The sequence below is a fragment of the Rhizobium sp. Rhizsp42 genome (assembly GCF_047304155.1).
GTDB lineage: Bacteria > Pseudomonadota > Alphaproteobacteria > Rhizobiales > Rhizobiaceae > Rhizobium.
The window spans coordinates 1-49,967 of the sequence record NZ_JBGLYS010000041.1 but is presented as its reverse complement, the minus strand read 5'-3'; the positions used below and the strand labels follow the sequence as shown (position 1 = coordinate 49,967).

48 protein-coding genes are annotated in these 49,967 nt (G+C 58.5%); 19 read left to right on the top strand and 29 right to left on the bottom strand.

Annotated elements, in window-relative coordinates; translation table 11 throughout:
- Positions 1-113 precede the first annotated feature (113 nt).
- Positions 114-434 carry a hypothetical protein gene (locus tag ACCD05_RS27325; RefSeq protein WP_413396725.1) on the bottom strand — a complete coding sequence of 107 codons (321 nt, stop codon included), beginning with the start codon at positions 432-434 and terminating at the stop codon, positions 114-116.
- A gap of 387 nt (positions 435-821) precedes the next feature.
- Between ACCD05_RS27325 and ACCD05_RS27320 the strand changes: the two genes are divergently transcribed.
- From ACCD05_RS27320 to ACCD05_RS27310, 3 genes are all read left to right on the top strand, one after another.
- Positions 822-1,340, top strand: coding sequence for a hypothetical protein (locus tag ACCD05_RS27320; protein WP_413396723.1), 519 nt, complete (start codon positions 822-824; stop codon positions 1,338-1,340).
- Positions 1,341-1,547: 207 nt separating this feature from the next.
- The gene (locus ACCD05_RS27315; protein ID WP_413396721.1) at positions 1,548-2,684 is read left to right on the top strand and encodes an endonuclease/exonuclease/phosphatase family protein; all 1,137 of its coding nucleotides are present in this window, start codon (positions 1,548-1,550) and stop codon (positions 2,682-2,684) included.
- Positions 2,685-2,767: 83 nt separating this feature from the next.
- Positions 2,768-3,319 (top strand): hypothetical protein, encoded by a 552-nt coding sequence (locus tag ACCD05_RS27310; RefSeq protein ID WP_413396719.1) that lies wholly within the window; start codon positions 2,768-2,770, stop codon positions 3,317-3,319.
- A 50-nt stretch (positions 3,320-3,369) separates the two neighbouring features.
- Here ACCD05_RS27310 and ACCD05_RS27305 read toward each other — a convergent pair.
- Positions 3,370-4,151, bottom strand: a protein-coding gene (locus ACCD05_RS27305) for an IS5 family transposase (RefSeq protein WP_245498851.1) whose coding sequence is annotated in 2 segments (ribosomal slippage) — positions 3,370-3,821 and positions 3,821-4,151 — 783 coding nt in all. Because the reading frame shifts where the segments join, the coding sequence is not laid out codon by codon here.
- Between the two features lie 105 nt (positions 4,152-4,256).
- Here ACCD05_RS27305 and ACCD05_RS27300 point away from each other — a divergent pair.
- On the top strand, positions 4,257-4,667 hold the full coding sequence (locus ACCD05_RS27300) for a hypothetical protein (protein WP_413396716.1): 411 nt from the start codon (positions 4,257-4,259) through the stop codon (positions 4,665-4,667).
- Here ACCD05_RS27300 and ACCD05_RS27295 read toward each other — a convergent pair.
- Positions 4,651-4,974, bottom strand: coding sequence for a hypothetical protein (locus tag ACCD05_RS27295; RefSeq protein ID WP_413396714.1), 324 nt, complete (start codon positions 4,972-4,974; stop codon positions 4,651-4,653). The two genes, ACCD05_RS27300 and ACCD05_RS27295, sit on opposite strands and share 17 nt — an antisense overlap.
- Before the next feature lie 269 nt (positions 4,975-5,243).
- Between ACCD05_RS27295 and ACCD05_RS27290 the strand changes: the two genes are divergently transcribed.
- From ACCD05_RS27290 to ACCD05_RS27245, 10 genes are all read left to right on the top strand, one after another.
- On the top strand, positions 5,244-7,031 hold the full coding sequence (locus ACCD05_RS27290) for a TniQ family protein (RefSeq protein WP_413396712.1): 1,788 nt from the start codon (positions 5,244-5,246) through the stop codon (positions 7,029-7,031).
- Positions 7,032-7,943: 912 nt separating this feature from the next.
- Entirely contained in the window at positions 7,944-8,096 is a 153-nt protein-coding gene (locus ACCD05_RS27285; protein ID WP_162765274.1) for a hypothetical protein, read from the top strand.
- A 103-nt stretch (positions 8,097-8,199) separates the two neighbouring features.
- Positions 8,200-8,391, top strand: coding sequence for a hypothetical protein (locus ACCD05_RS27280; RefSeq protein WP_413396710.1), 192 nt, complete (start codon positions 8,200-8,202; stop codon positions 8,389-8,391).
- Between the two features lie 410 nt (positions 8,392-8,801).
- On the top strand, positions 8,802-9,278 hold the full coding sequence (locus tag ACCD05_RS27275; RefSeq protein ID WP_413396708.1) for a hypothetical protein: 477 nt from the start codon (positions 8,802-8,804) through the stop codon (positions 9,276-9,278).
- Between the two features lie 308 nt (positions 9,279-9,586).
- Positions 9,587-11,128 (top strand): Mu transposase C-terminal domain-containing protein, encoded by a 1,542-nt coding sequence (locus ACCD05_RS27270; protein WP_413396706.1) that lies wholly within the window; start codon positions 9,587-9,589, stop codon positions 11,126-11,128.
- A gap of 100 nt (positions 11,129-11,228) precedes the next feature.
- On the top strand, positions 11,229-11,948 hold the full coding sequence (locus ACCD05_RS27265) for a hypothetical protein (RefSeq protein ID WP_413396705.1): 720 nt from the start codon (positions 11,229-11,231) through the stop codon (positions 11,946-11,948).
- Positions 11,941-12,318 carry a hypothetical protein gene (locus ACCD05_RS27260; protein WP_413396703.1) on the top strand — a complete coding sequence of 126 codons (378 nt, stop codon included), beginning with the start codon at positions 11,941-11,943 and terminating at the stop codon, positions 12,316-12,318. The genes ACCD05_RS27265 and ACCD05_RS27260 overlap by 8 nt, the downstream gene beginning before the upstream one ends.
- Before the next feature lie 42 nt (positions 12,319-12,360).
- Entirely contained in the window at positions 12,361-14,589 is a 2,229-nt protein-coding gene (locus ACCD05_RS27255; protein WP_413396702.1) for a hypothetical protein, read from the top strand.
- A gap of 10 nt (positions 14,590-14,599) precedes the next feature.
- Positions 14,600-15,625, top strand: coding sequence for a TniB family NTP-binding protein (locus ACCD05_RS27250; RefSeq protein ID WP_413396700.1), 1,026 nt, complete (start codon positions 14,600-14,602; stop codon positions 15,623-15,625).
- A gap of 80 nt (positions 15,626-15,705) precedes the next feature.
- Positions 15,706-17,493 carry a TniQ family protein gene (locus tag ACCD05_RS27245; protein WP_413396698.1) on the top strand — a complete coding sequence of 596 codons (1,788 nt, stop codon included), beginning with the start codon at positions 15,706-15,708 and terminating at the stop codon, positions 17,491-17,493.
- Positions 17,494-17,775: 282 nt separating this feature from the next.
- On the opposite strand, the gene ACCD05_RS27240 is transcribed toward ACCD05_RS27245, so the two are convergent.
- The 3 genes from ACCD05_RS27240 to ACCD05_RS27230 form a co-directional block, all read right to left on the bottom strand.
- Positions 17,776-18,354, bottom strand: a complete 579-nt coding sequence (locus ACCD05_RS27240) for a hypothetical protein (protein ID WP_113168333.1) — start codon at positions 18,352-18,354, stop codon at positions 17,776-17,778.
- Positions 18,355-18,455: 101 nt separating this feature from the next.
- Positions 18,456-19,163 (bottom strand): hypothetical protein, encoded by a 708-nt coding sequence (locus tag ACCD05_RS27235; RefSeq protein WP_413396695.1) that lies wholly within the window; start codon positions 19,161-19,163, stop codon positions 18,456-18,458.
- Positions 19,164-19,372: 209 nt separating this feature from the next.
- Positions 19,373-19,678: a hypothetical protein gene (locus ACCD05_RS27230; protein ID WP_413396693.1), complete on the bottom strand. Its 306-nt coding sequence runs from the start codon at positions 19,676-19,678 to the stop codon at positions 19,373-19,375.
- Between the two features lie 142 nt (positions 19,679-19,820).
- Here ACCD05_RS27230 and ACCD05_RS27225 point away from each other — a divergent pair, with 142 nt between their 5' ends.
- Together ACCD05_RS27225 and ACCD05_RS27220 are read left to right on the top strand one after the other, a co-directional pair.
- Positions 19,821-20,444 (top strand): HAD-IA family hydrolase, encoded by a 624-nt coding sequence (locus tag ACCD05_RS27225; RefSeq protein ID WP_413396691.1) that lies wholly within the window; start codon positions 19,821-19,823, stop codon positions 20,442-20,444.
- An 859-nt stretch (positions 20,445-21,303) separates the two neighbouring features.
- Positions 21,304-22,335, top strand: coding sequence for an aldo/keto reductase (locus ACCD05_RS27220; protein ID WP_413396689.1), 1,032 nt, complete (start codon positions 21,304-21,306; stop codon positions 22,333-22,335).
- Between the two features lie 43 nt (positions 22,336-22,378).
- Here the strand turns inward: ACCD05_RS27220 and ACCD05_RS27215 are convergent, their stop codons facing one another.
- The 15 genes from ACCD05_RS27215 to ACCD05_RS27145 all read right to left on the bottom strand — a co-directional run bounded on the left by ACCD05_RS27215 (position 22,379) and on the right by ACCD05_RS27145 (position 38,721).
- Complete coding sequence (locus ACCD05_RS27215; protein WP_413396687.1) at positions 22,379-23,449, bottom strand: ABC transporter ATP-binding protein; 1,071 nt, start codon at positions 23,447-23,449, stop codon at positions 22,379-22,381.
- Complete coding sequence (locus ACCD05_RS27210) at positions 23,446-24,273, bottom strand: carbohydrate ABC transporter permease (RefSeq protein ID WP_018896480.1); 828 nt, start codon at positions 24,271-24,273, stop codon at positions 23,446-23,448. Before ACCD05_RS27210 ends, ACCD05_RS27215 begins: the two co-directional genes overlap by 4 nt.
- Positions 24,270-25,172, bottom strand: coding sequence for a carbohydrate ABC transporter permease (locus ACCD05_RS27205; RefSeq protein WP_018896481.1), 903 nt, complete (start codon positions 25,170-25,172; stop codon positions 24,270-24,272). Before ACCD05_RS27205 ends, ACCD05_RS27210 begins: the two co-directional genes overlap by 4 nt.
- 143 nt (positions 25,173-25,315) lie before the next feature.
- The gene (locus ACCD05_RS27200; protein ID WP_112949560.1) at positions 25,316-26,548 is read right to left on the bottom strand and encodes an ABC transporter substrate-binding protein; all 1,233 of its coding nucleotides are present in this window, start codon (positions 26,546-26,548) and stop codon (positions 25,316-25,318) included.
- 67 nt (positions 26,549-26,615) lie between these two features.
- Positions 26,616-27,518 (bottom strand): sugar phosphate isomerase/epimerase family protein, encoded by a 903-nt coding sequence (locus ACCD05_RS27195; protein ID WP_018896483.1) that lies wholly within the window; start codon positions 27,516-27,518, stop codon positions 26,616-26,618.
- Positions 27,519-27,529: 11 nt separating this feature from the next.
- Positions 27,530-28,564, bottom strand: a complete 1,035-nt coding sequence (locus ACCD05_RS27190; RefSeq protein ID WP_413396684.1) for a Gfo/Idh/MocA family protein — start codon at positions 28,562-28,564, stop codon at positions 27,530-27,532.
- Between the two features lie 248 nt (positions 28,565-28,812).
- The gene (locus ACCD05_RS27185) at positions 28,813-30,066 is read right to left on the bottom strand and encodes a glycerate kinase (protein ID WP_413396682.1); all 1,254 of its coding nucleotides are present in this window, start codon (positions 30,064-30,066) and stop codon (positions 28,813-28,815) included.
- 20 nt (positions 30,067-30,086) lie between these two features.
- On the bottom strand, positions 30,087-31,124 hold the full coding sequence (locus ACCD05_RS27180; RefSeq protein WP_413396680.1) for a substrate-binding domain-containing protein: 1,038 nt from the start codon (positions 31,122-31,124) through the stop codon (positions 30,087-30,089).
- A 183-nt stretch (positions 31,125-31,307) separates the two neighbouring features.
- Positions 31,308-31,853: a dTDP-4-dehydrorhamnose 3,5-epimerase gene (rfbC, locus tag ACCD05_RS27175; protein WP_413396679.1), complete on the bottom strand. Its 546-nt coding sequence runs from the start codon at positions 31,851-31,853 to the stop codon at positions 31,308-31,310.
- 3 nt (positions 31,854-31,856) lie between these two features.
- Positions 31,857-32,735, bottom strand: a complete 879-nt coding sequence (gene rfbA, locus ACCD05_RS27170) for a glucose-1-phosphate thymidylyltransferase RfbA (protein ID WP_047505434.1) — start codon at positions 32,733-32,735, stop codon at positions 31,857-31,859.
- Positions 32,732-33,628 carry a dTDP-4-dehydrorhamnose reductase gene (rfbD, locus tag ACCD05_RS27165; RefSeq protein WP_413396677.1) on the bottom strand — a complete coding sequence of 299 codons (897 nt, stop codon included), beginning with the start codon at positions 33,626-33,628 and terminating at the stop codon, positions 32,732-32,734. The genes rfbA and rfbD overlap by 4 nt, the downstream gene beginning before the upstream one ends.
- Positions 33,625-34,674: a dTDP-glucose 4,6-dehydratase gene (gene rfbB / locus ACCD05_RS27160; protein WP_413396675.1), complete on the bottom strand. Its 1,050-nt coding sequence runs from the start codon at positions 34,672-34,674 to the stop codon at positions 33,625-33,627. The genes rfbD and rfbB overlap by 4 nt, the downstream gene beginning before the upstream one ends.
- A gap of 50 nt (positions 34,675-34,724) precedes the next feature.
- On the bottom strand, positions 34,725-36,164 hold the full coding sequence (locus ACCD05_RS27155) for an exopolysaccharide biosynthesis polyprenyl glycosylphosphotransferase (RefSeq protein WP_413396673.1): 1,440 nt from the start codon (positions 36,162-36,164) through the stop codon (positions 34,725-34,727).
- A 475-nt stretch (positions 36,165-36,639) separates the two neighbouring features.
- Positions 36,640-36,927, bottom strand: a complete 288-nt coding sequence (locus tag ACCD05_RS27150) for a hypothetical protein (protein WP_146618453.1) — start codon at positions 36,925-36,927, stop codon at positions 36,640-36,642.
- 900 nt (positions 36,928-37,827) lie between these two features.
- Positions 37,828-38,721 carry a DMT family transporter gene (locus tag ACCD05_RS27145; protein WP_413396671.1) on the bottom strand — a complete coding sequence of 298 codons (894 nt, stop codon included), beginning with the start codon at positions 38,719-38,721 and terminating at the stop codon, positions 37,828-37,830.
- A gap of 261 nt (positions 38,722-38,982) precedes the next feature.
- Here ACCD05_RS27145 and ACCD05_RS27140 point away from each other — a divergent pair, with 261 nt between their 5' ends.
- Complete coding sequence (locus tag ACCD05_RS27140) at positions 38,983-39,948, top strand: sterol desaturase family protein (protein ID WP_413396727.1); 966 nt, start codon at positions 38,983-38,985, stop codon at positions 39,946-39,948.
- A gap of 6 nt (positions 39,949-39,954) precedes the next feature.
- On the opposite strand, the gene ACCD05_RS27135 is transcribed toward ACCD05_RS27140, so the two are convergent.
- From ACCD05_RS27135 to cbiE, 3 genes are all read right to left on the bottom strand, one after another.
- Positions 39,955-40,743 carry a LuxR C-terminal-related transcriptional regulator gene (locus tag ACCD05_RS27135; RefSeq protein ID WP_413396669.1) on the bottom strand — a complete coding sequence of 263 codons (789 nt, stop codon included), beginning with the start codon at positions 40,741-40,743 and terminating at the stop codon, positions 39,955-39,957.
- Positions 40,744-41,364: 621 nt separating this feature from the next.
- Complete coding sequence (gene cobM / locus ACCD05_RS27130) at positions 41,365-42,123, bottom strand: precorrin-4 C(11)-methyltransferase (RefSeq protein WP_413396667.1); 759 nt, start codon at positions 42,121-42,123, stop codon at positions 41,365-41,367.
- A gap of 10 nt (positions 42,124-42,133) precedes the next feature.
- Complete coding sequence (cbiE, locus tag ACCD05_RS27125; protein WP_413396665.1) at positions 42,134-43,366, bottom strand: precorrin-6y C5,15-methyltransferase (decarboxylating) subunit CbiE; 1,233 nt, start codon at positions 43,364-43,366, stop codon at positions 42,134-42,136.
- Here cbiE and ACCD05_RS27120 point away from each other — a divergent pair.
- On the top strand, positions 43,365-44,120 hold the full coding sequence (locus tag ACCD05_RS27120) for a cobalt-precorrin-6A reductase (protein WP_112436094.1): 756 nt from the start codon (positions 43,365-43,367) through the stop codon (positions 44,118-44,120). The two genes, cbiE and ACCD05_RS27120, sit on opposite strands and share 2 nt — an antisense overlap.
- Here ACCD05_RS27120 and ACCD05_RS27115 read toward each other — a convergent pair.
- The 5 genes from ACCD05_RS27115 to cobF form a co-directional block, all read right to left on the bottom strand.
- Positions 44,095-44,862: a precorrin-3B C(17)-methyltransferase gene (locus ACCD05_RS27115; RefSeq protein ID WP_413396663.1), complete on the bottom strand. Its 768-nt coding sequence runs from the start codon at positions 44,860-44,862 to the stop codon at positions 44,095-44,097. The genes ACCD05_RS27120 and ACCD05_RS27115 overlap by 26 nt on opposite strands.
- Positions 44,859-45,590 (bottom strand): precorrin-2 C(20)-methyltransferase, encoded by a 732-nt coding sequence (locus tag ACCD05_RS27110; protein ID WP_413396661.1) that lies wholly within the window; start codon positions 45,588-45,590, stop codon positions 44,859-44,861. The genes ACCD05_RS27115 and ACCD05_RS27110 overlap by 4 nt, the downstream gene beginning before the upstream one ends.
- Positions 45,587-46,219: a precorrin-8X methylmutase gene (locus tag ACCD05_RS27105; protein WP_413396659.1), complete on the bottom strand. Its 633-nt coding sequence runs from the start codon at positions 46,217-46,219 to the stop codon at positions 45,587-45,589. The genes ACCD05_RS27110 and ACCD05_RS27105 overlap by 4 nt, the downstream gene beginning before the upstream one ends.
- A 2-nt stretch (positions 46,220-46,221) precedes the next feature.
- Positions 46,222-47,583 (bottom strand): precorrin-3B synthase, encoded by a 1,362-nt coding sequence (cobG, locus tag ACCD05_RS27100; RefSeq protein WP_413396657.1) that lies wholly within the window; start codon positions 47,581-47,583, stop codon positions 46,222-46,224.
- A 64-nt stretch (positions 47,584-47,647) separates the two neighbouring features.
- Complete coding sequence (gene cobF, locus ACCD05_RS27095; protein ID WP_413396655.1) at positions 47,648-48,415, bottom strand: precorrin-6A synthase (deacetylating); 768 nt, start codon at positions 48,413-48,415, stop codon at positions 47,648-47,650.
- 353 nt (positions 48,416-48,768) lie between these two features.
- Here cobF and ACCD05_RS27090 point away from each other — a divergent pair, with 353 nt between their 5' ends.
- Positions 48,769-49,890, top strand: coding sequence for an RHE_PE00001 family protein (locus ACCD05_RS27090; RefSeq protein ID WP_413396653.1), 1,122 nt, complete (start codon positions 48,769-48,771; stop codon positions 49,888-49,890).
- Positions 49,891-49,967: the final 77 nt, after the last annotated feature.

Here is a 49,967-nt window from a genome sequence, read left to right as displayed (position 1 = left end):
CAGGTTGGCCATCGAGCGATCTCGACGCTCTGATGCCCTGGAACTTCAAGAAGTAACGGCCTCACGTCACCGCTTACGAAACATCGCGGAAGTAGTGGTTTGATTGACGAATATTAGGGCTGCGAGCTGCCGCTGACCGGTAAACGATCCCGCTCATAATCGTCGGCAGTTTCTGGCGACATATTCTCCAGAATGAATGCCACTGCATCCCCGAGGAAACGAAAATCAGTTTCTTTATTTGGGGCCCAAGAACCAGCCACGACCCATTTATCATTCCCCGTCGGATAGAGGATCGCCATCTGATGAAACATTTTGATTTCATCCGAATTTTGTGGAGAACCAAAGACACATATGCTCTCCTGAAACGACCAGGAACGTTCTCTGACGGTGAAACCTTTTCCAGCCAGTAATTGAACGGCATCGGCGCGGGTCATCTGATCCTCTCAATCCTGATTCCACTTATAACGTGACGCGCTTTATGCCCACAAGCAACGGGTGTGAATGTGCTCCTCTGATATTTGGCCTGTGGGATTGACCGAGGTCGATGCCCAGACGTCCGATAGCAATTTGGTGGCGGTTGCTACCTCAATCCCATTGGAGCGGGCGAAGAACACCTGTGGATCAGGCCTCGCGGTGTGATCGTTTGACGAGCCTTCCCCCGGCGAATCTGTGTACTTCAAAGCCACCGATCCGCCGTCGCCGCCCGAACGTGGGCGGCTCCATAGATTTTCCTACTGAAAATTGCATTGCGCTATTACTGGTATTAACCTGCGCGAACGGGATAAGCCTTTAAAATTATTTGCTGCGCCGGGGGGACGTAGATGACAAGGATCAATCACAATAGACCGATCCTTCGCCTTTTGGACAACTATCGACGAGAGCTCAATCGGTTACAGAGGGACCTTCCTGAAGAAGATCGCAGCAGAAAAACGCCAGCGACTAGCGTTCGGATACCGAAGATCAGCCAGGCTGCGCATTTGAAACTTCTCGAGATGCTCAATGCCGCCAGTGTCTATTTCGACACCTTCTCTAGCTACCTAAAATCTATCTCACCCGACGCAAAATCATCGGTTCGGAAAAAACGCTCTGCATTCGAAAAGAGTCTGGAGGATGCAAAGAAAAACCTCAAAGGTACCTGTATCCACCTCGTGATCGAGGCTATGCGTGAGAAGATTGAAGGGGAGAGCTATGTCATCCCTTGGCTGGAGTGGTTCCAAAAAGAGGCCGAGCGAGTAAGTCATTCCGGCCTGACCGAGATTTTCGAAATCGGCATCAAACCTGCTTTTGAAGCGGTAGCAGCAGCTATTGACGAAAGTGCATCTGCTAGACGGCAGCCTTAGTGTTGTCGTCCCCTCATATCGAAGGAAATGGTTTGAGCCAGCGTGTCCCTAAACCGGGCTGGCAAAAAGGCGAGCGCGCGGATCAGGCCGCCACTCCCCGGTGTAAATCATCCAAAATACTTAGTCGCCCTATTGTTGCAATTGTACTGTATTCAACCAAAATCAAATCGACGTAGAGATATTTTTTGGCAATCGCGAGAATTTGCAATGGCGAACAATTATGCAGGCCTCAGAGCTAGCTTCAAAAGTGATCCTGCAGCGGGAAAGCGATGTGCAGACCGCCTGCTCACCATACGGAATGAACTGCGGGAGCTGCGAAAACGGAAGAGTGATAGTTCGCTCTTACTTGCAACTTGGAACATTCGCGACTTTGACAGCAACAAGTTCGGGTGGGGACCGCGTCTCCCAGAGAGCTTCTACTATCTAGCCGAAACGATCTCATGCTTCGATCTGGTCGCCATTCAGGAAGTGAATGAGAACCTCAAGCCACTCGAAAAGCTTATGAAAATACTAGGGCGGGAATGGGACTACATCGTTACGGACGTTACGGATGGTCCAAGCGGCAACGGTGAACGCATGGCGTTTGTCTACAACACCGAAAAAGTTTGGTTTCGCAAGATTGCGGGCGAGATTGTTTTGCCGGACGGCCAGATGGTCGTCGCCAAAAAGCGCGTTACGGTAAAAGGTCAGAAAGACTTGCCCCCTACGTTTGTCGAAACCGAACAGCAGTTCGCCCGTAGCCCGTTTCTCGTCGCTTTCCAGTCGGGTTGGTTTCGGTTCAGTCTGTGCACGGTTCACATATACTATGGGAAGGACAGCGGACCTGAACTTGAGCGCCGAATCGCCGAGATCAAACAATTGGTCCAGTTCTTCGCCAAACGACAAGACAAAGCATCACCCGACGTTGACCATCTGGGGTTACCCGAGAACTACATTCTGCTTGGCGATTTTAACGTCGTAAGCCCACAGCATGAAACGATGAAGGCTCTGAAGTCGAAGGGCTTCACCGTGCCCGACGCTATCGATGGTAACAAGGTGCGCGCGAATGGTCAGCATTTCTACGATCAGATTGCTGTGCGAGTGAAAGACCCTCGGTTCAGAGTAGTCGGTGGCGGTATTGTCCCAGTGTTCGACTATGTATTCCGCGATTCTGACATCGACACCTACAGTGCTGTAATGCCGGCGGACGATCCGGAACCAGACGAGAAGTTCAAAGCCACGACAATTGAAGCCCGGTATCGCAAATGGCGCACCTGGCAAATGTCTGACCATGTTCCGCTCTGGATAGAAATCGAAACAGACTTTTCCGACGACTACCTTCAACAGCTAGCGTCAGTAAGTTAAGCCGCCTTTGTCAGAGATCGTGACGTTTGCATCGCGGGTGACGGAAGGGCACGTTTGGCGCCGGCGCGCCGTTGAGGTGGAAGTTGTTTGAGCCAGCAATTGTCGTAAGTTCAATAGGCGTTCTCGTCGCCTCGATTGGCGGGGGACTTGCGCTATACAACGCACGCAAGGCGACGCTTTGGAAGCGGGCAGAATTGGCCAACGGGCAAGTACGCGAACTATATGCCAATGAGGAACTACTGTTTGCATGCCGTTGTCTCGATTGGAACGCTGGCCGGCTTGTTGTTCCAAGGTCACTGAGGCCGCTCTTAGCCGATGGCACGGAAACCATCGATCACGACCAAACGGCATTTCGAAAATCATTGCGTGTTGATCTTACAACGGAAGAGGCAGCCGAAGACATGCGGCTGCAGATTTACCGCACAGCCTTGGATACCTTGCTTACCTGGATGGCGGCGACGGATAGCGCAATAGAGAGGAGATTGTACAAGGCCGAGGACATCGAGGATGCTGGATACTATTTGGGGCAGGCGTGCAGGATAGATGAGGTCCTACGTTTCATCGATGCGTTTGGATACAGGAAATCGATCGGAAGGCTTGCGCGAAAATACGCGGTGGAGCTGCCCTCTCTGTAGATGTAAATGGACAGTGGCAGGACCACGTCGGTTCATACGAATTTAATGACTTAGGTCCTGTTGACAAAGTACGGCAGCCATATCTTTGCAGCAGCCAGGGCAAGGAATGCGGAGAAGGATTTTCGGGTTTTGTCGTATCGGGTCGCAACGCGACGGAACTGCTTGAGGCGGTTGAACATCCGCTCGATACGGTTCCGGTCCTTGTAAGCCTGGAAGTCGCAGGCAGGGGGATTCTTTCGGTTGGCCTTTGGCGGAATGATCGGCCTGATGCCGTGGATCAGGAGTTCTTCACGCACGAAGTCACCGTCATAGCCTTTGTCGGCGAGAAACAGCCTCGGCTTGCCGACAGGTATCGCCAGCAGGTCCGGAACGGCGTTGTAGTCCGAAGCCTCTCCGCCCGTCAGGACGAAGCCAAGAGGGCGTCCTTGACCGTCTGCTCGGGCGTGGATTTTTGTCGTAAAGCCGCCGCGTGATCGACCAAAAGCCTCCTGATAAGTCCCCCTTTAGCGCCCGCAGCCTGCGAATGGCCGCGAACCGTGGTGCTATCGATCATGTGCTGCCAGTCATCCGTCAGCCCCAGTTCAACCAGGGTCTCAAGCATAGCGTCCCACACGCCCTGTTCGGCCCAACGGCGAAAGCGCACATAGACCGAATTCCACTTTCCGTAGCGCTCATGCATGTCTCGCCAAGGGCAGCCGACCCGCAGAACATGCAGCATGCCGTTCAGATATCGCCGATTATCGTGGGATGGCCGAGACTTCCTGCCACGTTCGCTGGGCAAAAGCCCTTCGATGATCCGCCATTCCATATCCGTCAGGTCGCCACGAGCCAAAGCTGCCTCCTAAAAAGCAGTCTTGAATCACGCTTCCGCTGATTTGGGAATCCACTTTGTCAACATGGCCTAGCGTTAGCCCGGCAGAATATCAGGAGCGCAGTCATGGCAAATATCGTTATCGATCTCTCAAAAAGCAGACGCATCGTTGTACGTCCACCGACATCCGAAGAAGCGTTCGCAGATGGTCCGCATTTTTTACGACCGGAGGCTGACCACTATTGGGTCCGGACACCCTTTGGAAATCTTCTGTACGCGGTCGGCCCGGAGCAGTTCGGGGCGCTGCTGGCTATGCTAGGTGCTATCGAATTCGAGCTAAACGGAGAGCTACGGACGCTACTGAATTCCATTCTCCGTTACGAAATTGTCGGCTTTACGATCGAGATTGCGTTCGAAAGCGCTTTTGTTTCCGGTCTTGTTTCCCCGCCAACCGGAGATACCATGGATAGGGCTTACGATGCCAGCGCCCTCCTCGATCAGATCGCCCAAGCGGCATCGCCTAAGCTAGGATTTTAGCACGCTCGCCGCTCGGCGCGTTCTTCGCATTCTCAATTTCCGTGGGATCGAAACGGCTATGGCCGGCAGCAGCAGACCCAGCTGTAGTTGGGTCTTCCAGATTGATGCAGCTACCTGGGCCGTAAATGAGCTCGAATTTTTCCATCTCCTGCAGTCTTCTACAAATGTCGTCAAGCCGATTTCCAAGGGCGTGTCCCTCGAACTTCCATCTGTCGAGCTCGACAAGCTGACGGAGTTTGGCCGTGCGACCGACCTTCAACAAAGCATCGAAAATGAAAAGTGAGACTTCTGGATCGGACGGTTTCATGCATATCTCATTGCGCTAATCTGGTCTATTCTGATCGCTTCAGTCGCCGGCGCAAGAGGACTCGCCCATCGAAGTAGAAGCAAGGCTGCTGAAGAGACTCCTGGTACCCTTGGCGTTTGGCGCGGCGGCTCTGTCTAGTAGATCAATTTTGACGTTCTACTATTTGCTGGCGTTATTTCGGCGTTTTGCATCCGCGTCCGTGTCGCAACATGCTGTTAAGATGATCGGGCAATAATGCGGGAACTCTCTCCTCGAGAACACGGCGGTCCATGCTCAAGGTCTCCATCCATGATGACGAAATCCTGACCAGTTTTGTATCGAGGTCGGCGCGGGTGAACGGCGTCGAACGTATGCGCTCTTACTGCCTTGATCTCGGTGTAAGTCTTCCTAAGCTCAAGTTGGGCGATCGTGTCGAAATTACCAGACTTGCAGACCTTGTTGGCCTACTGCCTGGGCGTTTGATCAATGCCGCTGTTGAGCGAGACGGTCGCACGCGCGTCCGTATAGGCCAGGAATGGTTCTACAACAGTCGACTGAACCGGATGCATCTCCGCTTTTGCCCTGATTGTGTCGCATCAGATGTCGCGATGGATCCGTCCAGCGGTCCTTATTACCGTTCCTGCTGGCTACTCCCGCAGGTCGCGACCTGCATCCGTCACCAGAAAAAGATAGTGGAGGCGACACAGCCGCAGCGTCTCGAAACGAACAGCCAGGATTTTTGCGCGATCGTCGAGCAACTGAGCAAGCAGTCGCCCGCCCTTCTAGAAACAAGTTTCGATGGTGTGCCCACGACGTTTGAAACCTATGTGGCAGGAAGAATGTCTGGCGACATGGGACCGGAGGCCGAATTAGCTCGACTGCCGTTGGAAACGATTATCGTTATGAGCGAACTCGCAGGAGCCGCTATCGCTCATCCTGGCATGTCGAAACGAGCATTGTCATCGGAGCGAATCTCGCAGGTGCGGGAGTTGGGCTTCGAGGCGATCAAGGGTGGCCGCCAGAGCTTCATGGAAAGCCTGGACAAGATCGCGTCTTCGTCCCCTGCCGGGAGTTGCTCACCTCATGGTCTTTACGGAAGCCTTTATCTCGCTCTGGACCGTAGCCGCTCCAATGGCTCCTACGACATTTTTCGGACAGCCATGATCGAGCACGCGAAGATGTCTGGGCGCGTTGCCGCCGGCACATTCATATTCGGAGCGAGCTCTACCTCAACAACCACTCGGGTTCGTTCGGTCGCCAAGGAGGCAGGTGTTGCGATCGATCGAGTAAAGCGCGTTCTCAAGGCAAAGAACTTAACGGCGCCGGCGGGCGCTGCGGGTTTAGTGGACCCGGCCGCGGCAGCCGAAGCGAAGGCGCACTTCTCGGACGTCTGGTCTTTCAAAGATGCTCGGGAATTCCTTGGCTGCAATCTGAGGACCTTTAACAGCCTGCTAACGGCAGCTATCATCCCGCGTCCTCCCCTGTCGTTCGCTCAAGGCTACGTGTCACGAGCGGCCGTCGTCGATCTTGCCGCGCGCCTTAGCGCGAGCCGCACGATTGATGACGGTTCCCATTTGGTGGACATTGATGCCGCGAGAACCGGCGCCGTGTCATCAATTGCAGAGATCGTTGAGTACGTTATCGATGGCAGACTTCAGTCCGTCGCGATCAAACCAGACCTGCCGGTTCTAGATGCGATAAGAGTTAGCATCGAGGAAGTCCGCAAGGCTCACCTCCCGGATGGCCATGTCACGGCTGATGCCGCAAGAGATATGCTCCGGTTGAACACGAGGGGTTTCGCCGACCTTGCAGGAAATGCTTTCATAAAGACGAGAACGCTGGAGCATCCCAGGAATAACTGGCACGCGGTATCGCTTACCGAAATCGAGCGTTTCCGTGCTACGTATATCTCGCTGCAAGAATGCGCAGAGAAACTCAACCTGAGCAAAAATGCGATGGCAATCCTAGCTAAGCGATCGGGCTTCGCCAGCGCCTTTGCGCCACACGTAGTCGGTCAGCAAATATTCTTTCGAGCGAGCACAGGTGGCGTCGTACCTTCCGTTCCACAAACCGCTTGATCGGTGACCTGAAGCGCTAGCGTTCTTGTAGGGCAAGCAGCGATCAAGGAAGCGATATGGCGCAGCTCAAAACGAGGCATTTCGTCGAGACCGAGAGTGGTGGACGGCTGCAACGTCACGATCGCGCGATCATCAATGCTACAAATTTACGCCTATCTTTGACAAGGGGCCGCCGAATTAAAGCGTCTTTGTCGTAGCGTCAAGGCGATCTTCGCCTATCGTTTTTCGGAAAAATTTTTTTGCGCCGTTTTAGAAGGCAATTTTGGGGCACGAACGCAGATAGCCCCTTGAACTGTGCCAAAACTGGAGCGCGCCCATCCGTCAGACGGGTTAAACCCCTAAAAGCGATCGTGTTTTAGCATTAACTATATGTTAGCACACTTGGATCAAACTACAGTTAACCGTTGCTTTAGCCGGTTCTCTACTGCGCTTTTTTTTATTGAAGCCCACCGGGCCCATCTGTAAGGTACGGACAGATTGAAACAGGAACTCGCAATGAACGCGAACATAACGAATAGAAACGCGGCCATCCGCCTTAACCTCTAGTCCGGTATGTTCGCCGTGACTTGAGGTCACGGTCGGCCCCCAACGCTTTTTTTTGATGACAACGGAGGCTATGAAATGCGCAGTACTTCAATCCATTTCCCACAAAACCATAATACACTGGCAATCCGTCGGGCACTTGCTGTCGCCCCGACATCCCGGGAACCCGCGTTTGCTCGCGGCTCGGCGGTATTGCAATACGTTTCGAAGTCGCTTCGCGCTGCAGGGCTTATACGCCTAGCCAGCTAGTCGGGTGGTCTCAAGGATCATTCGGCTGTCGGATTGTTGACCAATGAGGGTCAATTGTCGCGACACGTCGCCCCTAAGGGGAATCGGCTTTTCGTCCGCTAGGACGGGAAAGGTTCACCAATGGATATCGAATACGTTATCCGTATCCTGCACGAGCGTCGCAAGGGACATGACATCCTTGCGCTGCCATTCGAGCGCAAGACCCGTTTCGCGCAACCGGACGCCATGAAGTCGCGCCGCGTTGTCAAAAAACGCACGGGTCAGGATTCCTAGCAATCTCCCAACCCTCAGGGCAGTAGCCCAATCTGTAACCTTGCAGGCGCGCCTCCGTCACGAGTGCGTGAGAGCACGCCTGCGCCTTGATGGAAGGTATCCTATGCCGAACCATGCCAAAAAGCCACGTAATCGCGGACGTCTGTCCGCGCAATGCGCGAAAGGTGGCTCAATTACCGCTCGTTGGGAGAGCTGGGTTTTCCTGGACCCGGCGTTCGCGGACAGTGGGGACGCGCTCGAGCGCGATGATTATCGCAAGGCCAGCATTTCCATTGGCCTTGAGAAGGACTTCTAACCAGCAGCCACCATAGGGCGATAGCGCCTGTCCATCAATTGCAGACGTACCTCGGTCACGAGTGTGCGGGGGACGTCTGCGACCATTCGAAAGGAGCATACTGTGTCGAACGGAAGCAAGAACACATGCCGCGTAGTGTCTATGGCGGCTACGGTCCGCCAGCCTTTTTCGCGCGACGAAATCGAGCGTCTCTTCAAGGGCGTAGGGACTTTTACGCCGCCAATGATCGACCCGACGTCGAACACGGGTCAAGTCGGTGCACAAAGTCCATGCGTGATGCAAGCTGAGGAGATGGACCAATACGTCCTGGATTTTATCCGCGCGCTCCGTGAGATGTACGCCAGCTTGAACCGTCGATCGTTCGAGCCGCTTGGCTCTTTCCGTAGCATTGATCACAAAGGAGAATGATGATGTCATGGAGTTCAAGGAAGTACCGCTTTGATGCGGTAGAGCGCCTCACACTCGACGGGCGCAATTACCGTCAAAACAGCAGCTCTGAAGAAGGCATCCTGTTGCAGTCTGACGATGACGGTCCGCGTGTTGATCTCGCGCTTACCTGGAAGGACGTGGGGGACCACGTTTGTTCGCTCCGCTTGGTGGTGCATAAGAATTATCACCAGCTGGCGAAAGACGGTGTACTTTCGACGTTCACGAGCGATCAGGTGGCGCACTTTCGACACTATGCCTCTCTGGTTTTCAGCGCCTTGAGGCCAACTGTGCGGCAGGTCTACCTGCAGATGAAGCACGATCACCGGTGGCGCATGGACAACGGCCAGCCGGCTCTTGAGCTTTGCTCAGAGCGCACGTTCCATCGCCTCGTAGACCAGATGCGGCGGAGCGCCCCGATGGCAATGTCCGCGCCTTTGACCGGGGCACATTCCAACTAAACCAAACAAGGCATCTGCCTTATCCCCAACATGCAGACGTACCTCGGCCACGAGCGTGCGGAGGATATCTGCGCCCAAGAGAAAGGACTAAGAAATGTCGAAAGGCAACTTGCGCAAACACAAACTAAAGTCATCGCCCGCCCTCTCCGTGCGCCGCGAGGTCGAGCCGTACGAGGACGCACTTCGCCGTCCGCCGAAGTTCATCACTGTCGCAATCGATCAGTGTTCTGGATCGATTTGCGGCCTGCTCCTTCCCACGAACTAAGCCCACGCTTGCCCACAACAGAGATTCAGCAAGGAGACCGCAGATGTCTAATCGCCGTACCAAACATGTCGCCGTCAACGCAAACGATCGTTTGACGCTCGAATGCCGCAATCATCGTTACCTCGACAAGTTCAAGGATGGCATCCTGGTGGAGTCCGATGACGGTGATCCGCGCACCGTGATCGCCCTCACGTGGACCGACCTCGAGCAGCGCCTGCACAGCCGCCGCCTAGTCGTTCACCAGGGATACTATGCCACCAAAGCAAAGGCGCCGGTCGGCAAGACCTTCTCGAAGGAGCAGATCGCGTACTTCGAGGCGTTCGCTCGTCTTGTTCTGGACGCATGCCAACCGAACACGCGTGCCGCTTACATGGCAATGGAAGCCGATCGCCATGTTCGCGCGAAGGATGGCTTTCCGATCGTGGATCTGTGCTCCCTCAGCACCTTCTGCCGTATCGTGAATTCTATGCGCACTGCGAAGTCGGACGAGGTGCCCACTTTCTCGTCGACGCTCCACCCCACGGAAAAGCTCGAGGTCCGTCCAATGGATTTCCTTGAAATGGACGATCACAAGATCGATGTCCGTCGCGTCGGCATGAATCTTGGAATTTGGGACCGCTTGCATCCTGAAATTCAGGCGCGTCTTGCACAGATTCGTGCCGCTTGGGCAACAGCTGCTATGGATGCATGCACCCGCTCGCTTTGCGCGCTTCATCTGACCGTGGGCACACCTGATGTGGAAAGCGTGACCTCCACATTGGCAATGGCCGTGCGTGCAAAATATGCCACAGAGCTCATGCACCACGGCTGCGCAAACTGGGTTCAATACGGCCGCCCCGCCCGAGTCCACGTTGATCGCGCAGCACCGTATTGCTCTGAGACGTTCGTGGGAGCGGTTGTTGCTCTGACTGGCAAACACCCTATCCCGTGCAGCCAGCATCCGCATCTTCGCGGGCGCGTCGAGCGTATGTTCCGTTCATTGGTTTCTGGCCAAGTTGGGCCCCTCCCGCGCGGGGTTGGCGACAGCATTCTGTTGCGCGAGACCTACGATCCGACAAAGCACGGTCACCTCACTGACGACGAGCTGCTCGCTCTGTTCGCGATGCTTGTCGCCGAACGCTACAACAACATCCCGCACCGCGCTCTCGATGGCCAGACGCCATCAGAACGCTGGGTGGAGCTGTCGCACCAGGGTGACGGTATCGCACCTGCGCCGTCGAAGGCGGAATATCGCGACCTCTTTGGAGTCAAGTTGCACCGCCGGGTGACCGCACGCGGGATCTCGATCCTTGGCATCGAGTACCGCTCTGCGCAACTTGAGGGCCTGCACCAGTTCCAACACCGCGCTGAGGTCGACGTCAGCGTCGACGAGAGCGACATCTCCGTGATCTCGTTCCGCGATCCACGCGATGGATGCTGGTACGACGCTTATGCCGAGTTTGCGGGGCTGGACAACGTCGCTTTGTCCGAATGGATGGAGACGATCCGTTACATCACCTCCTGCTTGGACCAGCCTGCGAATTCCAACCGGAAGATCGTCATCTCGACCCTGAATGATCTCAAGGGACGCACCGTCAACCTCTAACCCAACCTCCCGGGGCGCTTAGCCCCTCCCGAAAATTGCAGGCGTACCTCGGACACGAGCGTGCGGAGAACGCCTGCGCGCAATCGAAAGGAAAACTGGCATGTCGGACGGTCGTAAATATCCCAAGCTCATCATCGGTGGACGCGACATCACGCTGCGTCAGAAGCCGGGCGCCAAGCCCATCGAAGAGCGCAAAAGCATCGTCTCCAACCGCGTCACCATGGCCTTTCGCGATGGCACCGCACACCGCCTCGAGAGCGAACTCGAAACCGGCGCCATGGAGCTGTTCAATGCCAACCAGAATGTGGCTGCCATTCGCACACAGTTCGGCCCGATCCCCTTTCGCCGGAATGGCAATAACCGCGAGCATTTCGCGGACCTTTGCGTCGATTTCCGAAACGGCTGCCGCAACCTCTACGCGGTCCGCAACGAAGCCAACATCGGCGACCTTGAGATCGAGCTCGAGCTGATCCGCACGCAGTCGCTCAGCCGCTATGCACACGGCCTTCATCTCCTGACGGAAGCTCAGATCACGAAGCCCGAGATTTACCGCGCTCGTGAAATGGCACGGGCGACGAAGCTCAAGAACTCCGAGAAGACCGGGTGGGTGATCGACGCTCTCAAGGCGCTGGGCGGCTCCGCCGTCATCTTCGATCTGGCCACGTATCTCGGAGCCAAGCTGGTCTTCTCTGAGCTTTGGACGGCGATCTGGGCCCTCTTCAGCGATCGCTTGATCCGCCACGTCCATCCCAATCCGGCGGAAGCCGTGATTACCCGCCTGTCCCGTATCCGTATCGCGAAGGAGAACGCAGATGTCTAAGCAAATGTCGAAGTCCCTGCTCAATGAGGCCGACAGTCTCGACCTGCGCGCGCAATCCGATCTCTACGGGGGCCCGAAAGGTCACGCGCTCGAAGGTGTGGAGGCACCCGTGCCATCCAAACTGTCCCTTGAAGTGACCCTTCAGGCGATGCTCGAAGCTCGGTTCCTGGACGCGGGAACCGGTGGTGAAGGATATTTTCCCACCCACCCTAGCGCGGCGATGGGCCAACTCTGCGCAAAATTCGAAAGGGACAATCCTTTCGTTGACGCCAAAGCCACCGGCAGACTCGCGAAAAATAAATCCGACCGCCGTCTCTACCCAAGCCAACGCCAGTTGCGCCGCAGGCGTGAGCGCCACCCGCAGTCGTGATGTCCAGCTTTCATTGCAGCCTTACCGAAAAGGAGAGTGCCTATGTCTAAGAAATACACCAAGTTCAACGTCACCGAGGACGACCTCGTCACGTTCGACGGACGTCCGCACCGCTTCCAGCAAACGTATGACCACGGCATCGTAATCGGCTCGGACGACGATAAGCCGAAAAACGTTGTCGCCATGAGTTGGCAAGACATCGACGGTTACATCCGCACGTTCCGCCTCGAGATCGAGAAGGGCCACTACTCGACGGAGAACGCCATCAAGCGTGCTAGCAAGCGCAAGTCCCCCGTGGTTTCGCACGAGGTCACTTTTCGCCACGTTCTGGTTGCCACGTTCCTCGAAGAAGAAGCTCAAGGCGGCGGCATGGACGCCATCAGCCGCTCCGACGCGAAGATCAAGATGTTCTACGCGAAGTTCAAAATCAATAACGAGAAGCTCGTCGCGGACGCCCGTGACGAGCTCAACCAGAAGAAGGCGAAGCGCAACCTCTTCGTAAGCCGCCGGCAATTTTGCCGTTGGATCGAGCGCTTCGAAAAGAATGCTCGTAGTGCGGATTCCCTGATGCGCCAGAACAAGGGAAGCACGTCCTACGGAAGCAGCTTCACCCCTGCGCAGCTTGAATACTATTCCAAGTTCGTACGCGGGTATCTGAACCAGAACCAGCCTACCGTCCGTGCGGCTTACAACATGATGCTGGCAGACGTCTACGCTTGCCAAGCAGCTAACGAGCCGTTCGTGGAACCATGCTCGGAAAGCACGTTCCTCCGTCTGGCACGTGACATGGACGACCGCGACGTCGATTTCGCTCGGCACAAAGATAAACATCGCATCCAGCGAAAGTACATGCTTTCGGGCAAAGGCCTGCAGCCTAAGTATGCGATGCAAATCCTCGAGATGGATGAGCACAAGCTCGACCTTGTCCGCGTCTCCAAAAACCTTGGTATCTGGGACCGTCTCCACGAAGACGTCCAGGCCAAGTTGGAAAAGAAGTCCCGCGCTTGGATCTCGGTCGCCATGGATGCTTTCTCGCGCTCCGTCTGCGGTATCCGCGTGCTTCCCGACGAGCCAGACGCGGCAGAAGCAGTAGCCACGCTCGCGATGGCCGTGCGCAACAAGGAACATGAGACGGCGCTTAGCGGCGGTCACATCGTGTGGCCGCAGTGCGGCCGCCCCGACGCCGTGCATACGGACGCCGGCGCCGCTTACGTCTCCGCGGACTTCCAACGCGCAGTAATCGGCCTGACGGGCAAGCATCGCATCCCTCCGTCCAAGCACCCGCATCTGCGCGGCCGGGTCGAGCGCTTCTTCGGCACGCTCAATTCCCGCTACATGCACCTCTTCTCCGGGCGGACGTACTCGAACGTTCTGATGAAGGACAAGTACGATCCGGCGAAGCATGCGCACCTCACGCACATGGAGCTCACCGAGCTCCTGATCCGCCTGATCGTGGTCTGCTACCACAACACGCCCCATCGATCGCTGAACGGTGAAACCCCGCTCGATTGCTGGTACCGTTCTTCCCAGCAGGATGCGGAAGTGCCTCCTCCGCCAACGAAGAGTGAATACCGCGACATCTTCGGCATCCAGATGAAGCGCAAGGTAGGCAACAACGGCATCACCATCCTTGGATTGGACTATCGCTCTCCCAAGCTCAGCGCTGTGCAGGAGTGGCGGTACAACATCGAGCTCAACGTGCGCATCAACGACCAGAACATGTCGGCGATCTCTTTCGAGGATCCGCGCGATGGCAAGTGGTACGACGCGCAGTCCACCTTCGAAGGGCTTGATAACGTTCCTCTCTCCGACTGGATGGAGACCGTCCGTTACGTCGTGGAAAAGCACGGTCCCAAGGCGCGCAACGCACGCCGTGCCAAAGAGCTTGTACTGAAGACCCTGGCGGACGTCGTGAAGGCGAGCGAAAGCTCCCGCCTTGCCGCAAACGTCGGTTCGCCGCTTCAGAACCAAGATCGCATCGTCGAGTTCGAGAAGAAGAACAAGGCGATCTACGAATACTCGCGTCACCTCTGGATCGACTTCGGCAACGACGGTGGCGAAGACACCGCATCGGCCGAAGTCCCTCAGGTTCGCGAAAACGATCCGATGAACCCGGTGGGCGATTTCAGCTCGGACGGTTTCATCGACCCGCAGTCCAAGACTGCCACGACCAAGAAGGCCGCCAAGGCCCCCAAGCATGCGCCTGCCCCTTCAACCGATGACGACGCTGAGATCGACACCTCTGACGTAGTCCTCGAAATCGACGAATAGGATGATCTCCATGGCTGATACTCTCCCGACTTCTCTCAACGCAGGTCTCGCACACATCCGTGCAACGGCGACGGACAACCTGACGGACAAGTCCGTTCTTGCCCGCAGCCTTGAACGCTTCCATGTCAGCACGCGCTATGACAAGCTGCTGACTCTGGAAATCGAAAAGCTGTTGGCTACCATTCTTAGCGCCAGCGCAAAGGAAGGCTACGCGCTTGCTGTTGTCGGCAAGGCCGGCGCCGGAAAAACCCACGCGATCAACCATGCGCTCGATGGCCATCCCGCCTTCAAGCCGTTCATGGTCGGCGTGAATGAGTTGCAGATTTGCATGCGTGTCCGCACGCCGCCCGTCTGCAGCACGAAGTCGCTCGGCGTCGCCATCCTGCAGCACGTCGGATACCCGCTCTCCCGCACCAAGCTGAACGAAATCGAAATCTGGCGCTTGGTACGCGAACAACTCAAGCGTCGCGAAATCCGCATCATCTACCTTGATGAAGCCCAGCACGTGCTCAAGACCAAGAAGAGCGTGATGGAGGTCACCGATACCATCAAGTCGCTGATGCAGGATCCGACCTGGCCGATCTGGATCATCATGAGCGGCATTCCCAAGATGCTCGAGCTTATCGAGGGCGATGGCGACCATCAGCTTGAGCGCCGCACGCGCGTGATCCGTATCGGCGATCTTAAGGAGGACGATTTCAAAACGATGATCGCCATCGTGAAGGCAATCGCCGAACGGGTATCCTTCAAGATTGGCTTCCCGATGAACACGGAATTCGTCGGCCGTATGGTTCATGGCGGCATGTCGCTTCAGGGGATGGTCATCCAGTTGATCAAGCTCTCCATCGAAGCGGCCATCTGGGACCCGAAGGAGGCCGTGAGCCGTACTGTCCGCTTCGACCACTTCGTCGAAGGCTATCGTCGCCTGTGCGACTGCCGCGATGACACGAACGTATTCCTCCAGAAGAATTGGCGCGAGATCGTCCGTGAGGTGAGCGACGACGGCAAGCTGACGCAGGAAGTCGTGAAGCGCTGATCTTTGAGAACGTCCTCCCCGGCGAGCAGTGTTCGCCGGGGATATCCCCTCCGCTCCACTTGACTGCAAGGACTCTATTTATGGCTGGCATTCTTCAGGTTCCTCTGTTTCCCGACGAGACGCTTCCGAGCTGGGTTGCTCGGCTTGCGCGTGCCAACGGGAAACTGAGCACGTTTTCGTTCTGTGGCGACATTGGCGTAGACTTTGCCGGGTTCTTGCTGGGACGATCCACCGAGATTGAGGGGCTAGCTACGTTGACGGGACGCACTTCCCGGGAATTGTCTGCCCATGCGCTGATTTTTGGGGCTGGGCACTATGTCAGTATTGCGAACGAGACGATCTCCAAAAAGTTCATGCGCAAGAACCAGCTCGCGTTCTGTCCAAAGTGCTTTGCAGCCGATGATGTTGGTAATCATGGCATGACGGACACTCGTCGTTATTGGCGCAAGTCTTGGCTCATGAATGAGGCAAGAGCTTGCACACTACATGGCTGCCGTATCGAAACTCTCCCGCCGCATAGCCGGCTTCATGATCTCTGCCAGGTACTGGATCGAAATAGCCTGGTGGTTGCGGCGCACGTCAACGCTCCCGTCAGAGCTGAAGTCTCGTCGCTTGATACGTTCATCGTCGAGCGCCTGGCAGGCGATGTGTCGCATGGTGCAATCTTGGACAAGATGCCACTCGGTGCAGCCATCCACGCAGCAAGACTGTTGGGCGTGGCGTTGGCTCATGGCGCGGAGCAGGCCGTGACACAGCTGTCCGACCACGACGTCGCTTCGGCGACAGCAAGAGGAATGGAGGTGCTGAAATCTGGAGCATCCGGCCTGAATGCTGCTCTCGACACTATCGTCAGCCCCGGCGCAACTGGGCTGTACAGTGCCTATGGAAAGCTGGCGAATTTGTTGATTTACAATACGGGCGACGACTACCAGGTAGTCAAAGACCTTGTTCTTGACCACGCGAGCAAGCGCTTCATGTTGAAGCCAGGAAAGATGCGAGGCAATAACAAGACTTGGACGTCCGCAACGGAGATCGCGAGAATTACCGGCTCCACTAAAGGCAAGGTGCAAACTCGTCTTTACCAAAGCGGCGTCACCACATCTCTCAGTTCCGAGGTCGTTCCGGTGAATGCCGTTCTTGATATCCTCAATGACGACCCCGACGACATGGTGAAGGCGAAGACGGCCTGTGAAATCATCGGCTGCGACAAGGATATGTTCGACAGCCTGGTTGAGGCAGGACTTGTTAAGAACGCCTATCGGTCGGTAGCTGAGCGGTCCAAAAAAAGGAAGTTTCAGGGAACCTTCCGTAGGAGCGACCTGCTGGCCTTTCGCAAAGCGGTGGAAAATAGAGCTGGATCTCATTCAGCGAACGAGATGATCACACTCCGACTGGCAGCTCGCCGAAGTGGGATATCTAAGGCAAATATCATCGCGGGCATCCTGTCCGGAGCATATACAAACGTAGCTCTCAGCGGCAAACCGCTCATGGCTGACAACGTCATGATTGACTTTCGTCAGCTCGATCCGCCCGGGGATTTCGTAACGGCTCTCCAAGCCGCGAGACTATTGGACATCCGGACCGACACAGTTGCGAAACTACTCGCGAACGGTGTCATTTGTTGCCGAGAGGTTAGCGGCCTCAACCAGCGTTTCCGTCGAAAGATGATCAGCCGAGCGGATATTGCAGCTTTCGTCGGGAGGTATGTATCCATCGGTCAACTTGTCAAAGAAACCGGGCTTGACCGTAACGTGATTAACGCGCGAATGCGGTCACGAGATATTCGCTCGGCGTTTTCACCATCGGAATTCAGGACGGCATTCATGTTGCGAGCTGACGTCGTACGATTGCTTCAAGAGACACTCTGACGGCCGAGCAAGCTGTGGAAGGACCCTGCCTTTGCATGGCTTCGGAATGCGAAGCCAATGGTACCAGTCCGCATCTCCCAATTGCGGTCGTGTTTACCCACCAACGCCGGCATCGTATCTGCACTCAACTCCCGGCCCAATTGGCCGCTCCGTCCACGGCGCGCTGTTCCCTCGGTGGCTAAAACATTGCAGACGATTTGCTCCGACAGCGCTGAGGCGGACTTTACGTTTCTTCTCAGACCTCGCCGTAGACGACAATAATGAGCCGCATAAACCAGTCCGTCAGTGATATCCAGGAGCAAACCGAGGGGCCGCGCTGACTGTCGTGGCGACCGTTGATATCGCCTGGCCAACAAGAAACTCGATTTCGAACCGACGAGCGCTATCCACAATTGAGCTTTCTCCCCAGAGGCCCAGCAACGTCATTGCGTCATCTATAGAGAGATCAGAGTCGATCCATCCGCATGCGATGCGGGCGTCTTCCAGTGGCGCGTTTACTGTCGGCATGACCTGATCGGTTACCAAGGTGAGGAAGTAGCCTGAGCGACCTTTGAATTCCTGCCTGTTGAGGTACATCCCATCGACATAGACATCCTTGCTCTTGGACAGCCATCCCCCCTGCTCGGGCCCGAAGTGAATGTAGCAGTTCTCGTCGAGACCAAGGTCGCCAACCGGAACTTCGTCAGGACCCTCTGATTGGCGACCCAGCGCGTTGATGTCCACGAATGTACCGGCGCCCGTATGCCATGCTTCGTAGACCTGCACGATCGTTCCTTGCCGCCTAGCGAGTTCGGTTTCTCGGTGAGTTGCTGGCGTCCATGTGCGGTTGGAAAAGCGCTCTGGATGTGTGCGGTGGGCCATTACTGTTGTCTCCAAAAAAATTGTCGCCAACTGTCGCCGACAGAGTTGCAAGGGACAACGTTGCGAAACGAACCTACCTTCGGGCACCAACGCCTCTGCGTTCAGATGAATAGCCGGTAATGACCCCCAGGATCGTTGGAAATCCAATCACTGCAATACCTGAAGCGCGATGGAACCCCTTCGCCCTCCTTGCGGAGATGAAGCATCGTACCCTCGTACCGCGACCTATTAGACAACGAAAATGACAACGCCTTAAATGGTTTTAGAAAGCCATCTTTAGCTCGAATTTGGCGGTAGAACGTCAGCGTTCCCAGCAGCAACATCTCTTCGGCCAATTCTACCGTCTCCGGTAGATCGCTAAAGCGGTCGACGAGTTTGTCGTTGCGTAGGCCAAACTCTGTCTGTTCGAGAACCTTCTGTACGTTCTGTCTCCAATTGACCGGCCATCCCATTTCTTCGAGCGCGCGTGCAGCCGCGACCACCGCTTCGAACGCTTCAAGGTGCTGGCTGGTGAGGCCCGTCACGACGCTGTTCGAGTATCGAACGATGTCCAGGTGACGAAGATCTGCGAGATAGGTTTCAAGCGCCGCTCCAAGCCCTGGGACAAGCGGCCATCGACCGGGACTATATTCGCCTTGGCACACGGCAAACTCCAAATCCAGCCGCGGCAACCTGCTGTCTTTCGTGACAGAGAGCGCATCGGTGATGCGTGGTTCAGAGGCGGCCGCCCGCTGCAGTGCAGTCAGCTGCCGTGCGTAGTAGAGTTCCAGGCGCCTCTCGCGCGCTTCGTCAAATTCAATGTGATCCATCAATGCGCTCCAGTTTCAAACTATGGTGGAGCCAGAGTTTGTCGCCGGCAAGCGCCAGATGCGGTGCGGCGTTAGATCGTGGGAAATATTTCGGGCGCGCACATCCGACTTTGTGCCGGCGACCACCAAGTGAAATTGACTTGTTTAGTCTGTAGATCAGTAGAAGGCTTTGAGCGCCCCAGGAAGACGCGCACACCAAATGCAGCTGGCTATACGGGCCATTCAATCTCGCCGTCCATCACGCCTTCGAGTAGGTTCAGCGCCTCGTCAGCCGGAAGGTCGTGGGTCACCTTGGCGTTTTCCAGTCGTGCTGCGAAGTGCGCGGCGGCAAGAGCCTCCATGCGGCGATCCTGTGCTTCAAAGCGCGGCCTAAAAAGTTCTTGGATGGCTCTGATTGCAGGAGGGAGGTCTGAGCTGTTAGCCGTCTCTAGGTTTCCGGCTCCGTTGTTTGATTGTTCCGCGCTATCCTCATCGGTTTCGTCGTGTTGAGCGCCTGTTGGAAAGCTGTTCGCCATAGTGGTCTCCTTCTGGGACTTCTTAGACGATGCGTGTGATCGAACCGTTCTCAGGGGCGGTAAACGTTGACTAAATGTGGATCGATGTGGCAAACGAGGATATTGACACGTTGCTCTGCGGAGCGAAGTGAGGAACGGTGGCATGGGGGCTTTAGACTATGTCAGCGGATTGATGATTGACGTGGATGGCGTTCTGGTTTGTGGCCGCCCTTCCGACGGGAAGCCGTGGGCATCAACCATCGAAAGTGATCTTGGATTCTCGATGGATAGCTTGCAACGAGAGTTCTTCACGCCCTACTGGGATGAGATTGTCATTGGTCAGGCGGAATTGTCCCGTCATTTAAAACCCGCCTTGGCAAAAATTGCGCCAAATCTTACCTATGAGGAGTTTATCGCCTACTGGTTTGAAAATGATGCGCGGCTGAATATTGGCCTTCTTGAAGAGCTCAATCGGCAACGCAAGTTCGGTAAGAAAGTGTACCTTGCCACCAATCAAGAGCACATCCGCGCGACATACCTGCTAAAAGTTCTCGGCTTGGGCAATTACTGCGACGGCATATTCTATTCGGCAGCGCTGGGGTGCCGTAAGCCGGATACAAGCTTCTTCGCGAAAGCCAGCGCTCTCTCGGGCCTTCCTCCAAATCAGCTGCTTTTGGTTGATGATACCTACGCGAATATCGCGGCTGCCAAGAACTCAGGCTGGAACGCTACGCAGTGGCGCGAAGGAAGCTCTTTGTCGGCTGTAATGGCAGAGCTGGGCCTTTGATCAGTTCTTGATGACAGACACCACGAACCGACCCACCTCATGACCCCAAGGTCGGAAACCTTCATGTAGGCGATCACCAATCCGCTGACGTCCTATCCGATCAGCTTCATGCAATCCACCTGTCGCGAGCGGAAGGCGAAAACCGTCCCTTTAGAGGGTCTGCGCGCAAGTCGTTCTTGATAAGCGCGGCCAGGACACCGTCCTCGTTGCGGAAGTCCTTGGTTGGTGCAGCCCTCCCGGGGACTGAGCTCGGTGGAAAGTTTAGGAACGCCGCAGGCACGCGCGACAGGGGCCGAGCGACAGACGCGCTTTCTTCCAGACAAATGGCAACGGACGCGACGATGATTTTGGGCCAGTTCATCGTGTTGATCGCCGGTGCCGAAAATGGGAATTCGACAACAACCGATCCGTACTTCACCCCATCCTCAGGTGCAGGTAGATCCAGCTTACTTGCCGCGCCCACGGTTCGCCAATTGGATAGATCGGCTGGCCACAAGCCCTGTCGCACTGCGACCTCCCACCGCGCCGGGTCGAGCTCCCTACGGGGCGACCTGCGCCTTTACCTCGTCCGGCCAGTGCGAGCGGACCTCACTCCCATTCCCCGACCGTTAGAACCTCTTCGTTTTTACTTTTTTGGCGCCTCAAATTTGCCAATAACTACAGAGCCTTATTAGTTTGGGTCATTTTCAGCTGCCTGTCGGGACATATTGAGGTGACGCGCGGGCATCGACCCCTCGTATAAATGGGGCACTTTCTGTGCTCCCCCACAGTTCTGGAAGAGACGACAGCAAGCGGATCGGCGACCTAACCTAATCGGCGATCCAGACAGAGAAACCCATTTCGACACGGAGGATGTTCAATGGATTATCGAAAGCTTGGACCAAGCGGGACAATCGTCGCGCCATACTGCCTGGGAACGATGACATTCGGCGCGGAGGCCGATGAGGCCACCTCGCACAAGATACTCGACGACTATTTCAAATGGGGCGGCAATTTCATCGACACCGCCGACGTCTATAGCGCTGGCGTTTCGGAAGAGATCATCGGCCGCTGGCTGAAGGCGCGGCCGACCGAGGCCCGCCAGGCGGTGATCGCCACGAAGGGACGTTTCCCGATGGGAAACGGGCCGAATGATATCGGGCTGTCGCGGCGGCATTTGAACGTCGCGCTCGACGACTCGCTTCGACGTCTCGGCGTCGAGCATATCGATCTCTACCAGATGCATGCATGGGACGCCCTGACGCCGATCGAGGAGACGCTGCGTTTCCTCGATGATGCGGTGTCCAGCGGCAAGATCGGCTATTACGGCTTCTCCAATTACCTCGGCTGGCATATCGCAAAGGCAACCGAAATCGCCAAGGCACGCGGCTACACCCGGCCGTTAACGCTGCAGCCGCAGTACAGCCTGCTCGTGCGCGATATCGAGCTCGAGATCGTGCCGGCCTGCCAGGATGCAGGCATGGGACTGCTGCCTTGGTCGCCTCTTGGCGGTGGCTGGCTGACAGGCAAATACCGCCGTGACCAGATGCCGACGGGTGCGACCCGGCTCGGGGAAAATCCAAAGCGCGGGATGGAGTCCTACGACCAGCGAAACGCGCAGGAGCGTACCTGGGACATCATCGGGGCGGTGGAGGATATCGCGAAGTCCAAGGGGTGCAGCATGGCGCAGGTAGCGCTCGCCTGGACCGCTGCGCGGCCGGCCGTGACATCTGTCATTCTCGGGGCCCGCACGACGGAGCAACTGGCGGACAACCTCGGTGCGGCCAAGATCATCCTCTCGGAGGAGGAGATGAGCCGCCTCACCGAAATCAGCGCGCCACACCCCTTCGACTACCCTTATGGCGCGGGCGGCACGAACCAGCGCCACCGCAAGCTCGAAGGCGGACGGTAAATCATCAGGCAGCGGCGGCGCACACCGCCGCTGCCTTGTTCCTTCAGATGCGAAAGCCGGTCGCGTCGTCGAACAGATGCAGCTGTGCCGGATCGATGGTCACGCCGATCATCTCGCCACCACGGGCCGTGCTGCGGCCGGTCTCGACGATCGTCAGTTCCGGCGTCGTCGCCGCCGTGATGAAGGTGGCAGAGCCGGTGGATTCAACAACATCAACAGGAATGTCGAACGTCCCCTGCCCTGTCGCGGTGATGCCGATATGCTCCGGACGGATACCGACGGTCACCTTGCGGCCCGGCTGGAGCTGACGATTGCTCGGCAGCGTATGCTTGACCGTCCCGAGATCGATGGCCAGCCCGCTTCCGTCCGCCTGCACGACACCAGGAATGAAATTCATCGCCGGCGAGCCGATAAAGCCGGCCACGAACTTGTTGGCCGGCGTGTCGTAGAGCTCTAACGGCTTGCCCTGCTGCTCGATCACACCCTCGCGCATGACGACGACGTGGTCGGCCATGGTCATCGCCTCGATCTGGTCGTGTGTGACGTAGACCGAGGTAGCGCCGAGCCGATCGTGCAGCGCGCGGATTTCCTTGCGCATGTGAACGCGCAGCGCCGCGTCGAGGTTCGACAACGGCTCATCGAACAGGAACGCCTTGGGATGACGGATGATGGCGCGGCTCATCGCCACGCGCTGCCGCTGGCCACCTGAGAGTTCGCGCGGATAACGCTTCAGCAGGTTGGAGAGCCCGGTCGTCGCCGCCACGTCGGCCGCGGCCTTCTTGGCCTCGGCTTTGGCGACGCCGCGAATGCGCAGGCTATAGGTCAGGTTTTCCTCGACCGTCATATGCGGATAAAGCGCGTAGGACTGGAACACCATGGCGACGTCGCGCTTGCGCGGCGGAACGTTGTTCATCAGCTCGCCGGCGATCTTCAGGTCGCCTTCGGAGATGCTTTCCAGGCCTGCCAGCGAGCGCAGCAAAGTGGATTTGCCACAGCCCGACGGACCGACGAGCGCCACGAAGCTGCCCTTGGCGATCTCAAGGTTGATGTTCTTCAGCGCATGAAAGGCACCATAATGCTTGTTGACGCCGCTGAGCTCGATCTGATTGGTCATTTGAGGGCTCCAGAGGTGAGGCCGGATACGATGCGGCGCTGCAAGAGAACGAAGATGGCGAGAACGGGCGTCACATACATCGTGGCATAGGCCATGATATTGTTCCACTCGCTGGTGTTCGGTCCCATGAAGGAGTTGAGACCGACGCTGGCGGGCTGAAGCTCTGCTTCCTGGATCATCGACTTCGAATAGACGAACTCCCCGAAGGCCTGCATGAAGATCAGGATCGCGCTGACGAGGATGCCGTTGCGGGCAAGCGGCAGCACGATATTGAAGAAGGCGCCGAAGCGGGAATTGCCGTCGACCAGCGCTGCTTCCTCAAGCTCCATCGGCACCGCCATGAAGGTGGCGCGCACCAGGACCACGAAGAAGGGCATGCTTTTCGCGGCGATCGCCAGGATCACGGCGAAGCGCGGATAGTCGAGCAGGCCGAACTGCGAGAAGCCCACGAAGATCGGCGTGATCATCAGCGATGCCGGCAGGACCTGCAGCATGAGGATGAGGAACAGGCCGATATCCACCCACATGTTGCGATAGCGCGCCAGCACATAGGCACAGCCGACGCCGAGCACGGTGATCAGCGCCACGGAACCGAAGGCGATGACGACAGAGTTCCAGAGATAGCGCCCCATGTTCCGGCTTTCCCAGACATAGGCGTAGGTTCCCCATTGCGGCGAGGACGGCCAGAAGCTCGGCGGGTTGGCAAACATCTCCGAGCCGCTCTTCAGCGCCGTGATATACATCCAGTAAAGCGGGAAGAGATAGATTGCCGCCAGGACGATCGCGATAAAGAGCATCAGGCGGTTGCGGTTGGTATCGCTCATCCGCGCACCTCATGTTTTGTCGACCGGACATAGACGATCGAGGCGAACATCACGAAGACGATCATGATGACGGAGATCGTGGCGCCCTTGCCGAAGTCGTATTGCCGGAAGGATAGATCCCAGGCCCAGTATTGTGTGACGTTGGACGAATTGTTCGGCCCGCCATCGGTGATGGCCGCGAACAGGTCGAACTGCTGCAGCGTGAAGATCAGGCCGAGCGAAACGATGGCGCCGATGGTCGAGCGCATCATCGGAAGCGTGATCGTCCAGAAACGCTGCCAGGCGTTGGCACCGTCGAGTTCAGCTGCCTCATAGAGATCGCCGGGAATGGAAGAGAGGCCAACGGAAAGCAGGATCATGTTGAAGGACGTGCCGAGCCAGATATTGGCAATGACAACAGCCCACAGCGAGAAATTGGGGTCCGAGCGCCAGAAGATGTTGGAGCTGATCAACCCGCTTTCGCGCAGGATGAAATTCAAGACGCCGAAGTCGCCAGAGAGCACCCAGTTCCAGATCGCGCCAACGACGAGGCCGGGCATGACCCAGGAAACGAGGAACAGACCGCGCAGCCAAGAGGCACCCGGGAAGTTCACCCAGAAAAACAGCGCCAGGCCGAAGCCGATCAGGAACTGGCCGGCAATCGAACCGACGACGAACAGCACGGTGTTATAGATGATGGGCAGCGTTTCGGGCTGCTTGAACAGATCGACATAGTTCTTGAAACCGACGAAGGGGCGCACGAAGGTCCCGAGGCTGAACATGTCGACCTCCTGGAAACTCATGACGATGTTGTAGACGAGCGGCAGGCCCGCGAGCACGAACAGGAAGATGAGCGGCAGGGTGACAAGCGTGATGTCGAACCCGCGGCCATCGGTGATGCTGGAAAATAGCCTCTTCATGGATACCCCTTAAGCTCCGAACGGGGCTGTCTGGCGCTTGCGCGGAAGACAGCCCCTGCCGGGAGGAAACGGTGGGATGGCGAAAACGCCATTGGGGTCGGACAGGCGGAGCGCGTCGCGCACGCTCCGCTTGCCCTGATATGTCACTCTTCGACGGCCTTGATCTTCTCGGCGGCCTGATCAAGCGCATCCTTCGGCGACATCTGGCCGGTCAACGCAGCCTGGATCGCATCCTGGATTGCCTTGGAGATCTTCGGCCATTCCGGCGACGGACCGCGCGGCTGGGCATATTTCAGCTGCTCGACGAAGGTCTTCAGCGCATCGTCCTTCAGCCTGTTGCCAGTCGGCGGGATGGCGATGTCTGAACGAGCGGGCAGCTGGCCGAACTTCTGGTACATCGTGTCGTCCTTCGAGGCGAAGAACTCGAGCGCCTTGAAGGCTTCCGCCGGATGCTTGGAACTAGAGAAGATCGCCCAGTTGTAGTCGCCCATGGCCGAAGAACGCGTCGCGCCTTCCTGCGGGATCGGCAGCAGCGCCGTACCCCAGTCAAACTTGGCGTCCGTCAGCATGCGATCGATTTCCCACGGACCGGAGATGGCCATGGCCGCGTTGCCGGCGTTGAAAGTCGCGGTCGCATCCCACTGGCTGCGGGTCAGCGTATCGGGAGAAGCAAGCTTCTCGTCCATGATCTGCTTCCAGACCGTCAGTGCCTTCACCGCGCCATCAGCGTTGATCGTCTTGTAGGTCGCGCCGCCCATCTGCGCCCAAGGCAGGAACTGGAAGGTGCCTTCCTCGTTGGCCTTTGCCGAGAAGGTCAGGCCGTAGACGTTCTTCGACGGATCGGTGAGCTTCTTGGCGTCGGCGACCAGCTCGTCCCAAGTCTGCGGCGGCTTTTCCGGATCGAGGCCGGCGGCCTTGAACATGTCCTTGTTATAGTAGAGCGCGATCGTGTTGGTCGCCTTCGGCACGCCGTAGAGCTTGCCGTCCCAGGTAGCGGACTTCAGCGGTCCGGGGAAATAGTTCTCGGGCTTGATGACGGTCGACTTGGCGATCATGTCGGTCAGGTCGAGAAACGCCTTGCGGGCGGCGAACATCGCGTGGTTCGGGTTGTCGATGGCGATGATATCGGGCGCCTTGCCGGTCGAAAACGCACGCATCGATTCGCTGACGACGTCATCGAACTGGATCTGGCGGTATTCGATCTTGATGCCATTGTTCTGATCGTTGAACTCCTTGATCAGGTTCGGCGCCGGCTGAATGTCGCGGTCGAGCGACCAGAGGGTCAGGGTGACGTCTTCGGCTTTGGCGGCTAGGCCGAAGAGCGACACGCCCGCCAGCGCAAGCGCGCCGATCATTGCAAATTTACGGATAGCCATGGTTCTCCTCCTTTGTGGTTGTCCTAGATCGTAGGCCGGCAATTCCTCCTTGCCGGCCGCGATATCATCAAACCGGATCGACGACGAAGTCGCCGCCCCGGGCATGCTTCAAATGGTTCAGCGCATGAACCTGACCGGTCATCTCGAGCGCGTCGCGATAGACCGGATCGTGCCAACCTTCAATGTCGATGGATCCCGACCAGCCGGCGAGGCGCAGTTCCGAAATGATGTCCGTCCAGTTGCTGTCGCCAAAGCCCGGCGTCCGCATGAACACGAACTTCTCCTTACCGAAGATGCCATGCTCCTTGATGACATCCCAGCGGATCGTTGCATCCTTACCGTGAACGTGGAAAATTTTCGACGCCCACTTGCGGATCTGCGGCAGCGGCTCGATCAGATAAACCATCTGATGGCACGGCTCCCATTCGATGCCGATGTTATCGTCAGGCGTCTCGTTGAAGATGAGCTCCCAGGCATCCGGATTGTGCGCGATATTCCAGTCGCCCGTCTGCCAGTTGCCGTCCATCGCGCAGTTTTCGAAGGCGATCTTGACGCCCTTGTCGGCGGCACGCTTGGCAAGCTCGCTCCAGATTTCCTTGTAGCGCGGCAGGCTGTCGGTCAGCACCTTGCCACGGATACGGCCGGTGAAGCCGGCAACGCAGGTAGCGCCGAAGTGATGCGCGTTGTCGATGCAATCCTTCCATCCCTGAAGGGTATCGAGATCGATATCCGTCGTTTCGAGCGGGTTGCCGAACATCCCAAGCGTCGAGATGGTGATGTCACGGTCGCCGATGGCATCGACGCAGCGCTTTCCGAGTTCGGCAAGGTTCTGGCCGTTGGTCGTCTGCCAGAAGAAGGGTTCGAAGCTTTCGAAGCCCATATCGGCGATCTGGCCGATCCGCTTGTCGGCGCCGCCCTTCGACGCGCTGACCATGGTTCCGATGCGAATGGACTTGGCGGGGTTGCTCACAATCTCAATCCTTATGCTGAAATTTCGATACGCTTGCCGGTCTTGGCGCTTTCGATCGCGCCGAAGACCATGGCGAGGCTTCTGATGTTGTCCGAACTTGCCGTTTCCGGGCGCTTGCCCGTCTTGATCGCCTCGACGAAGCTTGCGATCACGCTGGCGTGGCCGTGTGTCTCTTCGTCATGTCCTGGTGCCGGAACCTCGACCGGTGTGAAGCCGTGCAGCAGACCGGGCTCGCTTCCAGCGGTCGCAGCCTTGAAGCCCTCTTCGCCGTCCCAAGTCAGCATGCCCTTGGAGCCGACGAGGCGCCATTGGCTTTCCCAGCTCGTGCGCTCGCCTTCGGCGCACCAGGAACCGCGATAGGTGAAGACGACGTCATCGGCAAATTCGAATGTGGCGTTGGCAGACGCGCCGTGCTGGTACCAGGAACCCTTGGGATTGCGCTCGACGCAGTAGACGGCGAGCGGCTTCTTGTCGGCGACGAAGCGGGCGGCATCGAAGGTATGGATCGCCATGTCGAGCAGCAACACGTTCTGCATCTCTTCGCGGAAGCCGCCGAAATGCGGTGCCAGGAAGAAATCGCAATGGATGCCGGTGATATCGCCGATGGCACCGCTTTCGACAAAGCGGCGCATGCGGCGAACACCCGAAATGAAGCGACGGTTCTGAATGATGGCGTGCACCTTGCCGGTTTCGGCGGCGAGATCGATGAGCGCAGCCCCTTCGGCAAGCGAGGTTGCCATCGGCTTTTCGCTCAGCACATGGCAGCCGGCCTTCAGCGCCGTCGACACCACGTTGAAGCGCGCGGTCGGGATGACCACGTCGAAGACGATGTCGGCTTTGGATTTGGCGATGACGTCGGCGAGGTCAGTGCCGATCACGGCACCGCTCAAACCAAACTCCTCGGCGAGCTTTTCAGCCGCCGCAGGATTGACGTCGACGAGGCCCTTGACCTCGATCTCGGCTGCAAGAGCCGGGGTTTCCTTGATGGCGCGCAACCAGCCCTTGGACATGGCTCCGCAACCGCAGAGAACGGCATTCAATGTCACGATTTCCTCCCGTGGACAGTCTCCGGCTTTCCTCCCGAAACTTGTCCCGTAAACGTTTACGATACTAAGCGGAAACGTTTCTCGCTGTCAATCCCACGCGATCAGACAAAAAATGCTGCGGAAAACATCTGCAAATGCGGGGCCTTAACCTCGACTGCGCCGCAGCGCAGCACGAAAAAATTTCGCACTGTTTTGCGCCCGCGTTCCGGCGGGAACGCAGGTAATCGGATCAGATTTCGATTCTTCGATTAACGGATCAAGATCGCGCGGAAGTCGTTGACGTTGGTTCCCGTCGGGCCGGTCTCGAACAGGTCACCGACAGCAGCGAAGCCGCTATAGCTGTCGTTGCCATCGAGCAGGCGGCGCGGATCTAGACCGGCGGCACGCAATCGTTCGACCGTCTTCCCATCGGCGAAGGCACCGGCGTTGTCTTCGGACCCATCAATGCCATCGGTATCGGCGGCGAGCACATGCATGTCATGGCCCTGTATCGCCAACGCCATGGCGAGCGCGAATTCGCCGTTACGCCCGCCCTTTCCGCCCTTGCCTCGGAGCGTCACCGTCGTTTCCCCGCCGGAGAGGATAACAACCGGCTTTTGGAACGGCCGATCTTTGGCAAGCACTTCGCGGGCGATCGCCGCATGCACCGAAGCGACATCGCGAGATTCTCCCTCAATGGAATCCGACAGAATGGCGGCTTCCACCCCGTGCGATCTGGCAAGTGCTGCCGCGGCCTCTAGCGAAACACCGGCCGAGGCGATTACATGATGTTCGTGCCGGCCGAACACCTGATCATCCGGGCTCGGCGCATCGGCAGCTGGCGTCGCAAGAAAGTCGAGCGCGGCCTGCGACAGCGGCATCTTGTATTGCGCGATGATGTCAAGCGCATCGTGCCGCGTCGAGCTGTCTGGAACCGTCGGGCCCGAAGCGACATAAGCGGGGTTGTCGCCGGGGATATCCGACACGACCATGCTTACAACACGCGCCTTGGTGGCCGCCGCCAGCCTGCCGCCCTTGATCGTCGAGAGATGCTTGCGTACCACGTTCATCGCGGAAATCGGCGCGCCCGACGCGAGCAGGATCTCGTTCATGGCAATCTCGTCTTCGAGCGTCAGTCCCTCGGGCGGCGACGGCAGAAGGGCGGACCCTCCCCCGCAGATCAGCGCGATGACGAGATCATCCTCGCCAAGCCCGCTCACCGCGTCCATCAGCCGCTTCGAAGCCACAAGACCGGCGCGATCAGGGACCGGATGCGAGGCTTCAAGGATCTCGATGTTTCGAGTCTCGCAGCCATAGCCATAGCGCGTTACCACAACGCCCTCGAGCGGGCCGTCCCAGACACCCTCAAGCGCCTGCGCCATCTGTGCCGCGCCCTTTCCGGCGCCGATCACCACCGTTCGGCCTTTCGGCTTGGCTGGAAGATAGGCTGTTATGCCTGTCAACGGATCAGCTGCCTTGACAGCGGCGGAGAAGAGATCTTCGAGGAAATCGCGCGGTTGCATGAGCTGGCTTTCTAGAAAATTCAGATGTTAAGACTGAAGGCATCGCTTTCGCCCGCAACGAGCTCAAGCGGCCAAATCGTGTTGCGCGCGCCACCGGGATAGAAACCCGCATAGGCGGGCATGGTCGCAAGCAGCGTTTCCGCAAGCTCGGCGCCGAGGTCGCGCAGCGACATCCTGAAACATGTCAGTGCCGGCTGAAGGAACCGGGCGCGCGGCTCCTCGCGAAAGCCGATGACGGCAAGATCCCGGCCCGGGATGATGCCCGCCTCGACCATGCGCCGGTAAAGCCCGATCGCCATCAATTCGTAGATCAGAATGATCGCTGTCGGCCGGGGTTCTAGGCGAATGAGTTCGTGACCGGCCTGATATCCACCCTGCTCGCTCGACTTCGCGCGAATGACGAGCTCGGGATCATAGCCGATGCCGTGGCGTTCCAGCGAGCGGCGGTAGGCATCGAGGAAGATATAGCCGAGATTGACGTCGCTTGATGGGACCGCGATCGCGATCCGTCGATGCCCCTTGGCTACGAGCCGATCGACGGCGGAGGCCGCGACGCCTTCGAAATCGAGGTCGATCCAGCTGTAGTTGCCGCCGGACGAACTGCGGCCAAGCGCGACGAAGGGGATCTTCGCCTTCGCCAGGAAATCGATACGCTTGTCGATGCGCTGGGTGGCGGAAATGATCAGTGCATCCACGAGACGACGCGCCACCATGCGCTTCAGATATTCCTGAGGATCCTCGTCATTCGGGCAAGGCAGCATGATAAGGTCGAGCTTGTGGCGCGAAAGCACGCTCTGCAGACCGCCCGTCAGACCGAGGAAGAAGTTGTCGGCGTTTTCGACCGTTTCCTTGCTGGACTCGATCATCAGCCCGATGACGTTGGTCGTACCCTGCCGCAGGCTTCGGCCCGACTGGTTCGCGACATAGCCAAGCTCTTCGGCCGCCGCCAGCACGCGCTTGCGGGTCTCCTCATTCACATCCGGTTTGCCATTCAGCGCCCGCGACACGGTCCCGATCGAAATATCGAGATGCTTGGCCAGTTGGCGAATTCCCCTCATTCCGACAATCGTCCTCCCAGTGGCGATGGCTAGCCGACCTTATGTGACACACCAAAACCGATCCGGAAAGGACCAAGGGCAACGATATGTGGTGGAGCGGGAGAAGACGGCCGACCGTCGGCAACTTTCGCGCCTCGTCTGAGGTCTGCCTACTACAGATGCGGCGGTAGTCGCTAAACGCCGTTACGGAAAAAGATCCGCATCTTTCATAAACGGCGCCTGCGCATCCTTGGATGAAAGGGTGGGGGTTGTCTCTATCGGCCAGGAGACGTTCACCGTCGGGTCGTTCCAGATGATGGCGCGCTCATGTTGCGGCGAGTAGAAATCAGTCGTCTTGTAGAGAAATTGCGCGGTTTCGGACAGAACCACGAAGCCATGCGCAAAGCCCGGCGGAATGTAGAGCTGGCGCCTGTTGTCCGCCGACAGGATTTCACCAACCCATTGCCCAAAGGTCGGAGAGGATCGCCGCAGATCCACGGACACGTCGAAGACCTCGCCTTCGACCGCCCGAACGAGCTTTCCCTGGGCTTGGCTGATCTGGTAGTGCAGCCCGCGCAGTACGCCTTTGGCGGACTTGGAGTGATTGTCCTGAACGAATGAAACCTCGGCCCCGGCCGCTTCGTTGAAGCGGGCCTGGTTAAAGCTCTCGAAAAAGAAGCCGCGTTCATCGCCATAGACGGTGGGCTCAATCAGCAGGACGTCAGGAATTGCCAGCGAAGAGACTTTCATCGGTCAGCCTGCCTCCGCCAGAAGTCGCATCAGGTATTTCCCATATCCGTTCTTGCAGAGCGGCGCTGCCAGTTGCTCCAGCTGGCGGCCGGTGATCCAACCGTTTCGAAACGCGATTTCCTCGGGGCAGGATACTTTCAGCCCCTGGCGCCGTTCCAGCGTCGAGATGAATTGCCCGGCGTCGAGCAATGAATCATGCGTTCCCGTATCGAGCCAGGCATAGCCGCGGCCCATGATCTCAACGGTCAAGCTGCCGTCTTCGAGATAACGCCGGTTCAGATCGGTGATCTCAAGCTCGCCGCGCGGCGAAGGGCGTAGCGACTTGGCGAATTCGACGGCGCGTTCGTCGTAGAAATAGAGGCCAGTCACCGCGTAATTCGATTTCGGTTCCGCCGGCTTTTCCTCGATCGAGACCGCCCTGAAGCGCCTGTCGAATTCGACGACGCCATACCGCTCCGGATCCAGCACATGATAGGCGAAAACCGTCGCGCCGCGATCGACCGACATGCCGCTTGCCAGAAGGATCGGCAGGTCGTGGCCGTAGAAGATGTTGTCGCCGAGCACGAGCGCCGACGGCGAGCCATCGAGAAACTTCTCGCCGATGATGAAGGCCTGCGCCAGACCATCGGGCGATGGCTGTTCGGCGTAGGAAAACTTGACGCCCCAGGCGCTACCATCTCCCAGCAGCTGCTCGAAACGAGGAATATCCAGCGGCGTGGAGATGATCAGGATGTCGCGGATGCCGGCCAGCATCAGCGTGCTCAGCGGATAATAGATCATCGGCTTGTCGAAGACAGGCAGCAACTGCTTGCTCATGGCAAGCGTCGCCGGATGAAGACGTGTGCCGGATCCACCGGCGAGAATGATGCCTTTTCGGGTCACAGCGCCCACCCCCGTTCCTTCAATTGATCAAGTACGCGATCCACATGCACCGTCCATTCGGGCAGGGTCAGCCCAAGGGCGGAACTCAAAGCATCCGTATTGAGCGACGAATTGCGCGGCCGCGCAGCGGGCCGTGGAAATTCCTCGGTCGTGATTGCTTCGATATCGGCGGGATCGACCGCCGACACGAAGCCGATCTCAATCGCCTTCTGGACAATATGTCGGGCAAGTCCGTGCCAGCTTGTTCGTCCCGATGCGGTCAAGTGATATGTCCCGTCGGCAAGCCCACCGCGCCGGTTCGCGGCAATTGCAAGTGCAGTGACATCGGTAAGCAGCTCGACGGCCGTCGGAGCCCCGAACTGGTCCGCGACGATCCGCAGGTTCGGACACTCCCGCGCCAGGCGCAAAATCGTCTTCACGAAATTCGTGCCATCGGCCGAGACGACCCAGCTGGTGCGAAACAAAAGATGCCGGCAACCGGACTCGGCGATCGCCAACTCACCGGCACGTTTAGACTCTCCGTAGACATTCAACGGATGCGTCTCGTCGCTCTCGCGATAGGGCGTCTCCTGTCCACCATCGAAGACATAGTCCGTCGAATAATGAACCAGCAGCGCGTCGCTCCGGCGGGCGTAATCCGCTAACGCCTTCACGGCCTGGTGGTTTGCCCGAAACGCCGCGTCGGCATTCGTTTCGGCAAGATCGACCTGCGTATACGCCGCCGCATTGACGATGATATCAGGGCGGACGGCATCAAGACGGTCGGCGATTGTTTCCGGTTTGTCGAGATCAAACTCGTCGCGCGCGAAGGCTACGAGACTGCCGAATTGGAGCAGCGTGCGCTGAAGTCCGCGTCCCAGTTGCCCGTTTTTTCCAAGAAGCAGCACGGTCATGCGTATTGCTTCTCCACCCAGTTGCGGTAGCTGCCTGAGGTGACGTTCTCGACCCACTCGGCATTGTCGAGATACCATCGGACGGTCTTGCGAATGCCGCTCTCGAAGGTCTCGGCCGGCCGCCAGCCAAGCTCGGCCTCGATCTTGCGCGCATCGATAGCGTAGCGCCGGTCGTGTCCGGGGCGATCGGTGACGAAGGCGATTTGCTCGCTGTATTTCTTGCCATCGGGTCGCGGCTGCAGCTCGTCGAGGACCTCGCAGAGCGTGGTGACGACGTGAAGGTTGGCGCGCTCGTTCCAGCCGCCGATATTATAGGTTTCGCCCAGGCGCCCGGCCTCCAGCACGCGACGGATCGCGCTGCAGTGGTCCTTTACGTAGAGCCAATCGCGGATCTGCATGCCATCGCCATAGATCGGCAGGGGACGACCTTTCAGCGCGTTGTGGATCACCAGCGGAATGAGCTTTTCCGGGAAATGCAGCGGACCGTAGTTGTTGGAGCAGTTGGTCGTAACGACAGGAAAGCCGTAAGTATGGAAATAGGCGCGAACCAGATGGTCGCTCGCCGCCTTGCTGGCGGAGTACGGGCTGTTCGGCCGGTAGCTGGTTTCCTCGTTGAAAGCGGGGTCATCGGCGCTCAGCGTCCCGAAGACCTCGTCGGTCGAAACGTGCAGGAAGCGGAAATCTGATTTGTTCTGGAGGCCACCCCAATAGGCGCGTGCTGCTTCCAGCAGACGAAACGTACCGAGAATGTTGGTCTGGATGAAATCTTCCGGCCCGTGGATCGACCGGTCCACATGGCTTTCGGCCGCGAAATTGACGACCGCCCGGGGTTTTTGGCGCGCAAAGAGATCGCTGAGAAGCGCCGCGTCGCCAATGTTGCCATGCACGAAGATATGGCGAGGATCGTTCTCGAGAGACCGCAGGTTATTCAAATTGCCGGCATAGGTCAGCGCATCGAGATTGACGACCGGCTCGTCGTGCTCCGCCAGCCAATCCAGCACAAAGTTCGAGCCAATGAAGCCGGCTCCCCCAGTTACAAGTATCATCGCCTACGCACCTCTCAACCAACGCAAACACCAGGATTGACGACGAAATTTCAGTAGACGTTGCTCCGATCCTGCAAGCCGATCGCCGTCATCACGACGATCCTCAAATCCAGCCACAACGACCAATTATTGATGTACCAAATGTCGTGCCGCACCCGGTCCGCCATCCGGTCGACCGTGGGGGTCTCGCCCCTGTGCCCATTGATCTGCGCCCAGCCTGTCAGACCCGGCTTAACGTGGCGGCGAGAGGCGTATTGCGCGATCAGCGTTCCATAGAGATCGTCATGCGCCAGTGCATGCGGGCGCGGGCCGACCACGGACATCTCGCCGCGCAGCACGTTCCAGAACTGCGGCAGTTCATCGATGCTCGTTGAGCGGATAAAGGCGCCGACGCGGGTGACGCGCGGATCGTTGCGCGTCGCCTGGCGAATGTCGCCGGAGTCTTCCATGACAGTCATGCTCCGGAACTTCAGGATCCTGAACGGCTTTCCATTATGCCCCTTGCGGCACTGCATGAAGAAGACGGGACCGCGGCTGTCGCACTTGATGGCGATCGCCACGAGGACGCAGAGCGGAAGGGTTACCGTCAGCGCGCCAATCGAAAAGCCGATATCGAACAAGCGCTTCACGATACGCTCGACCAGGCCGAGCGGCGGGCGATGGATCTGGAATGCCCGGTTCTCGCCGATATCCTGAGCAAAACCCTGGGCAATATCGCCAACGAGACCGGAGAACATCACGCTGACCGGTACGCAGAACTCACGCAATGCCGAGAGGCACTCTTCGAGAACAGCGGCGTTGGCATAGTCGCCCCAGACAACCAGAACCTCATCGACATCAGCGATGCCGTTCTTCTGAAGCTTTTCATGCAGCAGGTAAGGAGGCTCATCGACGCCGCGGAGGTGCATCGTATGTTTGATGGACAAGCCGCCAAGCGCAGCCTTGTGGATGAGAGGCTCAACCGGCGTGGAATCGGGGCAGATCAACAACACGCGTCTGGTCGGAAAAGCTGCATGAGCAACCGCACGGTTCAGGTAAGAGCACCATACCAGCCGCAGCGTCGTCAGTGCGCCAAACGACAGCACGGCTGCGGAGATTATCGCACCACGCGACACCATTGTGCCAATCTTCAGGAAAAAGACAATCGCGAGAAGAAACGCAACGACCGCTGGCAGAAACGTGCAGACAATTGCCATCTGTCTGCGAAACGACAGTAGCCCGGCCGGGCGATAGGCGTGGGCACCGCCCATCGCAAGAACGAAAGCGGTCGCGACCAGCAGGCCAATGCCAGCATATCGGGACAGGTCGTCATCCATCCCCAAGAATACCTGTTCATAAAGCATGTATCCTCCGGCGCTCGCGAAGAATAACACCGCGAAATCGAGGATGGCCGCAACGTAAGTGGTCGCGACAGTATTGAAGCTAAACCACCGTCGATCATTTCTGGCTGAAAGCCGCACGCTCCAGCTTTGTTCCACTGGCATGGTCATAACGTTTTCCTCAACCCGCCAGCCTAGTTAACACAAGATTAATACGCCCAACAATTCGCCCAGGAATACTCCTTATTTAGTATTTTAAAGTAGGAATGCGTTTCGCGTTACAGTCTTGTCGACTATACGACTTGACGTTGGAGTAAATCTTCAAAAATACAAACCAAGAGTAGGCGCTTTAGATGCCCACAAATGCCGACCACTCCGGTAGTATAATATTTTACGACGATAGGGCTCTCAAGTTTGGAAACATGCGGTCGCCACATACCAAGGATTGGTCATAAAATCACGATACGAAATCTTTGGAGGCTTCACGCCTATCGGCAACTTCATCGACAAACAGGAGTTATTCATTCAACGGCAGCGATGCCCGACTTCAGAATAAATATATATTCAATATTAAAACCAAAAATTACGATTCTATACTTTTAAATAAAGCGAATTACTCATCGAAACGCTCATTTCTGTGGCGCCGTCACTCGTCCAGCGGATCGTCGTCATCGCCATCGAAGCCAAATGACCCGCCCTGCATTTCAACCGTCATTTGCTGATAGGCACGGGCCTTGATCTCGTTGCTGATCAGAACGATCCAATTATGGGCACGCCCAAGGCCGGACCCATTTTCCGGCATCACGAGCGCCATGCAGGTCATGACCCGTGGCCCGGTCTCACGATAGGGCTGCATGCTCCAGGCGAAGGGCTCATCCCGCTGGCGGCGCTTGCGAAATGTAACGCTACGCTTGCGCGCACTCTTCCACGCCATCGTCATCGACCTCTGTTATCGACGCTGCGAACACAGGACTTACGTCCCTTTTTATTTCGCGCCCGATAGATCGATAGAAGAGCGAGCTGCCTCGCGCGCAATGGCCGGCGGACCATCCCAGCCTGCGCGCATCGAACGGCCTGACTATCAGCGAGCAAGATCTTCGTAAGTCCCTCTGTCATCAGCATGCGCCTCAAATGTCATCTCACTCATGTCGCGATGAAGAGCAGCTTGCGCGCTCAGATGTCAGCTCGCCGGTTGGCGGAACGACAACGCAAAAAGCACGCGATCGGTGAGATTTTCTCAGCAGCGAATGTCGCCGACGAGCGGCTTCATGCGCCGACCTCCTATTTATCAACGACAGCGAGAGCTTAGAGGTGAATTGACCAAAGGCAGGGCGAACGGCGGAGAGGCGCTCAAGACATGGTCGATGAAGTATCTCTCCAGGACCTTGATCAGCGTGAGCGCCGATTTTTAGTTGTTTTCTCATTTCTTCCCCCGAAAGCACACAAAAAAACACCTCCGGAAAAGAAATTTCCGGACACTATACATACACTCTAAGGAAGCCACACTCGACGATATTGCTCTCGTTCACTTTATTATTAACGTGAAACAATGCTAAGCGCAAAAATTCAGCGATGCAATAGTCAAATTTCATTATGAAACGACGAAGACTGAAGCGAGCAGCAACAGCAACAAACCTAACAGAAACACCAATCATTGACATCGGTATATTCAGGCTGAGGCGTCATCATTTCGGATATACCGATAATTACAATTGCGTTACTTATAATAACGGACAAAGAAAGAACGGCAACCGGAAGTATTCTTTCGGCTGCACTTGTGGCTCGCGTAGCGCGACGACCAGCAATAGCACTTTGGCGCGAAACGATCAGGCGATCAGGCGGGGCTGGCAAGTACGGCACGACGCTCCCACCACACAAGCAGGAGGCTAGAGCAGACGATCACAACCGCGCCGGCAACGACGTTCACCGTTGGGACTTCTGACCAGATGAGGTAGCCCAAGAGAAACGCCCAGACGAGGCCGCTATACTCCATGGGAGCAAGCGTGGACGCCGGCGCGTGTCGGTATCCCTCATAGAGCAGGAATTGGCCGAGCGCCGATACAGCCCCGAGCCCCAGCATCAATGCCCAGCCGGTAAGATCGGGCGACTTCCAAACCCACGGCAGCATGATCCCGCAAGCGATGGCGAAAAGGAAGCTGGTCGCCATCATCTGGTTGAACGTGCTCTCGAAGCGGCTGACCAAGCGGACAAGCACCGTGCTCCACGCCCAGCAGAAGCCTGCAAACAGCACCATGAGCGTCGGCGCAAGGCTTGGCGAATGCGTAGGATTGGCTGCAAGTATGACGCCGGCAAAGCCCGCAAAGCAGGCGAACCATCGCATCGGGCCTACGTTTTCCTTCAATACGAAGATGGAAAGGAAGATGACAATGATGGGGGCCGAGAAGTATAAGGTCGTGATCTCGGCAAGGCCGAGATGCCTGGCGGCCGAGTAATATGCCATCCAGGCGCCCAGCATAAGCAGGGCGCGCAGGACGAGCGAACCGCGATGCGCGCTTTTCAAGATGGACGGATGGCGCAAGCGCCTGACCATGAAGCCCGCGACCGCAACGATGATCACGCTACGGATGAACAGAATTTGCGGCACCGCATAGTCCGCAACCAGCCATTTCACGATCGCATCCTGGATCGCAAACAGCGAATAGCCTGCGCATGACAGTGCAATACCAACGAGCGGGTTGGGCGAGGTGTCTGAAGCGCGGAAATGCATGATATGGCAGCCTGGATGCGGCATTAATGATGCTGTGCACCTAGCAAGAAGTTGCATAGGGGACAATGGCTAGTTTTGGTCCAGCATACATTAAGGATGCGGCAGGTGATTGACGTGGTGTGTTTGTGCGCGCGGTTGCTTAAACGCGCGATATTGCATACGAGCCACAATCGTAGTGTATCAACGAATGACTTCGAAATTTGGCGGAGATAACACGTGACCGACAAGAGCGCATCGATTACCCACGCGCTGCTTTCATGGATGCTGTGGCCAGCGCTATTTTCAGCCGGCCTGATAGGCGCGGGGTTCGCCTTTCAGAGCCATGCGCCTCTGCTGTGGTTCAACGTGGTCTACCTGGCGATCGTCTGCGCAATTGCGCTTTTCGAGCGCGTGATGCCATTCGAAAAGCAGTGGCTGCAGCGGGACGGCGAGACGTTCAATGACGTCGCGCATACGCTGCTGAGCAAGGGTGGCGTTCAGCTGGCCGCCGCACTGGGTGCGACCGCGCCGATGGCGGTCGCGACCGTTGCGCATCCCTTTGTTGTCGGCATACCCGATATCTGGCCCAGCAGTTGGCCGCTGGCGCTTCAGGTGTTCCTCGGCTTGGTAATCGCCGAATTCGGACTATACGTCGCCCACCGCGCGGCCCACGAGATACTGTCGCTCTGGCGGTTTCATGCCCTTCACCACAGTGTCGAGCGTCTCTGGGTCGTGAATACCGGCCGATTCCATTTCATGGACTCGCTGTTCAAGATTGCGCTCAGCCAGCTTCCGCTCTATCTCCTGGGCGCGCCGCTGCCGGTGTTTCTATGGATCGGCGCCGTGACGGCCTTCATCGGCCTTCTCACCCACTGCAACATCGACGTGCGCACGGGCCCGCTCGATCTGATATTCAGCACACCGGGCTTGCATCGCTGGCATCACTCGCGGGTGCTGGCCGAGGGCAACACGAACTACGGCGAGAACCTGGTCCTGTGGGATCAGCTGTTCGGCACCTACTTCAATCCCGACCGCCGCCCGTCGACGGATATCGGGATCAGCGGCCGCGTCTCCGACAACTTTATTGGGCAGCTGTTCCAGCCGTTCTCGAAGAAGGGCTACCGACAAATTCTTGGCCGCCGGGTACATCCCGACGGCCAGGAAACACGAACAGGTGATAAAGGATCGCGGAGTCCATCCGGCGCCATTAGCGAGAACCACCCGGTCAGCACGGATGGCACCGCCTAGCCTGACCTAGTCCGCCGAGGCGCTCCAGCGCGAGTCGGACTGGAACAGATCGTTCAGCTTGTAGGCAACCTCGGTACGGTTGGTCGCCTTCAGCTTCTTCATGATGTTGCGGATGTGAACCTTCACGGTGCTTTCGCGCAGATTGAGCTCATAGGCGATGATCTTGTTCGCCTTGCCCTTGCGCAGCGCCTGGACGACTTCGGCCTGGCGCAGCGTGAACATGCGAGAGAGCTCTTTCTGCCGCGGCGCGTTGTCGACAGGAGCCGACGATGTGAAGGCCTTGCCCGCCACGATGAAGGTGCCGCCCGCAACTGCCAGCCCGATGGCTTCAACGCAAACTTCGATGCCCACGGAAGTGGGAATGAAGCCGCGAGCGCCATGCTCGATCGCCCGGAGCGTCTGGTTGAGATCGTCACCATCGGCGAGGATGACGACCGGCGCCGGTGCGAGTTCCGTGGCGATGCTGGCGATCTCTTCGTAAAGAGCGCCATCGCTCGACGCACGGCCGGCGATGTTGAGCAGCACCGCCTTGACGCGCTGCGTTGCATCTTTCTTGCGCCGCCATTCTGCCACCGAGCCCACCGCGCAAGCCTTCATGCCAAGGCCGTTCTGCGTCAGCGTCGTCGCGAGGCATTCCCGCTCGAGTGTTCTGCCGTCGATGATAAGCAGGCACCGGTCTTCGCCGATAACCTTTACTTCGCCCAGTTCGCTGAGAACTCTGGGTGCCACGGCAACGGCCTGAAGTCTGTTGACAGGCGTGCGTCCGCTTTCAAATTCCGAAGGTACGTAATTCATACTAGCCTCATACTCAATAGTGTTAGAGGTGACCATTCGCAACGAAATGCAATACTCGGGGGACATCGGCGTGTATTAAGTCAGTAAAGTAGTTTATCCGTTTTGGATCACTTATTGCGTGTGGTTTCTACTTTATTAAGAACCTACATACATCAGTAGCGACAATCAATACAAAATATTTCGTCAGATTTAGATTAAAAATGCTCAGTATATAAAATTATACCACCTGCAGATAAAAACAGGAATTAATTTTTACTCCGAAGCAAAAACATCAACCAAGAAGCGTATGGCAATTATTCTTTAGAAATACCGTTTCTTAACGATAATAATCGTTTCTGTTTTCGCGTCACGGTATAGTGCCAAATCCCGTATTGTTCTGGCATAGACGAAGCAACGTCATCCCTGGGAAATACTGTAGCAACGACATTGTAACGGATCACGAAACCAAGCTAATCCAATTGGTTAATCCCTCGTTTACCACTCGAGCCGGGTTTTCAGGGCAATCTTCGGGGATATTGGGCGCTGTGGATAACATTAAGCCTTACCGCACGCCGATTGCCCGGCGCGCGAGGCATACAAGCCAGCAAGTGCGCGGCTGGAAGTCCAAGTCTTGCGGCGGTTTTACTGTCGGCCTCTGAAGCGACGCTGATAGGTCGCATCGTAAAGCGAGCTCTCGCGAAAATCGGTCGACGACAAGGATGGGCCGACGAAGATGATCGCCGTCCGCTCGATCGGCTCCGCGGCCACCTTGGCCTCGATATCACCGAGCGTCCCGCGCACGATCCGCTCATCCTGCCAGCTCGCCTTCACGACGATTGCAACGGGGCATTCGGCCCCGTAAAGCGGCGTAAGGTCGCTGACGACCCGGTCAAGGGCGTGAATGGCGAGATGGATGGCGAGCGTGGCGCCCGTGGCGCCAAACTGCGTCAGGGTTTCGCCACCTGGCATCGGTGACGCCCTGCCTGATACGCGGGTCAGAACTAGGCTCTGTGCGACCTCGGGAATGGTCAGTTCGCGCCCGAGTGCCGCGGCGGCAGCAGCAAAGGACGGCACACCTGGTGTCATCGTGTAGGCAATGCCATGCTTCTCGAGGCGGCGGATCTGTTCGGCAACGGCACTCCAGACCGATAGATCACCCGAGTGCAGGCGCGAAACATCCTCGCCGGCATTGGCCGCGCGCAGATATTCGGCCTCGATCTCATCTAGCGACATCGGAGCCGTATCGACGATCCGCGCTCCCGGCGGGCAATAGGCGAGAAGATCGGGCGAAACGATCGAGCCGGCATAGAGGCAAACGGGGCACTTGCCGATGAGGTCGCGGCCGCGCACGGTGATGAGATCCGCGGCACCCGGGCCAGCGCCGATGAAATGAACGGTCATATCCTTGTCCTCAATCCTTGACCCAGTGCCACTGCGTGACGGGCATTGCTGGGCGCCAGCCCGTCATCGCGCCGATCGCACCGGCGCGGGAAATGTCGATGCGGGTCAACGACCCGCCCAGGCTCGCGTGCAACGCCAGCAATTTCGCATCCATCTCGAGCGTCACGGCATTGGCAACCAGCCGGCCGCCGCTTTTCAGCGCCGCGATCGCCGCCTCCATTACCCCATCCTCGCTGCCCCCGCCACCGACGAAGATAACGTCGGGTGCCGGCAGCGATTGCAACGCCTGTGGCGCCGCGCCTTCCACGACCGCAAGCCCCGGCACGCCGAAGGCGGCCGCATTGCGCGCAATGCGCAAAACTCGCTCGCTAGATTGCTCGATGGCGATCGCCCGAAGCGACGGGTCACACAGCATCCACTCGATGCCGATCGAGCCGGAGCCAGCGCCGATATCCCACAGCAGCTCGCCATGCCGGGGCGCCAGCGTCGACAGCGTCAACGCCCGGATCTCTCGCTTCGTGATCTGGCCATCGTGCTCGAAGAGCGCATCGTCGAGGCCGGGCGCAAAGGCAAGCACACGGGCGCCCTCGCCGGCCACAACATCGATGGCGCAGACGTTCAGCGGATCGATGTCCTTGAGATCGAACGCATCGGCTTGGCAGGCCCTGACACGCTCACGCTCGCCGCCAAGCGCTTCGAGCACATGCAGCCGCGACCGGCCAAAGCCGTTGGCCCCGAGCAAAGCCGCGAGCTGCTTCGGCGACTCCTGATCGGAGGTGAGCGCGATGATGCGCCGGCCGTGGTGCAGATGCGGGCGGATGAGATCGATCGGGCGTCCATGCAGCGAAACGCTAGCAACGTCCTGCAACGGCCAGCCCAGCCGCGAAGCGGCAAGGCTCAAGGATGACGGCGCCGGTATCGTGCGCATCTCCGTGGCGTCGACGCTCCGCGACAGCGTGGCGCCCACGCCATAGATAAACGGATCACCCGAAGCCAAAACCACGACAGGTGAACCACGTCGCGCGGCGATTGCCGCGATCGAGCGCTCGAACGGGCTCTCCCAAGCCAGGCATTCCCCCTCTATGAGACCGGCCATCAGCGCATGATGACGGGCGCCGCCGAAAACAACAGACGCGGCGGCGATCAGCCGCTTGGCCTCATCGCCCAGCCCTGCTGGACCATCTTCGCCGATACCGATAATAGTCAGCCAAGGTTGGCCGGGAGCGGAAGATATATCAGCCATGAGCAAAATCCGCATTCTGATGCTTGGCGGGACGACCGAGGCAAGCGCGCTCGCCATGGCTTTGGCCACTCAGCCGCGCTACGATGCCCTGCTGTCGCTTGCCGGCAGAACGGTAAAACCCGCTCCACAGTCGCTGCCCACCCGCGTCGGCGGATTTGGCGGCGCGGAGGGGCTCGCGCGTTTTCTGCGTGACGAGAAATTCGACCTGCTGGTCGACGCCACTCATCCCTTTGCAGCGCGCATCTCGCAAAACGCCGCGCAAGCCGCCACGATCACCAGCCTGCCCGCCTTTTGCCTTCGCCGCGCGCCCTGGCAGGCCGAGGCGGGCGACAATTGGCGGCATGTCGCGAGTGTTCAGGATGCCATCGCGAAAATCGGGAGCGCGCCGCGCCGTGTGTTTCTCGCCATCGGTCGCCAGGAGGCGCACAAGGCGGATGCGGCCCCGCAGCACCACTATCTGATCCGAAGCGTGGACCCGGTCGATCCGCAACTCCAGCTTCCCCATGCCCATTATCTTCTCGACCGCGGCCCCTTCGATGTCGAGCGCGAGGTCGCGTTGCTGCGGGAACACCGCATCGACGTGGTCATCACCAAGAACAGCGGCGGCTCGGCCACGTATGCCAAGATCGCCGCCGCGCGCGCGCTCGGCATCGAGGTGATCATGATCGGCCGCGCCGAAGCGCCCGCCATCCCCACGGTCGCCACCGTCGACGAGGCCTTGGCGATGATCAATCACCTGCTGCCCCCGGGCTGAAACGAGGGGTATAGATGAGATCGGCCCTGCCCTTGCGTTCGATGATCTTCGTCTCCGCCGAGCCGATGATCACGCAGGTCGCCATATCGGCCGTCGCGGCATCCGCGACATCGAGCGGCTGAATGGAAATGCGCTCGTCCGGCCGTCCGGCGGCGCGACCGAAGATGACGGGCGTAGAGCCAGGAAGCTTTTTACGCAGCAGCTCGAACGCCTTTCCAAGCTGCCAAGGACGCGCCTTGCTGATCGGATTATAAAGCGCGATCACGAAACCGCCTTCGGCTGCGGCAGCAAGACGCTTTTCGATCGTCGCCCAGGGCTTCAGATTGTCGGAGAGCGAGATCGCGCAAAAATCATGGCCAAGCGGGGCGCCGACACGGGCGGCGACTGCCAGCATGGCGGTGATCCCCGGCAGGATGACGAGATCGACGTCCCGCCACGCATCAGGACCATTGTCGACCGCCTCGCAGACCGCAGCCGCCATGGCGAACACACCAGGGTCGCCACCCGAGGCGACACAGACGATCGCGCCCTCGGACGCGGCCCGCAACGCGGCGCCCGCGCGATCCAGCTCCTCACGGTTGTCCGAGGCCTGACGTATCTGGTCGGCCCGCAGGTTCAGGCGATCGAGATAGGGGCCGTAGCCCAAAAAGACTGTGGCCTTCGAAACGGCGGCCTGCGCCTCCGGCGTCATCTGATCGGGATTGCCTGGGCCGGTGCCGATGACGAAAAGCTGCCCGCTCATCGGTTGCTCTCCCAGCCGGGAACCAGCACCAGCGAAAAGTAGGGCGCGTCGCCTTCGGGGCGATCCGCGAGCTTGATCATCGCCGCGTTGGCCATAGTGCCGCGCTCGACGTAGACCGCTTCGGCAAGACGCCCGGACGCCTGCAGCGCGCGGCGGATCTTCGGCAGGTTGCGACCGACCTTCATGATCACCGCAGCGTGCGTATCAGAGAGGCGACGCTCGAGCTCCTGTTCGGCCATGGTGCCGGGCAGAACCGACAATACGTCGTCGCCCTGCACGATCGGAATGCCGGCAAGCGACCAGCAGCCGGACATCGCGCTGATGCCGGGGATGACCTCGGTCGGATAGCGGTTGGCGAGGCGCACATGCAGGTGCATGTAGGAGCCATAAAAAAGCGGATCGCCCTCGCTGAGGACTGCCACGGTGCGGCCGGCATCGAGATGCGCGGCGACAGCCGCCGCCGACTCCTCGTAGAAATCGGTGATCTGGCGCCGATATTCGGCTTCATTCTTCTCGATCTCGGTGGTCACCGGATAGTAGAGCGGCAGCATGACCGCGTCTGCCCCGATCAGGTGCTCGACGATCGCCCTGCCGTTGCCGCCTCTGCCGCGTTTGGCGAAATAGGCGATCACGTCAGCCGCTTCGATAGCCTTGACGGCCTTGACGGTAAGCAGTTCCGGATCGCCGGGACCGGTGCCAACGCCGATGAGACGACCAGCGCCGCTCATAGGCCGGGCCTCGCCAGAGCGTTGACGGCAGCTGCCGTCATGGCGCTGCCACCAAGGCGTCCGCGTACGATCGCATAGGGAACGCCGTAGGAATTCTCCGCCAAGGCATCCTTGGATTCCGCCGCTCCGACGAAACCGACAGGCATGCCGATGATCGCCGCCGGCTTCGGCGCGCCATCGCGCAACAGTTCGAGCAGGTGGAAGAGCGCGGTCGGTGCATTGCCGATCGCGACAACGCTGCCGGCAAGACGATCCTTCCAGAGGTGAAGGGCGGCGGCCGAACGCGTGTTTCCGGTCTCCTTCGCCAGCTCCGCGGTGCGCGGATCGTGCAATGTGCAGAGCACATCGTTCCTGGCGGGAAGCCTGGTGCGGGTCACGCCGTGCGCCACCATCTCGGCGTCGCAGAAGATCGGCGCACCGGCATGCAGCGCCGCGCGCGCCGCGCTGACGAAATGCGGTGCGAACACGAAATGCTCGGCGGCTTCAACCAGTCCACAGGCATGGATCATGCGCACGGCAACGTCGGCCTCCTCGGCGGAAAACCGCGACAGATCGGCTTCGCTGCGAATAATCGCAAACGACCGCTCATAGATGGCGTCACCGCTGTGGATGTAATCGTAGTCTGGCATTCCTATTCCTGTCGCAGTGCTCGCGTAATCGTGGCCGTCCCCACCCTGTCGAGACAGGCCCTAGCAGATTCGCCAGCTTGTCTTTCACTTTTGATGAGACGGGAAAGCCTCTCTATAGCGGAATTGATGTCACTACCAGCAATCTGTGCATCGGGCGCATCCGACGCGAGACCGTCCAGCACCAGATTATAGCCGTTTGCGGCGCCCGAGACCGTGAAGGCGGGGCGCGGATGCGCGCAACCCTTGGCGCAGCCGGACAAATGCAGATCGAGCGAGCCGTCCAGCACCTCGGGACACCGCTCGATCACCGCCTCAGCCAATGCCTTGGTGGCATAGAAGCTCGACGCGCAGGCGCCTGCCCCGGCACACGTGGCGATGCGCGATGAGAGATCGTCGCTATCAGCGGATAGACCGAAGCGCTCCGCCGATTGCCACACTGCCGCCGCGCTCTCTTCGCTCAAGCCTGTTATGAAAAGACAGCGATCGGGCGCCGGTCGGATGTCGGTCACATCGAGATCGCCGAGGAATGCCAGAAACTCCAGCAGGTCGTTCGCGTGTATTTGCCCGAAACGCGGCTTGAGACCGATCACCGCCGTACCGTCTTCCATTGCATGGATGCCAACCGATGGCGTCTCGCCCGCACGTGGCTGGCGCGAAATGGCGTGCATATCCGGGAAGACAGATACCAGCCGCTCCGGATCGACATCGCGACAACGCTTCTGCCAGCCGATCGAAAGCAGCAGCTTGAGCAAATCACCGACCGCCGCGATCGCCCTATCGGCAGTACCGACGGCAACCGGACGAGCACCGGCGCCATCTCCAGCGATGGCGACCATCCACTCTTCCGCCGAAATGGCCAGCAGCCTGATATCGGCCGTGACGTCGGCGAGATCGAAGTGCCCACCGCCATCGACGATGATCGACAGCTTCGGCGCAAGCCCTGGCGCCTGCAGATGCTTGGCGAGCCGTTCGCGCAGCAGCAATTCCATCGCGGCGGCATCCGCGACATCACCGAACGCCTCACCATGCAGCGGCGGCAGTTCGATCACGGGATTGGGCGAAACGATGATGCCCGCCGCATCCACCGCTTCGGCAAAGGGATCAACCGTTTCCGGCCGTAGCCCTCTGATCTGGAGGCTGCCCCGTGCCGTGATCTCGAGCAAACCGTTACCACACAGCAACGCGGCATGGGCGAGCTGAGCGCACTGATCGACCGTCGGGATGCCGCCCTGCGGACGCAGGCGCGCGAGCAGGCCATCACCCGTCGGCATCGGCTGCGCCAGGGTCGGACAGGCGCCGCGGCGCGCATAGGGTTGCGCGGCTTCGCCTGCAATATCCGTCTCGATGCGCTCGTCGCGTGCCATCTCGTCATTTCCTGCAGCCCTGCCCCCGCATGATCGCGAAGCGCGGGGCAAAACCATTTGCCAGTCAGAGGTCGTCGAAATCGCGGCCCTTGCGCAGCAGGTAGATATCCATGATCCAACCATGTCGCGCTCGCGCTTCCGCGCGCAGCTTCACGATATCCGCTGCGATGTCACCGAGCCGCCCCGAACGCACGATCTCATCATCCGTACCAAGATATGCGCCCCAGAAGATCTCGGCATCCGGATCCTCGATCTTGGAGAAAGCCTGCTCTCCATCCAGCATGACCACGGTGCTATCCGCCCGGTTCCCATGTTCGACAAGCCGCCGCCCCGTCGTGATCTCGACCGGTTTACCGACCATGTTGATCGGAATGCGATGGCTTGCCGCCAGGGCCTGGATGCTGGTGATCCCGGGAATGACGCTGAAGTCGAAATCGACGGTGCCGAGCTCCCTTGCCCGCTCGATGATACGGATCACGCTATCATAAAGGCTCGGATCGCCCCAGACGAGGAAAGCGCCGGTTCCGTCTTCGGGAAGATCGTTGATCAGCCGCACATAGGTCTGCGCCAGCGTCGCGTGCCAATCATCGACGCTTTCGACATAGCTGCGGTCAGCCGTCTTGCGCTGAGGAATGGCGAACTCGACGATCCGGGTCGTCGCATTGGTGACGAAGCGCTCGCAAATCTCGCGGCGGACGGAAGCGAGCGTCTCCTTCTCCTCGCCTTTCGTCGGCAGGAAGATCATGTCGGCGGCGTTCATCCTGCCGATGGCCTGGATGGTGACGTGCTCGGGATTTCCCGTTCCGATACCGATGACATAGATATGGCGCACGCCGGCTCTCCTGATCAATTCTTCCTGCTTTTGACGTACATGGTCCGGTGCCGCAAGGGCATGGATCAAACCGGCGGTGGGCAACCAGCGACCGATCGACGCTGAAGATTGCTGCCATTTTCGAATCGTGCGATCCTTTACTGATAATGGTCCGCCTGGCGTTGGCCCACATGCCGAGGACAAAGAACGGGCTGGTGATCAACATTTACCGCCCCCATAAAGCAGGAATAGCCGGGCATGTTCGCGGCAGGACGATCTTTCAAAGCGTTGACGGGACACATCAGAGCGCGCCGTATGCGCCCAACACCGATCTCTCGCGAGATACAGGCCAGCCTGACCGGAGACGTCTGGCGATGAAGCACGAGATCGATACCACATCGGTGATGACGCTGCTGCCACTCTTCGTTCGGGCGGAAGATGCCTTGGCACGGCTGGACGAGCGCGCGCTGCGATCCTCGATTGCCGACGGTTTTTCCGAGCGCCGCCACTTTTTCGATGCCGTCGGCGCCTTGTGGGTGGCGGGCGAACTGGTGCATCTCGAAGACCTGGTGCTGCACGACGCCCATATGGATGCCCGCGCGCCCAGCCATGAACTGACGATCGCGCATGCGGTCCTGCGCGCGCGCCGCAGGATATGGACGAGCGACCCCTATTGGGCCTTGAGCGAGACCGGCATGACGATTCTGACAGGGATCGGCGGCGAACAGCAGAGAGCGCCGGAACTGAAGAGTGCCTATCGCGATCACGACAATGACGACCATGAGCCCGATGCGCCATTGGCGACGGAACTGGCCGAGATCGATGCCGTGCTGGAGCGGTCGAGCCGGCTTCTCGACGATCTCGCCAGAGGCGTTCGTGAGGCCAAGCCTGAACCCACACGACCGGAGCGAGCGGACGACCGACTGGCGCTGCTTAATGACGAAGATTGGGACGAGGCAGCGCGCCTGCGCGAGTGGCGTTCCGTCATCGCCATTGCCGACGCCTTGCCGCCGACATTGGGCGCAGCCGCCCTCTTCGACGCGTGGGAACAGATCGAGCCGCTGCGGCGACAACACTGGCTGGGTGGACTACTGGTTTCCGGCTATCTGCGCCAGCGCGGCAAGATCACGTCGCATCTGTTTTCATTCTTTGCGGGCCTGAAGACCGTTCGCCACGAACGCCGGCGCTCCCGGCAACGTCTCATCAGGCTGCAATCCTTTCTCGAAGCCATGGTGGAGAGCGCTGATCTCGGCCTGAAGGAGATGGATCGACTGTCGCTGGCACAGCAGCAGATGCAGATGCGTTTCAAGGACAGGCGTTCCAACAGCAGCCTGCCTGACCTTGCGCAATTCGTGCTATCGCGGCCGATGGTGTCTTCGGCGATGGTGGCGCGGGAGCTGAAGGTCAGCGGTCGCGGCGCGCTCAATCTGCTCAACGATATCGGCATCCGCGAGATCACCGGGCGCGGACGTTATCGCGCCTGGGGCATCATCTGAACGTCCGTAAAATCTCAACATCTCTAAAACAGAAAAGCGGGGGGGGGGGGGGGGGGGCGCGGCCCGGCAGGCGCAGA

What these genes read in the sequence shown, in the direction of transcription:
- ACCD05_RS27235 (WP_413396695.1), bottom strand. Translation starts at nt 19,163, where the DNA reads ATGGATCACATTGAATTTGACGAAGCGCGCGAGAGGCGCCTGGAACTC.
- ACCD05_RS27090 (WP_413396653.1), top strand. Translation starts at nt 48,769, where the DNA reads ATGAAGCACGAGATCGATACCACATCGGTGATGACGCTGCTGCCACTC.
- ACCD05_RS27180 (WP_413396680.1), bottom strand. Translation starts at nt 31,124, where the DNA reads ATGAGGGGAATTCGCCAACTGGCCAAGCATCTCGATATTTCGATCGGG.
- ACCD05_RS27290 (WP_413396712.1), top strand. Translation starts at nt 5,244, where the DNA reads ATGCTCAAGGTCTCCATCCATGATGACGAAATCCTGACCAGTTTTGTA.
- ACCD05_RS27215 (WP_413396687.1), bottom strand. Translation starts at nt 23,449, where the DNA reads ATGACCAATCAGATCGAGCTCAGCGGCGTCAACAAGCATTATGGTGCC.
- ACCD05_RS27210 (WP_018896480.1), bottom strand. Translation starts at nt 24,273, where the DNA reads ATGAGCGATACCAACCGCAACCGCCTGATGCTCTTTATCGCGATCGTC.
- ACCD05_RS27205 (WP_018896481.1), bottom strand. Translation starts at nt 25,172, where the DNA reads ATGAAGAGGCTATTTTCCAGCATCACCGATGGCCGCGGGTTCGACATC.
- ACCD05_RS27275 (WP_413396708.1), top strand. Translation starts at nt 8,802, where the DNA reads ATGTCATGGAGTTCAAGGAAGTACCGCTTTGATGCGGTAGAGCGCCTC.
- ACCD05_RS27145 (WP_413396671.1), bottom strand. Translation starts at nt 38,721, where the DNA reads ATGCATTTCCGCGCTTCAGACACCTCGCCCAACCCGCTCGTTGGTATT.
- rfbB (WP_413396675.1), bottom strand. Translation starts at nt 34,674, where the DNA reads ATGATACTTGTAACTGGGGGAGCCGGCTTCATTGGCTCGAACTTTGTG.
- ACCD05_RS27295 (WP_413396714.1), bottom strand. Translation starts at nt 4,974, where the DNA reads ATGAAACCGTCCGATCCAGAAGTCTCACTTTTCATTTTCGATGCTTTG.
- ACCD05_RS27120 (WP_112436094.1), top strand. Translation starts at nt 43,365, where the DNA reads ATGAGCAAAATCCGCATTCTGATGCTTGGCGGGACGACCGAGGCAAGC.
- ACCD05_RS27325 (WP_413396725.1), bottom strand. Translation starts at nt 434, where the DNA reads ATGACCCGCGCCGATGCCGTTCAATTACTGGCTGGAAAAGGTTTCACC.
- ACCD05_RS27250 (WP_413396700.1), top strand. Translation starts at nt 14,600, where the DNA reads ATGGCTGATACTCTCCCGACTTCTCTCAACGCAGGTCTCGCACACATC.
- ACCD05_RS27245 (WP_413396698.1), top strand. Translation starts at nt 15,706, where the DNA reads ATGGCTGGCATTCTTCAGGTTCCTCTGTTTCCCGACGAGACGCTTCCG.
- ACCD05_RS27285 (WP_162765274.1), top strand. Translation starts at nt 7,944, where the DNA reads ATGGATATCGAATACGTTATCCGTATCCTGCACGAGCGTCGCAAGGGA.
- ACCD05_RS27280 (WP_413396710.1), top strand. Translation starts at nt 8,200, where the DNA reads ATGCCGAACCATGCCAAAAAGCCACGTAATCGCGGACGTCTGTCCGCG.
- ACCD05_RS27255 (WP_413396702.1), top strand. Translation starts at nt 12,361, where the DNA reads ATGTCTAAGAAATACACCAAGTTCAACGTCACCGAGGACGACCTCGTC.
- cobG (WP_413396657.1), bottom strand. Translation starts at nt 47,583, where the DNA reads ATGGCACGCGACGAGCGCATCGAGACGGATATTGCAGGCGAAGCCGCG.
- cobM (WP_413396667.1), bottom strand. Translation starts at nt 42,123, where the DNA reads ATGACCGTTCATTTCATCGGCGCTGGCCCGGGTGCCGCGGATCTCATC.
- ACCD05_RS27265 (WP_413396705.1), top strand. Translation starts at nt 11,229, where the DNA reads ATGTCGGACGGTCGTAAATATCCCAAGCTCATCATCGGTGGACGCGAC.
- ACCD05_RS27270 (WP_413396706.1), top strand. Translation starts at nt 9,587, where the DNA reads ATGTCTAATCGCCGTACCAAACATGTCGCCGTCAACGCAAACGATCGT.
- cbiE (WP_413396665.1), bottom strand. Translation starts at nt 43,366, where the DNA reads ATGGCTGATATATCTTCCGCTCCCGGCCAACCTTGGCTGACTATTATC.
- ACCD05_RS27220 (WP_413396689.1), top strand. Translation starts at nt 21,304, where the DNA reads ATGGATTATCGAAAGCTTGGACCAAGCGGGACAATCGTCGCGCCATAC.
- ACCD05_RS27240 (WP_113168333.1), bottom strand. Translation starts at nt 18,354, where the DNA reads ATGGCCCACCGCACACATCCAGAGCGCTTTTCCAACCGCACATGGACG.
- ACCD05_RS27155 (WP_413396673.1), bottom strand. Translation starts at nt 36,164, where the DNA reads ATGACCATGCCAGTGGAACAAAGCTGGAGCGTGCGGCTTTCAGCCAGA.
- ACCD05_RS27315 (WP_413396721.1), top strand. Translation starts at nt 1,548, where the DNA reads ATGGCGAACAATTATGCAGGCCTCAGAGCTAGCTTCAAAAGTGATCCT.
- ACCD05_RS27140 (WP_413396727.1), top strand. Translation starts at nt 38,983, where the DNA reads ATGCTGTGGCCAGCGCTATTTTCAGCCGGCCTGATAGGCGCGGGGTTC.
- ACCD05_RS27225 (WP_413396691.1), top strand. Translation starts at nt 19,821, where the DNA reads ATGGGGGCTTTAGACTATGTCAGCGGATTGATGATTGACGTGGATGGC.
- ACCD05_RS27115 (WP_413396663.1), bottom strand. Translation starts at nt 44,862, where the DNA reads ATGAGCGGGCAGCTTTTCGTCATCGGCACCGGCCCAGGCAATCCCGAT.
- ACCD05_RS27105 (WP_413396659.1), bottom strand. Translation starts at nt 46,219, where the DNA reads ATGCCAGACTACGATTACATCCACAGCGGTGACGCCATCTATGAGCGG.
- rfbD (WP_413396677.1), bottom strand. Translation starts at nt 33,628, where the DNA reads ATGACCGTGCTGCTTCTTGGAAAAAACGGGCAACTGGGACGCGGACTT.
- ACCD05_RS27230 (WP_413396693.1), bottom strand. Translation starts at nt 19,678, where the DNA reads ATGGCGAACAGCTTTCCAACAGGCGCTCAACACGACGAAACCGATGAG.
- ACCD05_RS27260 (WP_413396703.1), top strand. Translation starts at nt 11,941, where the DNA reads ATGTCTAAGCAAATGTCGAAGTCCCTGCTCAATGAGGCCGACAGTCTC.
- rfbC (WP_413396679.1), bottom strand. Translation starts at nt 31,853, where the DNA reads ATGAAAGTCTCTTCGCTGGCAATTCCTGACGTCCTGCTGATTGAGCCC.
- ACCD05_RS27150 (WP_146618453.1), bottom strand. Translation starts at nt 36,927, where the DNA reads ATGGCGTGGAAGAGTGCGCGCAAGCGTAGCGTTACATTTCGCAAGCGC.
- ACCD05_RS27185 (WP_413396682.1), bottom strand. Translation starts at nt 30,066, where the DNA reads ATGCAACCGCGCGATTTCCTCGAAGATCTCTTCTCCGCCGCTGTCAAG.
- ACCD05_RS27135 (WP_413396669.1), bottom strand. Translation starts at nt 40,743, where the DNA reads ATGAATTACGTACCTTCGGAATTTGAAAGCGGACGCACGCCTGTCAAC.
- ACCD05_RS27300 (WP_413396716.1), top strand. Translation starts at nt 4,257, where the DNA reads ATGGCAAATATCGTTATCGATCTCTCAAAAAGCAGACGCATCGTTGTA.
- ACCD05_RS27110 (WP_413396661.1), bottom strand. Translation starts at nt 45,590, where the DNA reads ATGAGCGGCGCTGGTCGTCTCATCGGCGTTGGCACCGGTCCCGGCGAT.
- ACCD05_RS27200 (WP_112949560.1), bottom strand. Translation starts at nt 26,548, where the DNA reads ATGGCTATCCGTAAATTTGCAATGATCGGCGCGCTTGCGCTGGCGGGC.
- ACCD05_RS27320 (WP_413396723.1), top strand. Translation starts at nt 822, where the DNA reads ATGACAAGGATCAATCACAATAGACCGATCCTTCGCCTTTTGGACAAC.